Below are 54949 nucleotides of genomic sequence, written 5' to 3' on the forward strand. Positions count from 1 at the left end.
CCCGAAGCCGGCATGGAAGAAAACCCCGTCAACCTCGACCCCCGCATGGCCAAGCTCGCCGGCGGCGTCCACCGCCTCGACGGTCAGCTCATGGTCGTCCTCGACGTCGATCGCGTCCTCGAGCTCGCGCCCGAGATGATGGCAGCCTGATACGGCGGCCCCGCCGCCGACGTACCTGCAATTGGAAGTGCCCCCGCAAGGGGGAGGAAGCAGAGGTTCACATGCGCACTTGTCTCGTCGTTGATGATTCCAGCGTCATCCGCAAGGTTGCGCGCCGGATTCTGGAGGGGCTCGACTTCCAGATCCTCGAAGCCGAGGACGGTGAGAAGGCGCTGGAAGCCTGCAAGCGCGGCTTGCCCGACGCGGTGCTGCTCGACTGGAACATGCCGGTGATGGACGGCTATGAATTCCTCGGCCATCTCCGCCGCATGCCCGGCGGCGACCAGCCCAAGGTGGTGTTCTGCACCACCGAGAACGACGTTGCGCATATCGCACGCGCGCTGCATGCCGGCGCCAACGAATACATCATGAAGCCGTTCGACAAGGACATCGTGACGGCGAAGTTCCAGGAAGTCGGCCTTATCTGAGCGACCGGCCGGAGGAGGCCTTTCGGATCCTTCGGCGCCCGTTTTCAACTGTACCCTTTCAGTCTGAGTTGGTGAGTAATGAGTGTTGCGTTCGCAGGGAATTCGACCACAGGCTCGTCGCGCGAAGCCGGGCCGCTGCGTGTGATGATCGTCGACGATTCCGTCGTCATCCGCGGTCTGATCTCGCGCTGGGTCGGAGCCGAACACGACATGGAGGTCGCAGCTTCGCTGCGGACCGGGCTCGAGGCGGTCAACCAGCTCGAACGCATCAACCCTGACGTCGCCGTGCTCGACATCGAGATGCCCGAGCTCGACGGCATCTCGGCGCTGCCGCAACTGCTGGCGAAGAAGCGTGATCTCGTCATCATCATGGCTTCGACGCTGACCCGCCGCAACGCGGAGATCAGCTTCAAGGCGCTTTCGCTCGGCGCCGCCGATTACATTCCGAAGCCGGAATCGACGCGCGAGGCGTCGGCAGCGGACATCTTTCACCACGACCTGATCCAGAAGATCCGTCATCTCGGCGCGCGGCTGCGGCGCAAGCCCGCGGTTGCGAGCCCGCCGCTGGCGCCCGCCACTCCGGCTCCGGCCCCGCGTGGTCCCGTGGCGCGGCCCGCCACTCCCGCGCCAGCCTTGCAGGCCCCGTCGTCGGGATCGCTGGTCACGCGTCCGTTCTCCAGCCAGGCCCCCAAGGTGCTGCTGATCGGCTCCTCGACCGGCGGGCCGCAGGCGCTGATGGCGCTCGTCACCGAGCTCGGCCCTGTGATCGATCGCTTCCCGGTGCTGATCACCCAGCACATGCCGCCGACCTTCACGACCATCCTTGCCGAGCATCTGGCGCGCTCGAGCCGTAAGCCGGCAGCCGAGGCGGTCGACGGCGAGCCGGTGAAGCCGGGACGGATCTATCTGGCGCCCGGCGGCAAGCACATGCGCGTCGCACGCAACGGCGCGGACACCGTGATCGCGCTCGACGACGGCCCCGCCGTCAATTTCTGCAAGCCCGCGGTCGATCCGCTCTTCACCTCCGCCATCGACATCTGGCACGGCAACATCCTCTCCGTGATCCTGACGGGCATGGGCTCGGACGGCATGCGCGGCGGCAAGGACATCGTCGCCGCCGGCGGCAGCGTGATCGCGCAGGACGAAGCCTCCAGCGTGGTCTGGGGCATGCCAGGCGCGGCGGCCAATGCCGGCATCTGCGCGGCGATCCTGCCGCTCAACCAGATCGGCGCCAAGGTCAACCGCCTGTTCGCGGGAGACCGCTCGTGACGCCCACCGATTACGACTATCTGCGCAAGTTCCTGAAAGAGCGCTCCGGCCTCGATCTGTCGCCCGACAAGCAGTATCTCGTCGAGAGCAGACTGCTGCCGCTGGCGCGCAAGGCCAGCCTTCCCGGTATTCCCGATCTCGTGCTGAAGATCAGGAACGGCGACGGCCGGCTTGCGACCGACGTGGTCGAAGCGATGACCACCAACGAGACCTTCTTCTACCGCGACAAGATCCCGTTCGATCATCTGCGCGACACCATCCTGCCGGGCCTGATCCAGGCGCGCGCGGCACGCAGGAGCTTGCGCATCTGGTCGGCGGCGTCGTCGACGGGGCAGGAGCCTTATTCGATCGCGATGTGCGTGAAGGAGATGGGCGCGGCCCTCGCCGGCTGGCGCATCGAGATCGTCGCCACCGATCTGTCGCAGGAGGTGCTGGAAAAGTCGAAGGCCGGCCTCTACAGCCAGTTCGAGGTGCAGCGCGGCCTGCCGATCCAGCACCTGATGAAGTATTTCACGCAAGTCGGCGAGCTCTGGCAGCTCAACGCCGACATCCGCGCCATGGTGCAGTTCCGCCAGCTCAATCTGCTGCAGGACTTCTCCCATCTCGGCACGTTCGACGTGATCTTCTGCCGCAACGTGCTGATCTATTTCGACCAGGACACCAAGGCGGTGATCTTCGAGCGCATGGCCAAGGCGATGGAAGCCGACGGCACCTTGCTGCTCGGCGCCGCCGAATCGGTCGTCGGCATCACCGATGCGTTCCGTCCCATCACCGAGCGCCGCGGTCTCTACCAGCTCAACCCCGCGCGCTCCGGCCGTCCCATGGGCGGGCTGATGCCGCAGCCGCTGAAGCTCGCCGCGGCGAAGTGATTTCTTTGTCATTCCGGGGCCGCGCGTAAGCGCGGAGCCCGGAATCCATAACCACAGGCCATCGAAATGGGCAGGCGGTTAGACGTGGGGCCGTTCGATCTGCCTGTGGTTATGGATTCCGGGCTCGCTCGCTTCGCGAGCGCCCCGGAATGACACCTCACAAAATCGCGTGCGGCAGGAAGCGCGAGTGGTTGCCCGTGATCGGGCTCTCGTCCTCGCGGATCGACAGGCCGCAGGGTTCGTGGTTCACCAGCCAGCTTCCAATCACCGGATAGAAGCCCGAGAAATTCGGCAGCGGTGACAAGGCCTGTCGCACGAAGCCTTCGGCGCCGTAGGGACCTGCGTGCGCGTCGAGCGCCATGCCGCCGGACACGATCGTGACGTTGGCGCCTTCCCGCGACAGCAGCGGCTTGCGCACATAGGACGTGCCGAGCTCGGCGGCGCGCGGATCGTCCTCGAAGAAGGCCGGCAGCAGGTTGGGGTGGTTCGGAAACATCTCCCAGAGCAGCGGCAATATGCCCTTGTTGGAGAGCACCGCCTTCCACGGCGGCTCGATCCAGCGCGTCGCGGCGGCCTTCAACTTTGCGCCGAAGGCGTCCTGGAACATCCATTCCCAGGGATAGAGCTTGAAGGCGAGCGCGATGTCGGCATCGTCGAGATCGACGAAGCCGCCGCCCTGGTCGCGCCAGCCGACCTGCTCGATGTCGAGCAGCCTGGTCGAGAGCCCGGCCTGGCGCGCGGTGTCCTCGAGATAGGCGAGCGTGCCGGCATCCTCGGCGCTATCCAGGGTGCCGGTGAGGTGGACGTGGCGGCCAGCTGCAATCTCCTTCCACGCCGCGATCAGCCGCTCGTGGATGGAGTTGAACTGATCGGCGCGAACGGGAACGATGCGGCGCTCGAGCGCCTGCTCGAGCCAGGTCCATTGAAACACCGCGGCCTCGAAGATCGAGGTCGGCGTGTCCGCGTTGTATTCGAGCAGCTTGGCCGGCGACTTGCCGTCGTACTTCAGATCGAGCCGGCCGTAGAGGCTGCGGTCGTCGCGCTGCCAGCTTTCGGCGATCAGGCTCCAGAACGCTTCCGGGATCTGCAGGCGCCGCAGGTGCCGCTCGTCGCCGATGACGCGGCCGGCGAGCTCCAGGCACATCGCCTCGATCTCGCCGGTCGGCGTCTCGATGCCGCGCTCGATCTCGTCGAGCGTGAAGCCGTAATAGGCGCGCTCGTCCCAATAGCGTTCGCCGTCGATGGTGTGGAAGACGAAGCCGCATTGCGCCGCGGTCTCCCGCCAGTCGTCGCGCTCGAGGCAGGTGATGCGCTGCATCCGCTAGCCGCCGCTGTGCCCATGGATGATTCGACCACCAATGATTTGACCACCCCTCATGATGGGCAGGACCGGTCTCGACGTTTCATGGCAATTCAGTCTCCGACGCTCTGGCCTTGAACCAACAGTTTCCACCAGATCAGTGTCTCTCGACAAGCCCGGGAGCGATACGCCGACAGTCAGAATGTCGGCGCCGGCCGGAAGGTCGCGGACGGGGCTACGCGCACCGGCGCACGCGGTGCGAGTCGAAGCGAGGAGCCGGCGAGATTCCCCGGGCCGACGCCGGAAGGTTTGACCGTCGGTACGTTCTTCTTGTGGATCTCGGCATGACCGTATGAGCCGACATCTCCGCCGGACGATCCTCCGCCGCCCTGGCAACTGCATGACTTATTGTACCATTGGCCCGTCTTTGCGTCATACCAGGCGCCGTTCTCCCGAGACGTGGCGTAGGTGGTGCACTGCCAATGCTGGCCGCCCGGACAGTGTCCTTTGGCCTGAGCCGCAGTGGGTATCGCCACCGCAGCGTATACGAGTGCTGCATGGATCGCGGCGGCGAACGCTGATGTTTTCTCGCGCCTCATGGCCTGGCCCTCGTGGACGCGAGCCAGGATGCCTGTGCGGTCGGGCCGCACGTTGATGTGCGTCAACGGCGAGAGGCGTGGAGTTCGATTCGCGGGCTCGGCATCGTCGCGATACCGCTGAAGGTTTCATTGTAAGGCCCTCTGCGGTTCTCGCTTCAATTCGAGAATCGAACGTTTGTTGATCCCGCTCAAGTCCGACGGTGGAGATCGGGCGTCAACTACATATTGGTGTTTCATCAGGATCATCGCCAATGCAAACCCGTATGCCCCGCTCGATTCCACCTGAGCAAAATCATCGTGCATATCGGGGCGGCCGGCTGCGCGCCGTGTTGTTTGCCGCAGCGTCGTTCGGCCTGTTTGCTTGCGCTGAAGCCGCGGCGCAACCGGTCGGCATCGTTGCCAATGGCAACGCGGTCGTCACGGGATTCTCGGGGGCGATGCCGCCCGCCGAAATTCCGCCCGGTGTCGATCCCGCCGACAAGACGGCCATCGACCTCAACGGGCCGTCGGCGCGCGTGCTCGATCTGCAGTCGCCGGGTGCGCCCCCTCAGGCGCAAATCCTGACAGCGCCAAAACCTTTCACTGTCACCGCCGGTCAAACCGGCCAGCTATTCGGTGTCGCGCTCGACAATGCGACGCCGCCGAACGTGTTTGTCGCTGCGACGTCGGCTTACGGCTTGCCCATCGTCATTCCGGCCGGAGCCGGCCAGTTCACGCGCATCAAGCAGGGCGCGCCCAAAGCCGCCTTCATGCCGGGCCTGTTCGGGCCGCCGCAATCCGGCGGCGGTCCCGGCTCGATCTGGCGGATCGATGGCGCCACCGGTGACGTCCGGCTGTTCGCCAACGTGACATTCGAGGGGGCACCCAATCCCGGTCCGGCGCTCGGCGGGCTTGCCTTCGATGCCTCATCCAACACGCTGTTCGTGGCCGACCGCGCCACCGGCATGATCCACGCTTTTGACTCCACCGGAACGGAGCGCGCCCGTTACGATCATGGCGTGCAAGGGCGCAGCGCCGCCGGCCTGCCGCCGGTGCCGTACGATCCCGCCGGGCGTCTCGATATATCGAGTCCAAAGTTCCGCACCGGCGATCCCGTGACCTGGGGCTATGCCAATTCGCAGCGTCTGATCTTCGGTCTCGCTGTGCGCAACGGGCGCCTGTATTACGCCGTCGCCAAGGACCTGCAGATCTGGTCGGTGGCGATTGCGCCGAGCTTTGGCGCCGATCCGCGCCTCGAGCTCAGCGTTGCGCCGGGACCTGGTCCGAGCGAAATCGCCAAGATCGCGTTCGACGATCAGGGGCGCATGTTGCTCGCCGAGCGCGCCGCGCCGAGCGGCGCCTATGACTTCGATGTGCTGACGACGGAGGCGACGGGTCGCGTGCTGCGCTATTTGCCGGCGCCGCCCGGCACCGGCGGTCCGCAATGGCAATTGCAGCCGGACGAATATGCGATCGGCTTTGCGCGCGAGATGCGCAACGGCAATGGCGGCGTCGCGGTCGGCTTCGGTTACGACGATCAGGGCCGGATTGATCGTGCCGCCTGCGGACAGTTCCTGTGGTCGACCGGCGAGCAGTTGCGCAATTCGAACGATCCCGCGATCGCCGCGCAGCTCGCGGCCGGCGGTCCGGCCGAAGTCAATGGCGTGCAAGGCAATGACATCATGGCCGTGCGGCCCGCCAACGTGCCGCCGTGGCAAAGTTACTTCATCGACTATGACGACCAGTTCCAGGATCCGTCTGCGCGCGGCCATCTCGGCGACATCGCGGTTCTGCGCATCTGCGGCCAGGCTGGGTTCAATCTGCCGGGCTGGTACCGGCCGCGCGTCGCGCTGTTTCCGGGCTTCTTCTGGTATCGCCTGCACGGCAAGAAGCCGCCGCTGCTCGATTGCCCGCCAGGCTCGGGCAACCAATGCGCCTGCCCGCCCGGCACCACCCAACAGCCCGGCTTCCAGTGCTGCCCCATCGGCATGTTCCCGGGACCCAATGGGCAGTGCGCATCGCCGTGTCCGGATGGATCGACAGATCCCGGCAAAATCGAAGCCTGCTTGAACGGCTTCGATCCGAACTCTTTCGATCCCAATGATTGGTCGAAGCTCAGCTGTCTCGATGGTTCGAAGGCCGTTCACGATGCCAACGGCTATCATTGTCCCACGTTCAAGTCGCCGGTCTGCCCCGCAGGCTTCGAGCCGGATCCATCGAGCGATTTCTTCGGTTGCAAGCCGACGGCTCAGGAACAGGCGTGTTTGCAGATTCTACCGAATTTCAAGCAGCCCGGCCTCGATGGCAGCTGCTTGCAGCTTTGCCCGTCTGGTTCGTGGGCGTATACGGCCAACCAGTGCTGTCCCGACGGCACGCTGCCCGGCCCCGACGGCAAATGCGGCAAGCCGCAGCACCCTTCGTGCCCGCCCGGCCAGTTGACGTCGAAGGGCATCTGCTGCTCGTCGACGACGAAACCTCAGCCCGATGGCACGTGCTCGCCATCGAAGCTGCAATGCCCGGCCGAGCAATTGACGGTGAGCGGTGATTGCTGCCCGCCCGGCTCGAAGCCGCAGCCCGATGGCAGCTGCCAGCCGCCGCTCAAGCAGGGATGCGCCCCCGAACAGCTCACGCCCAACGGCACGTGCTGTCCGAAAGGGACGAAGCCGCAGCCCGACAACAGCTGCAAGCCCCCGGTCGTCTGTCCGCCGGACACCAGTGTCGATCCGGTGACCGGTCAATGCTGTCCGCCGGCGACGGCGGTCGCCGGCACCAAGGCGGCCTGCAGCTGTCCGACCGGACAGATGCTGATCAATGGCAAATGCACGTCGGACGCACCGCCGGCTGCAGGCGGCTGCTTCGCCGGCTATGTGAAGTTGCCGAATGGCTCCTGCTGCCTTGGCTCGCAGGCGACGTCAGGCGGCCAGTGCTGTCCGGTCGGACAGAAGCCCGATGCCGACAAGCGCAAATGCGTGCCTGCGGGAGGGACGACCTTCGTGCCGGCCACGCCGCATCTGCCGGCGCCGGTCGTCGCGCCACGCGGCAAGCGCGGCAAGGTTGTCGTGCCACCGCCACCGCCGCGTCCGCCAACCGTGGTCGTTCCGCGGCCGCCGAAGCGTGTCGTGCCGCCGAAGCAGTTCACGCCGCGTCCGGTCGTTCGTCCGACGCCCGCCCCGCCCCGCATTCGCCGACAGATCGAACAATAGGGGAGACACCATGAAGTATCGGAAGCTCACATCGACAGCACTCGCGATCGCAAGCCTTGCCTGCGTTGCCACGTTGAATGCGGCCAGCGCCGGCATCTCGGCTGGACCCGGCGGCGCCTCGGAGCAAACCGGGACGCAGCAGCCGGTGAGGTTGGCGCAAACGGCGACACCTCAGACGCAGTCCGTGAAGAAGACCAGGACCAAGACGAAGAGCTTGAAGGTCGAGCACCCCAAGACCAATTGGCTCAATCCGCAACCCGAGCCGCCGATGGCGGGCAAGAAGCCGGTGCAGGGCAACAACTGGCTGAACCCGCAGCCGGAGCCGCCGCGACCGGACACGACGAAGAAACTGCAGTAGGGACGATCCGCAAACGTCGTTCGCGGCGTGCCGGCATCCATGCAATAAAGACGCGCGATGGCATGTGCGCCATCGCGCGTCCAAATTCGTGCGCCCGCGTCAGTCGTTGGGGCCGGGGGATTTGTTCTTCTTCACCGTCGGCACATTCTTCTTGTGAACCTCCGCCTTGCCGCCGCCACCATAGCTTCCGCTGCCCGACTGATTTTCACATTTGCACGGCATTGGGGTGGTGTTCGGCGGACGGTCGTTCTGCGGTGGCGACAGGCAGACCCGAACCATCCCGGGCGGGCAGGGCCCGGCTTCCACGGCGGCGGATAGGGAAGCCAGCGCGAGGAGGGCGAGAGCCGACGTCATGACGATACGCATCGTTGCACCTCGATTGTTGAAGGATGGAGCTGATCCGGGCTCAGTCGTTGGGACCGGGCGACTTGTTCGGCTTCACGGTCGGCACGTTCTTCTTGTGGATTTCGGCCTTGCCGCCGCCACCCAAATTCCCGCTGCCCGGTGCATTCTCGCAATGGCACAGCGGCGGACGCATCGTATGAGGCCGGCATACCTCCACCGTTCCGGGCGGACAGGGCGCGGCCTGGACGGCAACGGGCAGCGAAGTCAGCGCGAGCAGCGCCAGTCCTGATATCGTCACGCGCATCGTTGCACCTCGGTTGTTTGAGATTCGAGCCAGGTCAGTCGTTGGGACCGGGCGACTTGTTCGGCTTCACCGTCGGCACGTTCTTCTTGTGGATCTCGGCCTTGCCGCCCCAGGTCGGACTGCCGGGCGTATTCTCGCAGCGGCAGCGGGGCGGACCCATCGGCGGACGGTCCCGCGGTTGCGGATCGCAGACCTGGACCATGCCGGTCGGGCACGGCGCGGCTTGCACGCTGGCCGACAGCGATGCCAGCGCGAGGAAGGCCAGTGCCGACGTCAACATCACACGCATCATTGCACCTCGATCTTGGTGGCCACGCGGGCGCACGATCATCGAGGTTCACAATACAGAGCCGCAGCTGGCCCGGATTTGACGCGTCTCAATCTCGCAGCGGCTTTAGCCGCCGCCCGAGAAGCCGTGGCCGAACGAGCCGAAGCCGCCGCGGCTCACGCTGCTGTGGCCGGAGTCGGACGACGACGTTCCCGCCGAGGAATGGCTCGATGAATCGCCGCTGAAGAAGCTCGATCGCGACGACCAGCGCGAGCTGCTGCCGCCCGACGAGCTGCTGCCGCTGCTGCTCGTGCAGGTCGTGGTCGCCTGCCCCGGCACGGCGCCGGGCGTGGGCTCGCAGGTCTGCCGCGGCATCAGCGTGTAAGCGGTGGTGCCGACCGCGAGCGTGCCCATCACCAGCAGCGCGACGTGGCCCGAGCGCTTCACCGGCTCCCGCGGCGGCAGCGGCAGGTCCGCCGGCATGCGCGGCCGGCGCCTGCCGAACTCCTTGCTGGTGGGTTTCTCGGCCATGGTCAGTAGATCATGCAGGCGGCGTTCAACAGGCCGGCGGCGAGCGAGGACAGGCCGAGCCAGATCGCCGGGGCAAGCTCGCCGGCGGAGATCCGCGCCGACAGGTTCGGCACCGGGACCTTCACCAGGAAGAACACGATGACCTGCACGACCAGCGCGATCGTCGCCCAGATCAGGCAGTCCAGCACATTGGCCGAATGCGCGATGGCGCTGACCAGCGGCGCCACGAAGCCGAGCAGGCTGAGGCCGAGCGCGATCGCCGCGGCCGGCTCGTTGTCGCGGATCAGCTGGAACTCGTTATGCGCGGTGATGCGGGTGTAGACGAACAGATACGCCACGATCGCGATCAGCCCGGTGCAGAAATAGACCAGGAAGGCGGGCAGGCCGGCCAGTGATTGCAGGATCATCATTCACCCATCGTGCAGCGACCATTCGTCGGCGGGGGAAGGGTAGCGGTTCAAAGCTTAAGGGGGAGATGAAGCATCCCCCAAAAAACAAAACCCCGCCATTTGCGGCGGGGTCCAGGCTGGGAGGAGCGAGCCAAGGGGGCTCGCGACGTAAACCCTGAGATCAGGCGGGAATGCGCTCTTCGTGCTCGTGCGGCTCGCGCAGCACGTAGCCGCGACCCCACACGGTCTCGATGAAGTTGCGGCCCTCGGAAGCGTTGGCCAGCTTCTTGCGGAGCTTGCAGATGAAGACGTCGATGATCTTCAGCTCGGGCTCGTCCATGCCGCCATAGAGGTGGTTGAGGAACATTTCCTTGGTCAGGGTCGTACCCTTGCGGAGCGAGAGCAGCTCCAGCATCTGGTACTCCTTGCCGGTCAGATGCACGCGCTGGCCGCCGACTTCCACCGTCTTGGTGTCGAGGTTGACGACGAGGTCGCCGGTCTGGATGACCGACTGGGCGTGACCCTTGGAGCGGCGCACGATCGCGTGGATGCGGGCCACCAGCTCGTCCTTGTGGAAGGGCTTGGTCATGTAGTCGTCGGCGCCGACGCCGAGACCCTTGACCTTGTCCTCGATGCCGGCGAGGCCGGAGAGGATCAGGATCGGTGTCTTGATCTTGGAGACCCGGAGCTGCTTGAGCACGTCGTAGCCGGACATGTCGGGCAGGTTGAGGTCGAGAAGGATAATGTCGTAATCGTATAATTTACCGAGATCGACGCCTTCTTCCCCCAAATCGGTCGTGTAGACGTTGAAGCTCTCAGACTTCAGCATCAGCTCGATCGACTGCGCGACGGCGCTGTCATCTTCAATCAGCAAAACGCGCATGCCAGTTCCCCATAGTCGCCGCTCCTGGGCGTCAGGTCGGCCGCATTCGCGGCACTCAACAAAACGCCTTTGAACAACTGATTCGGATCCTGACAACAGATGGTTAACAAATCCTGATTCTGGAACGCAAGTCCCCCCGGGTGCAATTTTCGTCGAATCGCCCTAAGGTCTTGCGCGTGAAGCAGCTTTCGTCACCCAGCTCCGTTCAAGTTCCACTTTAAGAGACGGGCCTAACCGACTCCCGCGACTCAGCCTTCTTCTGAAGGGGAGTCACGCTCAGTCACAAAGACAGTGACGCAATGATTAATGATGCGGGTAAACACGAAGTTAAGCTCCGTTCAGAAATATGGCGAAACTTAAGGTTTTCACCGTGAAGTCCCGGGGATCGCTGGAGCGACCACCAGCTTATATGAAGGCCCTCATATGAAGGCGCTGCTGATGAAGGCTCCCCGATGAAGGCGCTTGCCGAACAGATCGGCGACATCGACGGCATCAACATTTATGGCCGCGTGGTCGGCGTTCGCGGCCTGATGGTCGAGGTGGCAGGACCTATTCACGCGATGTCGGTCGGCGCGCGGCTCGTGATCGAGACCGGCGCCAACCGTTCGATTCCCTGCGAGGTGATCGGCTTCTCCGGCAACAACGCCGTCGTGATGCCGTTCGCCGGCCTCGACGGCGTGCGCCGCGGCTGCAAGGCCGTCATCGCCAATGCCGCCAATCTGGTGCGGCCCTCGTCCGCCTGGCTCGGCCGCGTCGTCAACGCGCTGGGCGAGCCGATCGACGGCAAGGGACCGCTGCCGCAAGGCGCCTCGCCGATGCCGTTCCGCAATACGCCGCCGCCGGCGCATTCGCGCAAGCGCGTCGGCGCGCCGCTCGATCTCGGCGTGCGCGCGATGAACACGTTCCTCACCTGCTGCCGCGGCCAGCGCATGGGCATCTTCGCAGGCTCCGGCGTCGGCAAATCGGTGCTGCTGTCGATGCTGGCGCGCAACGTCGATGCCGCGGTCAGCGTCATCGGGCTGATCGGCGAACGCGGCCGCGAGGTTCAGGAATTCCTGCAGGACGACCTCGGCGAGGAGGGTCTGGCGCGCTCGGTCGTGGTGGTCGCGACCTCCGACGAGCCGGCGCTGATGCGCCGCCAGGCGGCGTATCTGACGCTCGCGGTCGCCGAATATTTTCGCGACGAAGGCCAGGACGTGCTCTGCCTGATGGATTCGGTGACGCGCTTTGCCATGGCCCAGCGCGAGATCGGCCTGTCCGCCGGCGAGCCGCCGACCGCCAAGGGCTACACGCCGACCGTCTTCACCGAGCTGCCGAAGCTCTTGGAGCGCGCCGGGCCGGGCCTCGGCGAAGGCGCCATCACCGCGATCTTCACCGTGCTGGTCGACGGCGACGACCACAACGAGCCGATCGCCGACGCCGTCCGCGGCATCCTGGACGGCCACATCGTGATGCAGCGCTCGATCGCCGAGCGCGGCCGCTATCCCGCCATCAACATCCTCAAATCCGTCTCCCGCACCATGCCGAAATCGGCGGATCCGCAGTTCTGGCCCGTGATCCAGAAGGCGCGGGCGGTGATGGCGACCTATGCCGACATGGAGGAATTGATCCGTCTTGGCGCCTACCGGGCCGGCTCCAGCCCGGAGGTCGACGAGGCGATCCGCCTGCACGAGCCACTGGAGGCCTTCCTGCGCCAGCGCAAGGACGAAAATGCATCACTGGCGGACGGCTACCGCCAGTTGGCGCAAATCCTCGGCAATTTGGAAACGGAACGCTAACTTTGTCCCGTCATCATCCGATCCCACAGAGTAGCAGAGCCGGTCTGGGCCCCCATCGGGCCCGTGGGGTGACCGGTATCGTCCCACGTGCAGCGGGGGGACTTCTGGGGAGTACGAGTCGATGAAGTCACGAGATACCCTCATTCGCCTGAAGAAGTTTCAGGTCGACGAGAAGCGCCGCCGGGTCACCCAGATCGAGACCATGATCGCCGATTTCCAGCGCATGTCGGTCGATCTCGAACGCGAGATCCAGACCGAACAGGAGCGCGCCGGGATCAACGATCCCTCGCACTTCGCCTATCCGACCTACGCCAAGGCGGCGATCCAGCGCCGCGAGAACCTGACCCGCTCGGCCGACGAGCTCAAGGGCCAGCTCGACGAAGCCAAGGCCGCGCTGGCCGAGGCCTTCGAGGAGCTGAAGAAGGTCGAGCTGCTCGACGAGCGCGACCAGGCCCGCGAACGCGCCGAGGAGAACGCCCGCGAGCAGGCCGACCTCGACAGCATCGGCCTGATGCGCGCCCGCATCGGCGCCGTCGCCTGAGCGCGCCGGCAAGCCCGACCTACCGAGAAATCCGCAAAACCCGGACCCGCAAGGTCCGGGTTTTCGTATGTGCTGTCCACAGTGTGGCGCCGCAGCCCTTGGTGGACGGCTTTGCCGCGCGCTATGGTGGTGGGGGTTCACCTCTCCCCGCTTGCGGGGAGAGGTCGGATCGGCCCGGCGATGCGGAGCATCGTCCGGCGCGATCCGGGTGAGGGGGACTCTCCGCGAGTCCGTCTGCAACTTCCTTTGCGGAGACTCCCCCTCACCCCGACCCTCTCAGGGCGAGCCTAGCTCGTCCCGACCCCGCAGGCGGGGAGAGGGAGGAAGATGAGGGGGCTGAATGCTGACGCCAGCAGAGCTGGTCGGATTGATTGAGGCGGTAGCGAAGGGCGATCAGGCCGCGTTCGAGCGCCTCTACGCCGCCACGCGCGCGAAACTCTATGGCGTCGTGCTCCGTATCTTGCGCCGACAGGATCTCGCAGAGGAGGTCATTCAGGAGACCTACGTCAAGATCTGGAACGGCGCCGGCGGGTTCAATCCGGCGCTGTCCTCGCCGATCACGTGGATGGCCTCGATCGCGCGCAACCGCGCCATCGACATCGTACGCAAGAAGTCGGAGGTCTCCATCGAGGAGGAGCCTCAGGCGATGGAGGTGGCGGCCGACAGCCCCGACCCGCTGGCGCGCCGGGAGATGACCGAAGAGCTGAAGCGGCTGCTCGAATGCGTCGGCCGGCTCGAGCCGGACCGTCAGCGGCTCGTGCTTCTCGCCTATTACAACGGCTGGAGCCGCGAGCAATTGGCAGAGAAGTTTTCAGCGCCCGTCAACACGGTGAAGACGTGGCTCCGGCGCAGCATGTTGGAGATTCGGGAGTGCCTCGGACTATGAATGCATGAGGATGGTTCTGGACCGCAATTGATGGCCTATTCGGACGACCATATCGCGCTCGCCGCGGAATATGCGCTCGGTACGCTCGATGCCGACGAGCGCGCGCAGGTCGAGACCATGATGGCGGTGGACGAGGCGTTCGCCGCGATCGTGCAGGCCTGGGCCTATCGGCTCGGTGCCCTCAACCAGATGGTCGGCGCGGTCGAGCCGCGCCCGATCGTGTGGGAGAACATCAGGTCCGAGATCGTGCGCACGGCGCTGGCGCAGCAGCCGCCCGTAGCTGCCGAGGCATCGCCGCCGCCTCCGCCTGCATCGGAGCTACCCGCTTCGGACGCCGCGGAGTCCGCGGGCGATGCGCCGCAGTCTCCCATCGTGCCGCATGCCGAAGCCGCCCCGCCGCAGATGCCGCGTCCCGAGCCCGACGCGCTTACCGATGTCGCGCCGCAATTCATCCCGCAAGTTCACGCGCCGGATCTCGCCGTCGCGCGCGCGCCGCAGGCGGCGGTCGTCGACGATGGCAATGTGATCCGTCTCGAGAGCCGGGTGAAGCGTTGGCGCTCCGTCGCGTCCGCCGCCGGTGCGCTCGCGGCCGCGCTGCTGATCATGCTGTCGCTCCAGATCTTCCTGCCCGACGCGTTGCCGGGCGCCTTGCGTCCCGCACCGCGCATCCAGACCGTGGAAGTGAAGATTCCGGCCGCGCCGCTCGCGACGTCGGCGCAATATGTCGCGTTGCTGCAGGGCCAGGCCGGCGGGCCCGCCTTCATTCTCACCGTCGACGGTGCGACCAAGAACTTCACCGTGCGCAAGGTCGGCGCGACGCCGGAGCCCGGCAAGAGTTTCGAGCTCTGGCTGATCTCGGACAAGCTGCCGCGTCCCCGTTCGCTCGGCGTGATCGGCGCCAGCGATTTCACCGCGCGTCCGCTGCTCGCCGGCTACGATCCCGACGTCGTCAACGGCGCGACCTACGCCGTCACCGTCGAGCAGGCCGGCGGCTCGCCCGACGGCAATCCGCACTCCGCGCCGGTCTTCACCGGCAAGCTGATCGAGACCGTGCCGCCGGCCCAGCCGCAGGCGCCGGCGAAGAAGTAGGGCCGTAGCCCGGATGGAGCCAACGGGTCGGCGCGAAGCGCCGCCCGATGACAGGCTCAGCGCAATCCGGGACCACCGTCCCCGCATTCCGCTCCGCTCCATGCGGGCTACAAGACCCCGCCCTGTCGCCACCGTCCATCCCGTCGTCGCATCCCGACAAATCGCCCTGAATCGCCCCCCGATTTGAACCTCGCCGCGTTCCGGGGCGTCAAATTCCCGGAAATTGCAGTCGGCACCGCCGATCGCGGAGCCGAAAGAGGGGCTGGAAATCAGATGGATGCAGCGAAAACGCCGGGCATCTTCGTTCACCAATATACGGGACTGCCGCAAGGTGCGGCGTTCGAGCAATGGCGCGAGCGGGCCCTGGGGCCCTGCGGCCTCGATATCGGGCCGAGCCGCGGCGACAGCATCGATTGCCGGCTCCAGATCAGCGTGGTCGACAACATCGCGCTCGCCATTCCCGAAGGCGCCTCCGCGCAATACACGCGCAGCCAGAGCCACCTTGCCGACGGCAGCGACGATCTCGTGCTGATCGCGGCCCATGCGGGCCTCGTCCGGGTCGGGCAGAACGGTCATACCGTGGAGCTTGCGCCCGCGCAGATGGTGCTCGTCGACATGGGCATCACCGGCTCCGTCGGCCACACCATTGAGGACCGTTTCACCTCCATCCGCATGCCGCGCCGCGCGCTGCTCGAGATCAATCCGCGCGCCGAGGACAAGCTGTCGCAAGTGCTCAGCGACGGCGCGGTCGCCGAGACCATCTTCCGCTACCATGCGCTCGCCGCCAATCACGCGCCGCATCTCGACGCCGTGGGCCAGCGCCTGACCGCGCAGCACATGGTCGATCTGGTCGGCCTCCTGCTCGGCACCGATGCCGAGCATGCCAGCCTTGCCCGCGGCCGCGGCCACGCGGCGGCGCGTCTCGACCTGATGCGCGCCGACGTGATGGCCGCGCTCGGCCGCAACGATCTCTGCCTGTCCGAGATCGCGACGCGCTCAGGGCTGAGCCCGCGCCAGGCGCAGCGCCTGTTCGAGCAGGCCGGCACCACCTTCACCGAATTCGTGCTCGAGCAGCGCCTGCTGCAAGCGCGAAAACTGCTCGGCGATCCCCGCGCCAGGGCGCGCAAGATCAGCGACATCGCGCATTCCTCGGGCTTTTCCGATTTGTCCTATTTCAACCGCGCCTTCCGCAAGCGCTTTGGCGCGACGCCCTCGGAATTGCGCGAGGCGTGAGGCCGCGATTCGCGGTTACGCGGCTTCTCTCCGTCATTCCGGGGCGATGCGCAGTATCGAACTATGGTGCGCAATTGCGCACCTGAGAATCCATCGTGCGGCAGTTCGCGCGGCGCAATGGATTCTCTGATGCGCAATTGCGCATCAAAGTTCGCGCTTCGCGCGCCCCGGAATGACGCCGGCATGGCCACAACATCTTGCGCTGCCCGTCGGGCAAAACACCCAAAATGCCGGTCAATCCGCGCCGCCGAAAATATTCCACTTTACCGAAATTCGGAAAGCGCGTATGTGTCGCCGCAACCCGGCCCAAGGAAGAGGGGCGTATCGCGATCGTCACGAACGCGGGCTGGGCGGCGGTGGACGTGGGTCACATCGGCGCGAAGGGTTTTGCAGGGCGGAGAGCCGTGAGCAAAGACCTCGCGCACACGACCGGTGTCATCCGCGTACGGCAAAATCGTGTGGTCCTGGCGCCCGGGGTCTGTGCGCCAAGTCTTGTGGTGATGTGGTTTGCTCAACCGGGCAAGCGCATCAGCCATCCGCAAGGCGACGGGGGCAATAGCGCAACGCTCCCCGGGGAGAGCACGACATAAGCCGTCAAACCACTGCGCAGGGAAGGCCGGGATGTCCTGGCTGCACCTGTATGCCGCTGTGCAGCTTCTTGTCACGCAGGATTCGCACAGTGGACCGCGGGTGCCAGCCGGCGCCCGGCCTTCCCTGCGCCCTCTTTCAATCGAGGGCGACGCGACAACGCAGAACTCGGGCGAGATGAGCCGCGAGAGCGCGAAGGTGTGTCTGTGATTGAAGATGCGAACTGAGAGCGCGAGGCGTTCGCCCCACACTCCGTCATTGCGAGGAGCCCTTGCGACGAAGCAATCCAGGCTGTCTCCGCGGCGACAGTCTGGATTGTTTTCCGCCTTCGCCGAAGGCTTCGGCTGACAAGTCGCCGCGCTCGCAACGAGAGAGATGTGTCGTGACGCGGCCAGCTGCAACGTCCTTCATGACGCCGGCGCTGCGAAATCGACACGCTCCACGTCCCGACAACTCCGTCATCTTTGATGCTTGATGTGTCCGGGTTGTTTCGTCTAGCGTCACCCGCAGGGGTTGGGGATGGCAGGCGATTCATGGATGAGGAGCACTCTCTGGCGAACGAGATCGTCGCGAAGCGGATCAACGCGGGGGATATGCGGTTGACGCCGGCGGAGTGGAAGGGCGGGGCGAATAGGAAGATCATCGACGTGGTTGCTCCGTTTGGGGGCGAAGGCGAGATGCGAGGGCAGATCATCGAACCAAGGGTTCGGCTGTAATGACCGACGAAAAAGAGATCCGGCAACGGCGTCTGGCGGAGCGGAGGGCTGATCGTCTTGCTCTCACTGACGACGTCAGAAAATTGATGGAGACATTGAGGTGCGATTCTCCTGATGAATGGCGCATTTATCGCGCGACGGTGGATCAGGAAGGCGACATTGATGTCGACACCTACAATAAAATTCTCCAAACGTTGTTCACACTTTTTCCTGAGCGAAAAACAACACGGGAAATTGCTGATTTGCTCGAGCGAATGATGGAGATGGTTAGAGAGGAGCTCGGTAAAGGCGACGACTGGGGAATTCGATCAGCCCGTAGGATGGGTTGAGCCCTTGCGAAACCCATCATCCTGTGTGGCTGAAGCGATTGAGATCGCGTCGCTCCATCCATCCTACGGCCGCTCTCAGCTTCGGCCTTTCTCGGAATTACGGTGACAGTGCATTTAATTGACTCCTTGTGGTCGCGCGGGCATGCTGCGGCATGGCTCGACTTGCGCGCGTCGTCATCCCCGGGCATCCCCACCATGTCACCCAGCGCGGCAATGGCCGCGCCCGCACGTTCTTCGACGATGGGGACTATGCCCTTTATCGCGATCTTCTGGCGGCGGGATGTCATGCGGCCGGCGTCGAAGTGTGGGCCTGGTGCCTGATGCCGAACCACGTGCACCTCATTCTCGTGCCGTCCGACGCCGATGGATTGCGCCGCGCGCTGGCTCCCGTGCATCGCCGCTACGCCGGCATCATCCACGCCCGTCGCAAGCGCACCGGCCATTTCTGGCAAGGCCGTTTCGGCTGCGTGCCGATGGACGAGGCGTACCTGGCTGCCGCGCTGCGCTACGTCTCGCTCAATCCGGTGCGGGCGCGGCTGGTCGAACGGGCGCGCGACTGGCGCTGGTCCAGCGTCCGCGCCCATGTCGGCGGCCGCGACGACGGCATCACCGCGATCGCGCCGGTCAGGGAGCGCTATCCTAACTTTCCGCATTTCCTCTCGGAGGAGGGCGATGAGGAGATGATCGAGCAACTCCGCCGCGCTGAAACCATCGGCCGGCCGATCGGCAACCCGAAGTTCCTGGACATGATCGAACGGAAGACGAAGCGCGTTCTCAAGCCGGCCAAGCGAGGGCCGAAGCCGAAGGAGAATTAAGTGCACTGTCACCGTAATGTGGGGAGCACGATGGGTTTCGCTGCGCTCTACCCACCCATCCTACGAATTACGAGAGCGATGCTGCTACCCACCCACTCCGTCATTGCGAGCGCAGCGAAGCAATCCAGGACTGTCTCCGTGGAAAGACTCTGGATTGCTCCGCCTTCGCCAAAGGCTTCGGCGGACAAGTCGCTGCGCTCGCAATGACGATGTTCTGGCAGCGGTGCACCAGAGGGCGACGGATTTGACAAATGTGGCGCGTATGCGCGTAACGCCGCAACATACCCCAGACATGAGAAAGCGCCCGTGGGGGGCGGGCGCTTTCTGTAGTCGACTTGGGGTTGGGGTCGTCTACATATCCACGTGGCGACTTTGGGGGGCTGGTAAAGAGCCGCGTGAATTCCTGAAACTCATGTCTCCTTAGCGAACGAGGGACGCATTCGCGCTGGTCACAACGACCGGCTTGCCGGCCTTGATGACGCGGGCGGTCTGGGTCAGGCCTTCGTCCGAACCCGTGCGTGCCGTGATGCCGAAGCCTGCCACCGTGATCCCTGCAACGAGGGCCACGACCACGATTTTCAAGTGGGTCGAGCGATCTGCGCTGTAAATCGAGTGGTTCATGGAAGGCTCCTGCCGCCATCTACCCGAAGTAGTCGCCTGCGTATTTGGGCAGGTTCATGCTTCCGGTGCCCAACAACCTAGTATTGGGGGGATTCGTTCCCAAGGGGCCATCACAAGAGCGTGAATGGACGTGAGAGATCGCGATCGGATTCGCGCCCGAGTCGTGCTTTTTGATAATTATTTCAAAGCTGTAATGTGCCTGTCAGCGTGCTTATGGGCGTCTGGTCCACAGGGCGCCGGGAACTCAAAAACCATTTGCCTGTGGCCGAAAAACACACGGCTTCTTAAGGCAAATCAGATGCTTCCGACCGTTTTGAGCCTCGCCCTGGGGTGGATTTCGGCCTGCGACAGCACGGTGGTCTGGGCCCGGAACCGCTCCACCAGGGAGCGCACGAAGGGACGAATTGCCGCAGAGGTGACCAGCACCGGCGCCTCGCCCTCGCGGGCGGCGCGCTCGAACGCCTCGCGCACGGCGGTCATGAACTCCGACAGTTTCGAGGGCTGCATCGCAAGGCTGCGCTCCTCGCCCTGGCCGATGATGGATTCGGCAAAGGCCTGCTCCCATTTCGCCGACAGCGCGATCAGCGGCAGATAGCCGGCATAGGAGGTGTTTTGCGCGCAGATCTGTCGCGCGAGACGGGCGCGGACGTGCTCGACCATGGTCGCGGGATTGCGCGAGAAGGCGAGCGAGTCGGCGATGCCTTCGAGGATGGTCGAGAGGTCGCGGATCGAGATGCGCTCGGCGAGCAGGAGCTGCAGCACCCGCTGGATGCCTGATACCGTGACCTGGCCGGGGACGATGTCCTTGACCAGCTCGCTCTGCTCCTTCGGCAGCTCCTTGAGCAGTTTCTGCACCTCGCCATAGGAGAGCAGGTCCGACATGTTGGCCTTGAGCAGCTCGGTGAGGTGGGTCGAGAGCACGGTGGCCGCATCGACCACGGTGTAGCCCTTGAGCGAGGCTTCCTCCTTGAGGCTGGCGTCGACCCAGGTCGCGGGCAGGCCGAAGGTCGGCTCGGTGGTGTGGATGCCGGGCACCTGCACCTGGCTGCCGCCGGGGTCCATGACCATGAACTGGTTCGGCCAGATCTTGCCGGTGCCGGCGTCGACCTCCTTGATCTTGATGATGTAGGTGTTGGCTTCGAGCTGGACGTTGTCGAGGATGCGGACCGCCGGCATCACAAAACCCATCTCGATCGCGAGCGAGCGGCGCAGCGCCTTGATCTGCTCGGTGAGGCGGTCGGTGCCGTCGGGGCCGTTGACCAGCGGCAGCAGGGCATAGCCGAGCTCGATCTTGAGGTCGTCGATCTTGAGCGCGGCCGAGATCGGCTCCTCGGCCGCGGCGGAGCCCGGCGCGCCGGGCTGACCTGCTGCCGGGGCGGCCTTGGCGGCTTCCTCGGCCTTGGCGGTGACACGGTTGCGGTTGCGGGCGTTCCAGGCCAGCGCGCCGGCGCCGGCGCCGAGCGCCAGGAAGGGCAGGGTCGGAATGCCCGGCAGTGCCGCCAGCACCAGCATGACCGCCGAGGACATCGCGAGCGCCTGCGGATAGCCGGAGAACTGCTTCATCAGCGCCTTGTCGGCGGCGCCGGAGACGCCGGCCTTGGAGACGAGCAGGCCGGCCGCGGTCGAGACGATCAGCGCCGGCACCTGGGTGACGAGGCCGTCGCCCACGGTCAGCAGCGTGTAGCTGCGCCCCGCATCGGCGAAGGACATGCCCTGCTGGGCGACGCCGATGATCATGCCGCCGACGACGTTGATGAAGACGATCAAAAGGCCGGCGATGGCATCGCCGCGGACGAATTTGGAGGCACCGTCCATGGCGCCGAAGAAGCCGCTCTCGTCCTCCAGCTCCTTGCGCCGGTGCTTGGCGACCGTCTCGTCGATCAGGCCGGCGGACAGGTCGGCGTCGATCGCCATCTGCTTGCCGGGCATGGCGTCGAGGTGGAAGCGGGCGGCGACTTCGGCGATACGGCCCGAACCCTTGGTGATGACGACGAAGTTGACGATGATCAGGATGGCGAAGACGATGATGCCGATGACGAAATTGCCGCCCATCACGAAGCTGCCGAAGGCTTCGATGACATGACCGGCGGCGGCCGTACCCTCGTGCCCGTGCGACAGGATCAGCCGGGTCGAAGCCATGTTGAGCGACAGGCGCAGCATGGTCGAGATCAAGAGGACGGTCGGGAAGGCGGAGAATTCCAGCGGCGTCTGGATGAACAGCGAGGTCATCAGGATCAGGATCGACAGCGTGATCGAGATCGCCAGGAACAGGTCCAGCACGATCGCGGGCAGGGGCAGGATCAGCACCACCAGGATGGTGAGGATGCCCAGCGCCAGCGCGATGTCGCCGCGCTTGAGGATGGTGACGATCTCGTTGAGGGAAGGGATGCCCGGTCTTGCGCTGCCTACGCCCTGTCCTGCGGTGACGTCGACCATGGTAGCTGCCTCCCCGCGCGACTGCCGTCCGCGCGCCCCAAACGTCTGCGCGGCGGCCGAAGGGCCGCCGTTCCGAAAGTGAGGCACCGCACTGGCGTCCACAGGGATCCCCCCGTTTTACGCGGCCGACGACACTCGACTTCACCCGGCAATTCTTGCCGGGTGTATGGTTAGCAAAGGGTTAACGCGGGGGTGGGAAGGCGGCCGGACCGGGGTGTTTCGGAGGGAAAGGTCGTCGTTCCGGGGTGGCTCGGAGAGCCGAACCCGGAACCTCGAGATTCCGGGTTCGGTCCTGCGGACCACCCCGGAATGACAGGGGAGGCTACTTCGCCTTCTCGATCTTGGTCACCGTGTACCCCGAAGCCGCCTCCTCGGCCTCGAAGGTCACCTTGTCGCCGACCTTCACCTGCTTGAGCATGGCGGGGTCCTTGACGCGGTAGACCATGGTCATGGGCTCCTCCATGCCGAGGCTCTTGGCGGGACCGTGCTTGAGCGTGATCTTGCCGGCGCCCTCGTCGATCTTTTTGACTTCGCCGCTGATCGCGGCGGCCCCCGCCGCGAGGGCGGCGCTGGCCAAGCCGGCAGTCAGCGTCAGCGCAGCGGCGAAACGGATGATGCGGTTCATGGGAGGCTCCTTGTCGTTACTTGACGGTGACGTGGCCGACCATTCCGTAGTCGCGATGGTCGGGAATGAGGCACGAGAATTCGAACGTGCCGGGCTTGCTGAACGTCCAGAGAATCTCGGCCGTCTTGTGTGGCGCGAGGCGCACGCCGTTGGGATCGTCATGCTCCATGTGCGGATGCTTCTTCATCTCCTCCGCATGCGCGAGATTCTCCTTAGGTGTGGCGAGCAGGAATTCATGGTCCTCCTTGCCGACATTGCGCAGCACGAAGCGGATCTGCTCGCCGCGCTTGACCTCGATCTTCGACGGTGAGTAGTCCATCTCGTTGAGCAGGATCTCGATCGTGCGCGCGGGCTTGTCGGGATCGCCGGGTTCGCCGGCCGAGAAATTCGCGTGAGCGTGCTTGTCGTGTGCAAAGGCCGGCGCGAGCGACAGTGCAGCCAGCGCTAGGCCGAGTTTGATGGTCTTCATCGTCATCTCCAGTTGGTGGTTCATCGAAACGCTCACATCTTCATCTTGTGCATTGGCTTGGCTGGCTCCCGCACGGGTGCCGCATCGGGCGCCTCGACCTCGTAGGCGACGGTGCCTTGCGGGAATTTGTAGGGGCCGGGATCGCGATAATCGTCACGCGCGAGGTCCTCGCGGATCTTCATCACGGTGAACATGCCGCCCATCTCGATCGGGCCGAACTGGCCGGTGCCCGTCATCATCGGCAGTGTGTTGTCGGGCGCGGGCATCTCCATGTTGCCCATCGCCATGCCGGTCGAGCCCATCGCCATCGCATCCGGCGCGAGCTTACCGACCGCCTTGGCGAGATCCTTGCGCGACACGCCGATCAGGTTGCGCACGTCGTGTCCCATCGCATTCATGGTGTGATGCGACTTGTGGCAATGGAACGCCCAATCGCCGGGATTGTCGGCGAGCACGTCGAACACCCTGACGGCGCCGACCGGCACGTCGGTGGTCGTCTCCGGATATTGCGCGCTCTCCGGAACCCAGCCGCCGTCGGTGCAGGTCACCGCGAAGCTGTGGCCGTGCAGATGGATCGGATGGTTGGTCATGGTGAGATTGCCGATACGCACGCGCACCTTGTCGCCGAGCCGCACGGCCAGGGGATCGATGCCGGGGAATACCCGGGCATTCCAGGTCCACATGTTGAAGTCGGTCATCTCGTTGACATGGGGCAGGTAGGTGCCGGGATCGACGCGGTAGGTGCTCATCACGAAGACGAAGTCGCGGTCGACCGGCCGGAAGCCGGGATCGCGCGGATGCACGACGACCATGCCCATCATGCCCATCGCCATCTGCACCATCTCGTCGGAGTGCGGGTGGTACATGAAGGTCCCGCTCTTCCTCATCTCGAACTCGTAGACGAAGGTCTTGCCGGGCTCGATGTGCGGCTGCGTCAGCCCGCCGACGCCGTCCATGCCGCTCGGAATGATCATGCCGTGCCAGTGCACGGTGGTGTATTCGGGCAGGCGGTTGGTGACGAAGATGCGGACCTTGTCGCCTTCGACCGCCTCGATGGTCGGGCCCGGCGACTGGCCGTTATAGCCCCACAGATTCACCTTCATGCCTTCCGCGAACTCGCGCACCACGGGCTCGGCGACGAGATGGAATTCCTTCCAGTCGCCATTCATGCGGAACGGCAGCGACCAGCCGTTCAGCGTGACCACGGGGCGATAATCGGGGCCGCCTATGGGATGCAGCGGCGGCTGCATGACCACCTTGTCCATATGCGGCGCTTCAGGGATTGATGCCGCCTGCACGCGGCCACTGATGGCTGAGGCGCCCGCGAGCGCGGCGCTCCCTAAAAATCCTCGGCGCGAAAACATTGAGGTCTCCATGTCAGTGGCCGGCATCGGCAGGCGCTGCCGCGGCGATGGTGGTGGACGTGTCGCCCCCGGACGCAGCTGCACCACCGCCGTTGACGGCGGTCTGCAGGTCGGACTGGGCGAGGAAGAATCTTTGCCTGGCGTCGATGGCGCCGCGCAACGACGCCAGGCGCTGCCGCGCCTCGGTCAGCAGCGCAAAGATGTCGACCTGCATGCTGGAGAAGCGCAGCTGCATCTCCTCGGTGATGATTTTTCGCAAGGGGATGATCTCGCGCTGATAATGGCTGGCGATGTCGTAGGTGGACCGGTACGTGCGGTAGGCATCGCGCGCCTCCGAACGCACGTTGACGGCGCGCTCCGTCAGGCGGTTGAAGGCGAGATTGTAGGTCTCGGCCGCCTGCCGCACACGGACCTCGCCGCCGTCGAAGATCGGGATCTGGAACTGCACGTCAAAACCCCGTTCGCGGAACGGCGCGCCCTCGGGGTCCTGCGTGCGGCGGGAGATGCCGGCGAGGTCGAGCAGGGTCACGAACCGCGTCGCTTCGGTGAGGTTCAGCGCCTTCGCCAGCGCGTTCAGCTCCAGCCGCGCGATCTGCAGGTCGATGCGATGGGCCACCGCGTCGGCCTCGATTCCAGGCAGCGCCTGCGGGCGGCGCGGCAGCGGCGGGAGCTGGTTGGGCAGACGGAAGTCGAGGCCGCCGTCCCACAGCCCCATCAGGCGCGCAAGCCTTTCGCGCGCGCTCGTTGCGGTCTGGCGAGCGGTCGCGAGGTCGGCGGTGGTCTCGGCGTAGAACACCTGCTCGCGGGCCTGGTCGAGCTTGTTGATCGAGCCGGTCTCGCCGAGCTTGACCGCGAGCTGTGCGGTGGATTCCGCCGTCGCCTTCGCGTCCGTCAGCAGCGCCACCATCTCGTTGCCTGAAACGGCGCGCACATAGGCGCGGCGGACCTCCGCCGCGAGCCGCAGCGTCGCCAGCGCCGCGCGCAGCTGGGCTCCGCGGAAGCGCTCGCGGGCGATGTCGGAGCGGAACGGCAGGGTGGCGAGCGCGAGGATGTCGCCGACTACCTGGCGCTCGATCTCGCTGGCGCCATTGCCCGAGAGTCGCGAGATCGAGAACACGGGATTCGGCGGCAGGCTCTGCTCGACCAGGTCGGTCTCGGCCAGCGCCAGCTCGTTATAGGCGGCTTGCAGCCCCTTGTTGTTGAGCAGTGCGATCTGCACGGCAGCGTCTGCGCTGAGCGTGCGCGAGAGCAGTTGGCGAACGCGGGTGTCAACTGCGCCGGCGCCGTCGGCCGTCCGCACGAAGGCGACGTCCTTGTCGATGGTCTGGCTCGTCAGCTCGGAAACCCCGCTCATGCCGCTGTCGGGCGAGAACGCGGCGCAGCCTGAGACGCTGAGCGCGGTGAGGACGAGCAGGCCTTGCGCAAGATGGCGTGTCATGGTGCGCTCCTACCGGTCCTGCTTCGACGGCGGCGTCACCGCGTCGTTGCGGCCCCGCCATGGTGCCGGCGTCGCGGGCCGCAGGCTGCTATAGGGCGCAATGGTCGATCGATAACCGACGGGCGCCACCTTCGCGGCGGCGTCGGCGGGATCGGCCGCCGCGACTTGCGTGGTGGCCGGCACGCAGCCGGACAGCGCGAGCGCAAGTGCGCCCAGCAGCGGCCAATAGAATGGACAGTGTCGTCCGCGCACCGCGGATGCGGCGGCGAACTTCGCCCCGGAAAGCGTCAGCATGATTCATCCCTGATCTCAAGACCACAGGTTCGCGCGCGCAGAAGCGCGCACGGCCCGAAAGCGTTACGTCAGATCAGGCGATGGGAGGGCGGTAGTGCCGGGGCGGTGCCGCGCTGTGCAGGCTGGCCACGAGCTCGGGCGCGCAGGTGGAGGTCGGCTGGACCGGCGTCGCGACCACAGGCAGATCGGCGGGCAACGCGCTCACGCACATCATTGCACAGCACGGGCCCACGGTTCCCTTGCCGCCATGATGATGCGGTGCGGGTGCGTCCTGTGCCGCGGTCTGGTGATGCGCATGCGGTCCGGCGTGATCATGCGAGGTCCCGCCATGACCGGCTGACATCTGGTGATGCGCCGGGACGAGGAGGGCTTCGTCGAGGCACGGTGCGGGACCGCTGCCCAAGGCGAGACTTGCCGCCGGCGCGAGCACGCAAAACAGATAGGCGAGGGCAACGAGGCGCCCCACCCTGATCCGCATCGATCGCGTCAATCGCAGCAACATTTCCGCCAATAGGCCCCTCGCGCGGCAATGTTGCACACGCTGATTGCAAACTAATGGCAAAAGACGCATTCGCCAAGAATTTATTACCGCAGTGCACCGCGCATGCCCAACATCGCGCCACGATGCTTGACCCTTTGGCGATCTGAGGGCCATGGTCCGGCCCGTGCACGCGCCGAAGCATCCAGGACAAACACCCGCTTCCTTCACCCCTGACTCCCGTCAGGCCTGGGTGCGCCTGGTGCTTGCGCTTGTGATCGGCTCGATCGGCGCCGTCGGCATGTGGGCGGTCGTGGTCGTGCTTCCCGTCGTTCAGACCGAATTCGGTGCCACGCGCGGCGCGGTGTCGCTGGCCTTCACGATGATGATGTTCGGCTTCGGGCTGGGCGGCGTGATCGCCGGCAAGATCACCGACCGGTTCGGCATCGTGCTGGCGATGGCGATCAGCATCGCCTTCCTCGGCGTCGCCAATGTGCTCGCGGGGCTATCGACCCAGCTCTGGCAGTTCGTGGCGGCCTACTTCCTGATCGGCCTCGGGACGTCGGCGACCTTCGCGCCGCTGATGGCGGAAGCCTCGCACTGGTTCGAGCGCTATCGGGGCCTTGCCGTGACCATCGTCGCCAGCGGCAATTATGTCGCCGGCACGATCTGGCCGCCGATCGTGAGCTGGGGCACCGAGACGATCGGCTGGCGCTACACCCATATCGGCATCGGCCTCGTCTGCGCGAGCACGATGGCGCTTCTGGTCCTCGTGCTGCGCGCGCAGATGGGCGACGACCATGTTCGCGATCATGCCAATGCGCCGCCGCCGCGGGTCGATCTCAAGCTCTCGACCAACACGCTGACGGTGCTGCTCTCGATCGCGGCCATCGCCTGCTGCGTCGCCATGGCGATGCCGCAGGTGCATATCGTCGCCTATTGCGGCGATCTCGGCTATGGCGTGGCGCGCGGCGCCGAGATGCTGTCGCTGATGATGGCATGCGGCATCGTCAGCCGGATCGGATCGGGCTATCTCGCCGACAAGATCGGCGGCATCCGCACGCTGCTGGTGGGGTCGCTGGCGCAGGGCTTTGCGCTGGTGTTCTATCTGTTCTTCGACAGCCTCACCTCGCTTTACCTGATCTCCGCGATGTTCGGCCTGTTCCAGGGTGGCATCGTGCCGAGCTATGCCATCATCGTGCGTGAGGCGATGCCGGCGAGCGAGGCTGCAACCCGCGTCGGCATCGTGATCTTCGCCTCCGTGTTCGGCATGTCGTTCGGCGGCTGGGTGTCGGGCGTCATCTTCGATGCCACCGGCTCATACGCCGCGGCGTTCGCGAACGGCGTGGCCTGGAACGCGCTCAACATCAGCATCGTCGTGCTGCTGTTGATCCGCTCGCGGATGAGCTCGGTCAAGACCGGACCGGGCTTTGCGACCTAGCGCTCCCTAATGCGAGAGCGGGTCGAGGAAAGGCGTATCGACCGCGCTGACGTAGAAGATGACGACCCTGGTCTCTCCGTCGGTGCGGTTGTAGCCGGTCATGGCCACGCCCGGCGGTTCGACCAACGCCTCGCCTGCCTTGACCGTGAGGGGCGCCTTGCCGGCCAGCTCCAGCGTGAAGGCGCCTTCGAGGACGTATACGGTCACAGGGAAACGATGGGTGTGATAGACGGTCTTGTCGCCCGGTTTGAATGACGCAGTCATGACCCGCACCGACGGCTTGTCATCCTTCGGCAGGCCCTCAACCACTTGCTGCAACACCAGATTCGGTTTGGCGATGCCATGCGCGTCGTGGCTCTGAGCGATGGCTGCGGCAGTCCAGCCCAGTGCGATTGCGGTGCCGAGGGCGAGGTGAGGGCGCATCTTCCGGTCTCCAATGCAAATCGGATGGGCGTCAGCCTAGGAGCGGTCGTTTCGGCCCGGGAGCCGCAACATTGCGGGTGGCGGCCGCAGAAGTGCATAATCCCGTCATGTTCGACTGGAATGACCTCAAATACTTCCTCGCGGTCGCGCGTCACGGCAGCACAATTGCCGCCGGCAAGGCGCTCGGTCTCAGCCAGTCGACCGTGCATCGCCGCCTCGACGAGCTCGAAAGGCGGCTTGGCCGCATGCTGGTCACGCGTCAGCAGAGCGGTTATCGCCTGACTGAGTTCGGCCATGCGCTGCTGCCCTATGCCGAGCGCGTCGAGGCCACCATCGTCGACTTCACGCGGCGGGCCGGCGATGTTGAGCAGGACATGAAGGGTGCGATCCGCGTCACCTGTCCGGAGCCGATCGTCGCCCGGTTGATTCAATCCGGTTTGATCGACAGTTTTCACGCCCAGCATCCTTCGCTCCGCGTCGAGTTCGTGATGAGCGATCGCTATCTCGACCTCTCCAAGGGCGAGGTCGACGTCGCCTTCCGCTCAGGCGACACCGACGATGAACTGGTCGGGCGCAAGATCGCGGAATCGGTCTGGGCCGTGTACGCCAGCGGCGACTATGTCGAACGACACGGCAAGCCTGAGCGCGTCGAGGATCTCGGTCGGCATCTGCTGGTGGGCCTCGACGATTCGCTGGCCAATCACCGTGCCGTCAAATGGCTCAAGGAGGTCGCGCCGGACGCCAGGATGGCCGCGCGCATCAACAGCGTGCTCGGGCTCGTCTCCGCGATCAAGTCGGGTGTTGGAATCGGGCCCCTTCCGATCGCGCTCGGCGACGCCGAGCCCGACCTCGTGCGCGTGCTTGCTCTCCCGGAATTGACGCGGAGCTGGCGCATCCTGACGCATCCCGATCTCAGGCGCGTGCCGCGGATCGCCGCGTTCTTCGACTTCATCGTGCTCGAGCGCGAGGCGCTGAAGCCCATCCTGACGGGATGATTCCTAAACCGCCTGTCCTGCCTTCAGCAGCGAGCAGCCCGTGATCTTGTAGCTGCCGTCCGCCTGCTGCTCGAGCGTGTACAGCGCTATCCACGCTTCGCCGTTGGCGTCGATGATGTGGACGCGCTGCGCGATCCAGCCGCCTTCAACCTTGCTCTCGCCGAACTCGAAGCTCCTGTGGCGGTAAACCGGCGCGTAACCGCTTTGCACCATCGACATGAAGGCACCGGGCGCGGGGAAGATCTCCCTGATTGCCGGGGCGGCGTGGGAATAGGCCGTGGCCGCATCGTCACGTGCAAAAGCTTGCTCCTGGGCGCGGATGACGTCCTGGGCCGCGGCGATATCGTCTGCGAGGGCTGCGGTCGAGCTGAAGACGAGGCTGATGGCGACGAGCAAGGCGGCGATGCGCATGACAGGCTCCGCGTTGAAATCCCGGCGATGCTGATCCTAGCATGACCTCAAGGTAATACGGGCGCCTATCGCTTCCGTTTCACCGCGGGTTTCGCCGGCTTGGCGCGTGCCCTGGCCTTGCCGGCCGGCTGCAGGCGCAAGCCATCGACGAACACGTCAAGCAGGCGCAGCACCGAGGATTGCCACCCCGGCTGGTCGTGCATGTAGCACATGCCGAAAAACGCCCGCAGCAGGTCCTCCGGGCTGATATCGGCGCGCATCTGGCCAGCCGCGACCGCGCGCCCGTGCAGCGAACCGATCGCCTTTGTCAGGCGGTCCATCGAGAAAGCGGCAAGTTCCGACGAGCTCTGATACGCCAGCGCCAGCGCGGCCAGCATGCCTTTTTTTGTGGCGACGAATTCGACGGCGGACTGCAGCCAGCGCCGCAGCGCCTCGACCGGATCCTTGGCGCCTCGCAGGTGCTCGGCCAACTCACTGAGCTGCTCGACTTCGCGCCGGTACACCGCCTCGAACAGATCCTCGCGGGTGGGGAAGTGCCGATAGAGCGTGCCGATGCCGACGCCGGCACGTTTTGCCACCGCCTCGAGACTCGCTTCAGGTCCGCCCGCGTTGAACACGGCCTTCGCCGCTTCGAGCACGCGCTCGCGATTGCGCACGGCGTCGGCGCGGGGCTTGCGGGTGTGATCGGCGTGGTCGTCCATATCAGGCAATGTAGATCACGAATTGGTTAGATTGAACCCTTGTCGAACCTTAACCGGCTGCATCGCGTTGGTAGCGCAGGGGCTTTTGACGAATTCCAAATATTTTCGGACGACCCTTGTTAAGCGGAGGGTGCCTCCGTATCTTCGCTCATGTGCCTTCCGCATTGTGTGCGGGCGGCGCGGATCGACGGCGGCCACGGCGGTGGCGCGCTGCGCGATGACTCATGTCCATATCTGATCGGAGCCTTGTATGAACCACTCCATCAGCCTCACAGTGAACGGTGCGCGGCGCGACTTCGTCCTCGACGATCCGCGCGTCACGCTGCTCGATCTCCTGCGTGAGCGCCTCCATCTCACCGGGACCAAGAAGGGGTGCGACCGCGGCCAGTGCGGCGCCTGCACCATCCTGGTCGACGGCAAGCGGATCAACTCCTGTCTCGCGCTCGCCATCAGCCATGACGGCGCCGACATCCTCACCATCGAAGGCGTCGCGCGCGGCGACCAGCTGCACCCGGTGCAGGCCGCCTTCATCGCCCATGACGGCTTTCAATGCGGCTTCTGCACGCCCGGCCAGATCATGAGCGCGATCGGCATGATGCAGGAGGCGCAGGCCGGCAACGACCCCGAGCGCATCCGCGAGTGCATGAGCGGCAACCTGTGCCGCTGCGGCGCCTATGCCGGCATCGTCGATGCCGTGCTCGAAGCGCAAGGGCAGATGGACGAATCCAATAAGAGGCGTTCGGCATGAAACCGTTTGATTATGTGAGGCCCGCCACGGTCTCCGAGGCCGTCGTCGCCGCCGCCCAGCCGGGCGCAGCCTATCTCGCCGCGGGCACCAACCTGCTCGATCTGATGAAGGGCAATATCAGCCGTCCGGATCGGCTGGTCGACGTCACCCATCTCGACGGGCTCGATGCCATCGAGACGCTTCCCGACGGCTCGTTGCGCATCGGCGCGCTGGTGAGCAATGCCGATCTCGCGCATGATCCGGTCTTTGCAAGGTCCTACCCGGCCGTCGCCGAGGCGCTGCTCTCCGGAGCATCCGCGCAACTGCGCAATGCCGCCACCGTCGGCGGCAATCTCTTGCAACGGACGCGCTGCGCGTATTTCTACGACACCGCCAGCCGCTGCAACAAGCGCGAGGCTGGCAGCGGTTGCGATGCCCGCGAGGGCGAGAGCCGCGGCCATGCCGTGCTCGGCTGGAGCGAGAGCTGCATCGCCACGCATCCCTCCGATTTCTGCGTACCCTTGGTCGCGCTCGACGCCGTCGTCGAGATCGAGGGCAGGGGCGGCCGTCGCGAGATCGCGCTCGACGAACTGCATCGCCTGCCCGGCAATTCGCCTGAGCGTGAATCGGCGCTTGAGCCCGGCGATCTCGTCGTCGCGGTGCGCCTGCCGCCTGCGGCGCGCGGCTTCGCCGCGCATGCGCGCTATCTCAAGGTTCGTGACCGCACCTCCTACGCCTTCGCCGTGGTATCCGCCGCGGCCGCGTTGCGGATCGAGAACGGCAAGGTCGCGGAGGCGCGGATCGCGCTCGGCGGTGTCGCCGCCAAGCCGTGGCGCGCCCGCGCCGCGGAAGACGTGCTCAGGGGTGTCGCGCCGACGGCAGATGCGTTCCAGGAAGCCGCCTGGCGCGCGCTCACCGACGCAAAGCCGTCCGGCGACAATGCCTTCAAGATCGAGCTCGCGCGTCGCATCGTCGTGCGCGCGCTGCGACTTGCCGCCGCGGGTACGCCTGCGCGTCTGCCGGCGTTGCCGGCCTCTCCCTTTGCCTCGACATCCGGAGCCATTCATGCCTGAGCTCAATCTCACCAGCGCCCCCGCCCATCTCAGGCACGGCTCGAACATCGGCCAGCCGCTCACCCGCCGTGACGGCGTGCTCAAGGTCACGGGGCAGGCGACCTATGCCGCCGACAATCACCCACCCGGCATGTTGTTTGCGGTGATCGCTGTCTCCGGCATCGCGCATGGCCGAGTGGTCTCGCTCGACGTCGCCGCAGCAAAACGCCATCCCGGGGTCGTCGATGTCATGACGCCCGACCACAAGCCGCAGCTCGCGATGGACCCTGAGATCAAGACCAATCCGTTCGTGTTCCGGATGGAAACGTTGCAGAGCAACGAGGTCCGCTACGCCAACCAGCCCATCGCGGTCGTGATTGCGGAAACGCTGGAAGCCGCGACGGAAGGTGCGGCGCTGCTGGCGCCGCGCTACGAGACGCTGCCTCCGCTGGTCGGGCTCGACGCCGGCGAGAGCTTCGTGCCGCCCGTCGTCGGCGTCGGCAATCCCACCGAGAATCACCTCGGCGATGTCGAGGCGGGCCTTGCCTCGGCCGAGAAGCGGATCGACGCGACTTACGAGACGCCGCCGCAATATCACAATGCGATGGAGCCGCATGCGATCGTGGTTCAATGGGATGGCGACAGGCTATCGGTGGACATGCCGACCCAGGGTCTGATGCTTTCGCTCGCGCGCATTGCCGAATTGTTCGGTATCGCGCACGACAAGATCCACATCCGCAGTCCCTTCCTCGGCGGCGGCTTCGGCTCGAAGGGGCTCATGGGCGGTCCGCCGGTCCTCGGCATCATGGCGGCGAAGCTGGTCGGCAGGCCGATCAAGCTGGTGCTGCGCCGTGAGCAGATGTACGGCCCGGTCGGCCATCGCGCGCCGACGCGCCAGCGCCTGCGCATCGGCGCCGACAGCGAGGGACGTCTGACTGCGCTCGATCATCACGCCAGGACCGTGTCGAGCACGTTCGACGATTTCTACGAGCCTGCGGCCGATGCCTCGCACACGCTCTACGCGGCGCCAGCGATCCGCACCTCGCATGACGCCGTGCGCGTCAACACGGGCACGCCGCTGTTCATGCGCGCGCCCGGCGAGGCAACCGGGTCGATCGCACTCGAAAGTGCGATCGACGAAATGGCCTGGGCCTGCGGCATGGATCCGCTCGCCTTCCGCCTGAAGAACTATGCCGAGGTCGAGCCTATCACCGGCAAGCCGTTCTCGTCGAAGGCACTGCGTGCCTGTTACGAGCAGGGTGCGGCGCGGTTCGGCTGGGCCAGGCGATCCCTGCAGCCGCGGCAGATGCGCGACGATGACGGCCTGCTGGTCGGCTGGGGCATGGGCACCGCGACCTTTCCGGCGCTGATGTTCCAGGCGGAAGCGCGCGCGGCGATCCGGCGCGACGGTTCGGGCGTGATGGAGATCGGCGCGCACGACATGGGGCAGGGCGCCTGGACGGCGCTGGCGCAGATCGCGGCCGATGCCGTCGGTCTCGACATCGACCGCGTCACGTTCAAGGCCGGCACGTCAGACCTGCCCGATGCCGGCATCGCAGGTGGGTCCGCGCATACGGCAACCGCGGGTGCTGCGATCCACAGCGCCGGCGCGGCCGTGATCGCAAAGCTCGCCGATCTCGCCACCGGTGACGAGCGCTCGCCGCTGTTCGGCGCCGGCAATACCGGTGTGATCGCGCGCGACGGCAGGCTGATCCGCCGTGACGACGAGAGCCGCGGCGAGAGCTACGCCGAGATCCTTGCGCGCGCGGGCGTCGCCGAGGTCGAGGCCCGCGGCACCGGCGCGCCGAACCCTGCGGCGATGGAGGAATACGCCATGCACGCCCATGGCGCGGTGTTCGCGGAGGTGAAGGTCGATCCCGAGCTCGGCCAAATCCGCGTCACCCGCATGGTCGGGGCCTTCGCTGCCGGACGCATCGTCAACCCGCGCATGGTGCAGAGCCAGCTGTTCGGCGGCATGATCTGGGGGATGTCCTTTGCGCTGCACGAGGAGGCGATCACCGATCGCCGGACCGGCCGCATCATGAACGCCAATCTCGGCGAGTACCATGTCCCGGTGAATGCCGACGTGCCGCCGCTCGACGTGATCACGGTCGAGGAGCAAGACCCGCACGTCAACGCGCTCGGCATCAAGGGCGTCGGCGAGATCGGCATCACCGGCAGCGCCGGTGCGGTCGCCAACGCGGTCTGGCACGCGACCGGCGTGCGTGTCCGCAGATTCCCGATCCGGATCGAGGATTTGCTGACGCAGCTTTGAGCAGCCTCACGGCACCGGGCGCGCCGCGCCCGGTGCCGCTAAAGCGCGATACGCCGAGATGCCAATCGCGCCTTAGCGGATCGAGCCGGAGAAATTGTCGATGTCGGGCGAGGCGCGCGCCGGAAACAGCCGGGCGGTCGAGGAGTTGTCGAGCCTTCGCCTGCACTTCGCCTCGTCGTCGGTGTCCTTGCCGGTGCGCTTGTTCGCGAATGCGTCGTCGAGACGGTTGACGACCAGCATGGCGTGGTCGCGCTCCAGCGTATCGGGATTCTTGCGCTGTTCGTCGGCGCGGAAAGAGCCGCCCGCCATCTTGCCGGTCATGTCGTAGTCGCAGCCGGCCTTCCAATCGCCCTGATCCCATTTCCACCCATGCGCGGTCAGCCGGCCAGTCTTGTCGATGGTGACCTTCAGAATCGCGTTGTGGGCGAGCCAGATGCCGGGCAGGCCCTCGCGCTTGTCGTCGAAGCCTTCCAGCAGCGCGATCCGCTCGCGCTGGAGGGCATCGACGTGATCCCGCCCGCTGGCGGTCGCGTGCATTTCCGAGCTGCGCTTTTCCCAGGCCGGATGCAGAAATTCGGGGAATTGCATGGTCTGCGCCTGCACCCAGTTGCGCTGGTCTTCCGTCAGCGCGCGCCGTGTCACATCGTCGAGCCGCGGCAGCAGCGCCTTCCAGGCGCGGTTCAATCGCTGATCGTTCTCGGCCAGATCGGGGTCCGAGCAGATCTCTTCGTCCGTCGCGGTCACCGGACGCACACAATCGAAAGTCGGCGCGACGAACGAGGTCTCGGTCTTGTCGGCGTCGCCGGAGGTGCCGCTCGCGAAATAGGTGCCGGTGATCTGCCACAGATAGTCGCAATCGTCGCCTTCCTCGGTCGTATCGTCGCCATCGATCATGACGACGCGAAGGGTCTCGCCCTGGCGACGGAGCTTGATCGCCGGAAGTTTTGCCGGCTTGGTCTGCTGCTGGCCTGCCGGTGACGCGGCGTTCGGCAGTCGGATCGACCCGCTCAGCCAGTTGCCGGCCTTCGTCACGGTCGTGCTCAGCTTGCATTGCCGATGCCTGTCACTGCCGTAATAGGCCCGCATGTCGATCGTCAGGTGCCGCACGCCGTTCGCATCCGGCGAGAGGGTGAGGCTTCCGAACGCGTTGGCCCATTTGCCGGAGAACCCGCTCCGCCCGAAGCCGCCGGCGATCTCGTCGAGCGCGGCCTGGCGCTGGCGCAGCGTCGCGGCAAAGTTGTCGCGCAGCTCGGCTTCGTCGACCTCCTGCACGGTGTCGGCGGCTAGCGAGATCATCTCGTTGAACCAGGCCTCGTCGCGCTTGAGCAGAGGCCGGATATTGACGGGCGCCCTGGCGAGCGCCGCATCGAAGGATTTGTCGATCGCGGCGACGAGCCTGTCGTAGCCCCTTTCCTGACAAGCAGCAGGCTTGATCGCACTCCCGTTGCCGTTGGCCTCGCCGCATAGCGTGATTGCGGTCGGCGCACTGCTGGCGGCGCGGAGGAAATCGTCCATGGCGTGGCAGGTGACGGGAGCGAGCAGGGCCGTCGCGGTGACGAGCGCGAGGCGAAACGGGGCGAACATTGGCGGCTCTTGGCTGGAGCGGGATCGTGCCTGTCCGTTGGTCGTCCGCGGCGTCAGCGAGGTTCAGGAGGGCTCGGGAAGGTCGACCCCCGTGCCGATCCGATCAATGCAACTTCCTGCGCAGGGCCTTGACCGCTTCTCGCTGCATCTCGATGTACTCGGCGATGGCCTTGCGCAGCTCGCGCGAATGGAGCTTGTCGGCGTCGCGCAAAGCTTCGTCGAGCACGGCTTCGGCATTGGCAAGAGTGATCTTCATGCGCTGGCTCCCGTTACGAAGCGGCCCCGGAGTACCTAGGAGTCCGGGACCATAGCCTCAGCACCTTTGCGCCAGGCTGCTCGGCTACGTTTCGTATTATATAGCGGTCGCGTGCGCGGAAATTGAGATGGCTCAAGGACCGTAAGATAACGGTGTTCGCACGATTACGGATGGGCCGATTTTCAGAACGTCGGCGGCGTGCAGGCCGAGATCACCTCGCACGCCTTGCCGCCGACGCAGCGAAATCGGTGCGGGCGGCGGCTCTCGAAATAATAGGCATCGCCCGGGTTGAGGATGCGGCGCTCGTCCTCGACGGTGACTTCGAGCTTGCCCGAGATCACGATGCCGCCTTCCTCGCCCTCATGGACGAGATGGACGCGGCCGGTGTCGCTGCCGGGCTCGTAGCGCTCCTTGAGGATCTGCAGGCTGCGGCCGAACAGATTGTCTCCGACCTGCCGATACGAGATCGGCTTCTTGCCGACCTCGGTCAGTTCCTCGGCGCGGTAGAAGATCTTGCGCCTGGTCTCCGGCTCCAGCGCAAAGAACTCGGCGAGCCCCATCGGGATGCCGTCGAGGATGCGTTTGAGCGCGCCGACGGAAGGGTTCATCTGGTTGGATTCGATCAGCGAGATCGTCGAATTGGTGACCCCGGCGCGCTTGGCCAGCTCGCGCTGCGACAGCTTGTGGCGCGCCCGGATGAATCGCAGCCGTCCACCGATGTCGACGCTCATGCCCCTGGTCCCGTGTTGCAAGTGTTGCGGATCGCACAAATATGGACCAGCAGCCCCAGACAAATCAATGGGTTGCGGCGCAACAGAAAAGGACTTGTTGCGCATTCCAAACCGTGGCTCAGCTATGCAGTCAGCAAAGGAGCGCGGCCGTGACCCTTCATCAGATTCCGAACACTATCAAGACCGACTCGTTCTGGATGCCGTTCACGGCCAACCGGCAGTTCAAGAAGGCGCCGCGCCTGTTCTCCTCGGCCGAGGGCATGCACTACACCACCGTCGACGGCCGCAAGGTGATCGACGGCTCCGCGGGCCTGTGGTGCGTCAATGCCGGCCACGGCCGCAAGCAGATCGCGGCTGCGGTCGAGCGGCAGCTGATGACGCTGGACTTCGCGCCCTCGTTCCAGATGGGCCATCCGCTGGCCTTCGACTTCGCCGAGCGCCTCGCCGAGATCGCGCCGAAGGGCCTCGACCGCATCTTCTTCACCAATTCCGGCTCCGAGTCGGTCGATACCGCACTGAAGATTGCGCTCGCCTATCACCGCGCCACCGGCCAGGCGAGCCGCACCCGCCTGATCGGCCGCGAGCGCGGCTATCACGGCGTCGGCTTCGGCGGCACCTCGGTCGGCGGCATGGTCGCGAACCGCCGCGCCTTCACGACGCTGCTGCCGGGCGTCGACCACATCCGCCATACCCACGACCTCACCCGCAACGCCTTCGCCAAGGACCAGCCCGAGCATGGCGCCGAGCTCGCCGACGATCTCGAGCGTCTGGTGGCCCTGCACGGCGCCGAGACCATCGCCGCCGTCATCGTCGAGCCGGTGCCGGGCTCGACCGCGGTGCTGCCGCCGCCGAAGGGCTATCTGCAGCGCCTGCGCGAGATCTGCGACAAGCACGGCATCCTCCTGATCTTCGACGAGGTCATCACCGGCTTCGGCCGCCTCGGCACCCCGTTCGCCGCCAATTTCTTCGGCGTCACGCCGGACCTAATGACGACGGCCAAGGGCATCACCAACGGCACCATTCCCTGCGGCGCGGTGTTCGCGCACCGCAAGGTGCATGACGCCATGATGATCGGCCCGGAAAACGTGATGGAGCTGTTCCACGGCTACACCTATTCGGCGCATCCGACCGCCTGCGCCGCCGGTATCGCGACGCTCGACATCTACAAGGACGAAGGCCTGCTCACGCGCGGTGCGTCGATCGCCGAATACTGGCGCGATGCGCTGCATTCGCTCAAGGGCCTGCCCAACGTCATCGACATCCGCAATTGCGGCTTGATGGGGGCGGTCGAGCTGTCGCCGCGCGACGGCGCGGTCGGTGCGCGCGGCTACGACGTGATGGTCGACTGCTTCAATCGCGGGCTGTACTTCCGCATGAGCGGTGACTCCTTCGCGCTGTCGCCGCCCCTCATCGTCGAGAAGAGCCACATCGACGACATCGTGTCGATCCTGGGCGATGCCATCAAGCGGGTGGCCTGATAATTGCTCTCGCCGTTGCGAGTTGTGTCCTTGCAGCGGCGAGCGTGATGCCGCGGGAGTTTGACGAAGCGTGAAAGTTCTGATCCTCGGCAGCGGTGTCATCGGTGTCACCTCTGCCTACTACCTCGCACGTGCCGGCCACGAGGTGACGGTCGTCGACCGTCAACCGGAGCCGGCGCTTGAGACCTCCTTTGCCAATGCCGGCGAAGTCTCGCCCGGCTATTCCTCGCCCTGGGCCGGGGCCGGCGTGCCGGTGAAGGCGGTGAAGTGGCTGCTGATGAAGCACGGCCCGCTGGTGATCCGGCCAAAGCTCGATCCCGTGATGTGGGTCTGGCTGCTCAAGATGCTGCGCAATTGCACCAGCGCGCGCTATGCGGTCAACAAGAGCCGGATGATCCCGATCGCAGAATACAGCCGCGATGCCTTGCGCGATCTGCGCCGCGACATCGGCATCCAGTATGACGAGCGCTCGCAAGGTACGCTGCAGCTGTTCCGCTACCAGGCGCAACTCGACGGCACCGGCGAAGACATCGCCGTGCTCAAGCAATATGGCGTGCCGTTCGAGGTGCTGAGCCGCGAGGGCTGCATCGCGGTCGAGCCGGCGCTCGCAGGCGTGAAGGAGAAGTTCGTCGGCGGGCTCCGCCTGCCGCAGGACGAGACCGGCGACTGCCACATGTTCACGCAGGCGCTGGCCAAGCATGCCGAGGCGCTCGGCGTGCGCTTCATGTTCAACACCTCGATCGACCGTATCGTCACCGACGGCGCGCGTGTCAGTGGCGTCGCCACCAGCGCCGGGATGCTGCAGGCGGATTCTTACGTGCTCGCGCTCGGCAGCTGGTCGTCGCGACTCGCGGCTCCGCTCGGCATCTCGCTGCCGGTCTATCCGGTGAAGGGCTATTCGATCACGGTGCCGATCAAGGACGTCTCCGGTGCGCCGGAATCGACCGTGATGGACGAGAGCTACAAAGTCGCGATCACGCGCCTTGGCAATCGTATCCGTGTCGGCGGCACCGCTGAAATTTCCGGCTATTCGGACAAGCTCTACGATGCGCGCCGCGCCACGCTCGATCATTCGCTGACCGATCTGTTCCCGCGCGGCGGCGATCTCGCCAAGGCGACGTTCTGGAGCGGCCTGCGTCCGATGACGCCGGACGGCCCGCCCGTGATCGGCCCGACGCCCTACGCCAATCTCCACCTCAACACCGGCCACGGCACGCTCGGCTGGACCATGTCCTGCGGCTCGGGCCGCGTGCTCGCGGACCTGCTGTCGGGCAAGAAGCCTGATATCGACGTCAGTGCGCTGACGGTGGACCGGTACAATCACCGGTTTGGGTAGGCGGTTTTTCCGCGCATCCAAAGCCATCACCGTCACCCTGAGGCGTGAGCTGCGCGGCGCAATAGCGCCGTGCGGCGAGCCTCGAAGGGCGACGGCCCGGCTGCATCGGGGCCGTGCATCCTTCGAGGCTCCCAGTGGAACGCGTTGCGTCCCACGCTTCGCACCTCAGGATGACGGAACGAACTGGCGGTTCGCTATTCAGAGCGACTTGCGGCGTGCGGACAGGATCCGGGCGACATGGCCTTCGTCGCCGTACATCGCGTCCCACAGATCGACACCGGAGGCCCACGATCCCATCCAGTCGTCGATGCTGGGGGCATCCTCGAAGAAGGCGTCGGTCCAGTCATCGCCATCGTGACCATTGGGATCGAAGATCCGCATCCGGAAACCCGGGTCGTAACAATCGATGCACGAGTAGATGGCGCATCCCCAATGGCAGATCGGCAGAAGGCCGTCCGGCCAAGCCAGCTCCGGATCGCTCCGAAACAAGTCGTAGATCGCAACAGCGGTCTTGCCGGTATCGTCGGGAACGCCGTTGGTCAGTCCGATCAACCCGTATCCGGGGCCGAAACCTCCATTGCCGATATCTGCATACATCCGTTTCAGGAGGGGTGGCAGCCGGAAGCGAAGATGCTCTTCGTCGGAGGCAATAACGCTTGCCTTGGCGGGGACGAGTCCCGCGCGCGGAAGTCGGCCCAGATCGGTGGGCTTTGTCTTCAACCGACGCCGGATCGCAGCGATGATAAGGTCATCCATCGACGGGGCCCTTCGTCCTGAAGAATGCGTTCACATCATGCCAGCAGACGGCATTTGGCGATACTACCCCGCTCCCGTCACGCAATTCACCCACAGCACGACGGACTTCGCATCATTCGCCGGGTTCGAAAACCGGTGCGGCCGCCGGCTGGCGAAGCGAAAGCTGTCGCCGGTCTTCAGCGACCAGGTCTCGCTGTCCACCGTCAGCATCATCTCGCCTTCGAGCACGAGGCCGGCCTCTTCGCCGTCATGGGTGTAGAGCTCGTCGCCGGTGGAGCCGCCGGGCTCCAGATGCACCAGAAACAGATTGAGCTTGCTGTCGGCGCTGGCCGGGCTCAGCAATTGCTTCGACACGCCGGTGCGCCACAGCTTCAACTCCGGCCGCTGCAGCCCACGCGTCACGACCCGATCGGAGGCACCGTCGGCGCTCGGGCTTGCGCCGAACAGTGCGGCGATGCCGACGCCGAGCACGTCGGCGAGCGTTGCCAGCACCCGCAGCGAGGGCGAGGACAGGCCGCGCTCGATCTGGCTGAGGAAGCCGATCGAAAGCTCCGTGCGCGCTGCGACCGTCTCCAGCGAGAATTGCCTGACGCGCCGGAGGTCGCGGATACGGCGGCCGACCGCGACGTCCATCGCAGGCTCCGCCGGCTTGGTGACGGCTTTGGACTTCGCCCGCTTCGCCGGCTTGCTTGCCGCCGGTTTGCGCATTCTCTTGCCACCGCTCACGTCAAACCGCTTCCTTCATGTGCATGAAAACCACTTGCATCGTTCGCGAAAGTGTCACCAAATTTTCATATTGGTGAAAATAGGCCGAAACGGCGCGGCCCGCAACGTCTGATCACGACGGCGCGGCGCCGAGGGCGGCCAGACCCAAGGGGGATGCGATGAAGCGTATTGTTCAGGCCGCGATGGCGGCACTCGCGATTGCAGCAGCGACGCCGGCCTCGGCGCAACAGGTGCTGAAGGTCGGCTCGACCCCGACGGGCATTCCCTTCACCTTCCTCGACACCAAGACCAACACCATCCAGGGTATCATGGTCGATCTCATCACCGAGGTCGGCAAGGATGCCGGCTTCAACGTGCAGATCGAGCCGATGCAGTTCTCGGCGCTGATCCCCTCGCTGACCTCGAGCAAGATCGACATCATCGCCGCCGCGATGTTCATTACCGCGCCGCGCAAGGAGGTCGTCGACTTCTCCGACCCGATCTACACCTATGGCGAGGGCCTCGTCGTGCCGAAGGGCGACACCAAGGCCTATGCCACGCAGGAGGATTTGAAGGGCGAGACGGTGGGCGCGCAAGTCGGCACCGCCTTCGTCGACGCGCTGAAGAAGACCGGCCTGTTCGCCGACGTGAAGGCCTACGACACCATTCCGGACATTCTGCGCGACGTGAACACCGGCCGCCTCAAGGCCGGCTATGCCGACTATCCGATCCTCGCCTACAATCTGAAGCAGGGCGGCTTCCCTGAAGTGCGCCTCGTCGACGGCTACAAGCCCGTCACCGTCGGCTCGGTCGGCATCGGCGTGCGCAAGGGCGAGACCGCGCTGCTCGGCAAGATCAACGCTTCGCTGACGAAGCTGAAGGCCAACGGCACCATCGACAAGATCCTCGACAAATGGGGCCTCAAGGCACAGGGCTGATCGATAGACACTAGGCTGCCCGATGAAAGGCTTCTGGCACGACGCCGCCGAGTTCTTCCCGATCCTGATGAACGGCGTCGCGCTGACGATCGTCGTCACCATCGGCTCGCTGCTGCTCTCGACGGTGCTCGGCCTGATCTGGGCGATGATGCGGGTCTCCGGCATCAAGGCGCTGTCGATGATCAGCGCCAGCCTGATCAACGTGATCCGCGGCATCCCGATCATCGTCCTGTTGTTCTACCTCTACTTCGTGATGCCCGATCTCGGCGTCACGCTCAGCGCGTTGCAGGCTGCGATCCTCGGGCTCGGCATTGCCTATTCGGCCTACCAGGCGGAAAACTTCCGCGCCGGCATCGAGGCGATCGACAAGGGGCAGATCGAGGCTGCGCAGTCGATCGGCATGGGCTGGTGGCTCACCATGCGCCGCGTGGTGCTGCCGCAGGCCGTGCGCATCGTGCTGCCGCCCTACGGCAACGTCATGATCATGATGCTGAAGGATTCCTCGCAGGCCTCGACCATCACGGTCGCCGAGCTTGCGCTGCAGGGCAAGCTGATCGCGTCCTCGACCTTCAAGAACACCAATGTGTTCACGCTGGTCGCGCTGATGTACCTCACCATGAGTATTCCGCTGATCCTGCTGGTCCGTCATTTCGAGAAGCGGGCCGGCAAGCGATGATCGAGCTCAACGACATCCACAAGAGCTTTGGCAAGGTCGAGGTGCTCAAGGGCATCACGGCCTCGGTCGAGAAGGGCGAGGTGGTCTGCATCGTCGGTCCCTCCGGCTCCGGCAAATCCACCATCCTGCGCTGCATCAACGGGCTGGAGAGCTACGATCGCGGCGAGGTCAGCGTCGAGGGCCTGAAGGTCGATCGCGACGCGCCGTCGATCGTGAATATCCGCACCCAGGTTTCGATGGTGTTCCAGCGCTTCAACCTGTTCCCGCATCGCACCGCGCTGGAGAACGTGATCGAGGGGCCGCTCTACGTGAAGAGGGAGCCGCGTGCTCAGGCACTGGAGCGCGGCCGCGCGCTGCTCGCCCAGGTCGGGCTCGCCGAGAAGGCTGACGCACATCCGCCGCAGCTCTCCGGCGGCCAGCAGCAGCGCGTCGCGATCGCGCGGGCGCTCGCCATGCAGCCGAAGGCCATTCTGTTCGACGAGCCGACCTCGGCGCTCGATCCCGAGCTCGTCGGCGACGTCCTCGGCGTGATGCGCAAGCTCGCTGACGACGGCATGACCATGGTCGTCGTCACCCACGAGATGGGCTTTGCCCGCGACGTCGCCGACCGCGTGCTGTTCATCGACGGCGGCGTCATCGTCGAGCAGGGGCCGGCCAAGGCGCTGCTCAACCAACCCCAACATCCGCGCACGCAGGATTTCCTACGGCGCGTGCTGCATCCGCTCTGACCGGTCTTCGCCATGACGCGCCTGCCTCTGCCGCCCTCGCTTTATGCCGACACCGCCGTGGCGCCTATCGCCACGCCGCCGCTCGACGTCGACAAGTCCGTCTCCGTCGCAATCGTCGGGGGTGGTTACACCGGCCTCTCGACTGCCTTGCATCTGGCAGAGCGGGGCGTCGAGGCGCTGGTGCTGGAGGCGCAGGAGCCGGGCTGGGGCGCGTCGGGCAATAACGGCGGCCACACCAATCCCGGATTGAAGCACGACCCCGATCAGATCGAGGCGGATTTCGGCGCCGAACTCGGCCGCCGCATGATCGCGTTCTCCTACGGCACCACTGATTTCACGCATGACCTGATCCGCCGCTACCAGATCCCGTGCGAGGCGCGGCAGAACGGCACGCTCCGCGCGGCCTATAACGAAGCGAGCGCCGCCGCGATCGAAAAGACTGCGCAGCAATGCATCCGCCGTGGCATGCCGGTGTCCTATCTGAACCGCGAGCAGCTGCGTGAGATGACCGGCACCGACCGCTACATCGGCGCCATGCTGGACAAGCGCGGCGGCGATCTGCATCCTCTCAGCTACGCCCGTGGTCTCGCGCGCGCCGCGATCTCGGCGGGCGCGAAGGTGCACGGCGAGACGCGGGCAGTGTCACTGCGTCGCGACGGCTCGCGCTGGCGGATCGAGACGCCGCGCGCCGTGGTTCATGCCGACAAGGTCCTGCTCGCCACCAACGGCTTTACCGACGATCTCTGGCCGGCGCTCCGCCGCACCATCGTTCCGGTGTTCTCCTCGATCGCCGCCACCGCGCCGCTGTCCGACGCGGTCGCGCGTTCGATCATGCCGACGCGTCCCGTGCTCTACGAGAGCGGACACATCACCGTCTATTACCGCATCGACCAGCAGAATCGCTTGCTGATGGGCGGCCGCGGCCCGATGCGCTGGATCAAGTCGCCGCACGACGTCGCCTATCTCATGAGGTATGCGGAGAGGTTGTGGCCGCAGCTGAAGGGCGTTGCCTGGACGCACGGCTGGAACAGCCGGCTCGCCATCACCGGGGATCATTATCCGCACGTGCATGAGCCGGCCGAGGGCATATTGATCTCGCTCGGCTGCAATGGCCGCGGCGTTGCGCTCGCGACCGCGATGGGCGCGCAGCTCGCCCGACGGCTGATCGGCGGCGCCAAGGCGGAGATCGACATGCCCGTGACCGGCATCAAGCCGATCCCGATGCATGCGTTCTGGCCGGTGGGCGTGACGACCGCCGTGATCGCGGGCCGCGTGCGCGACCGGCTCGGCATCTGAAGAGGGCGCCGCCCGGTCAGGGCCGGCGCCTTGCATCGTAAACGATCGGGTGTCAGCAGCGGCCCTGCTTCCACAGGCCGGGCGGGCAACCGTGACCGCGCCAGCCGACCTTGCGCCCACGCGACCATCCATGCGGCGTGCCATGGTGATGATGGCCCATCGAATGACCATGACCATGACCATGGCCGTGACCGCCCCCATGGCCGCCCTTGGCCAGCGCAGGGCTTGTCAATGTGAAGCCGGCCGCAATGACCAGCGACGCAGCGAGCGCGAGTTTCTTCATGATGTCCTCCATCGGGGCGAGCGCACTTGTCCGTTCAATGAACGAAGCGTGGGCAGGTTGGTTCCCCGAGAATGCGGAGGCGTCATGACGCTCGCGCAGATGCATCATCGCGCGAGAGCTCAACGCGCGATGGAGTAATCTCGAATCGATCCGTGTGCTCAGCCTTCCGCCACGGCGTCGGCCCAGGGCTGGAAGATCTCGACCGCGCCGGAATTGACGTCGCCTTCGCGCATCACGACGCTCGGGCAAGCGAATTTTTGCGGCAGGGCCTGCACGCGGCTCTCTTCATAGTCGAAGCGCGTGGCCAGCGCCTTGCGCACATCCGCTGGCAAGCGGGCGTCGCCGATCACCACCGCGCCCTCGCTGGCGTCGATGCGTGGCTGGTGGATGGCGGCGTCGAGGTCCATGCCGTAATCCATCGCGAAGGAGACGAGCTGCATCACCGAGGGCAGAATGCGGCGGCCGCCGGATGCGCCGACGGCGAGGCGCCTGCCATCCTTGGTCTCGGCGATGACGGGCGTGTAGTTGCAGAGGCAGCGCTTGCCGGGAGCCAAAGAATTGGTGGTGCCCGGCGTCGGATCGAACCACATGATGCCATTGTTCATGGTGATGCCGGTGTGTGGTGTCACATAGCGCGAGCCGAACGACGAGAGCAGCGTCTGCGTCACCGCCGCGATGTTGCCGTCACGGTCGACCACCGAGAAATGAGTGGTGCAGGCCGGCGCCAGATATTCGGCGCCGAGCGAGCGCTTGCCGTCGGCATCGCCCATGTCCTTGAGCCGCTCGCGGAAGGCTGCCTGCAAGGCAAGCGCATACTCGACATAGGCGCCGGCATCCGGCGCGCCCGCTGGCGTCAAGCCCTGCTGCAACAGGCGCAGCGCATGCGCCATCGTCGGCCCCGCCGTGAGCTCCGGCGTCGCGTACACCTTGCCCTCGCGATAGGGAATCGCCAGCGGCACGCGCAGATGGGCGCGGAAGGCGGCGAGATCCTCCACCGACAGCGAGCCGCCGTCGGCCTTGATGTCGGAGGCGATGCTCCTGGCGAGATCGCCCTGGTAGAAATCGCGCGCGCCCGCGTCGGCGAGATGCGACAGCGTCGCCTTCAGGGCGCCCTGCGGCAGCCGCGTCTCGGCCTTGATGCCCCATGGCGCGGTCGGCGGCAGGCCGTCCTTCAGGTAGGCGGCCGCGCTTGCGGGATAGCGCCTGAGATCGGCGGCCGAGCCGGAGATCGTCACCGTCGTCCACCAATCGACCAGCAGGCCTTCGCCGGCGAGCGCGGCTGCCGGCGTGACCAGATCCTTCCACGGTATCCTGGCGTAGCGGCGATGCGCCTCTTCCATCCCTGCGACGACGCCGGGGACGGCAATCGAGCCGGGGCCATGGATGTTGCGGTCGTCCTTCACGCGCGGCCAGGGGAAGAGATCGGAGGCGGCGCCTGCGCCGCTGAGCGGATAGTCGGCAGGGCGCAGGCTCTGCGGCGCGCACATGCCGTAGTCGATCACCTCGGTACGATTCTCCTTCGCGCGGTAAAGCACCATCGCACCGCCGCCGCCGATACCGCTATTCCAGGGCTCGAGGACGTTGAGGGCAAAAGTGGTCGCGACGATCGCGTCCACGCAGTCGCCACCCGCGGCCAGCACCTGCGCCCCGATTTCAGCCGCCCGTCGCGATTGCGAGGCGACGATGCCGCCCTTGGATGTGACGGCGGGTTTGCGGACGGTTTGGTTGAGGCTGAACTGATGGGGCATGATGTCGTCTTGATCTCTGGATTCAGTTGCGTCGTTGCAACCGAGGTTGAAGCTCGCGATTGGCGAAGCCCGCGGACAATGGCACATTGCAGCCAACGAGAACATCGAAAGGGAGACGGGACATGGCTGGTGTGAAACAGGCGCGGGATGGCGCGGTCGGGATATTGACGCTCGACGAACCCGCAAGCCTCAACGCAATGACGCCGGACCTGCTCGGCGCACTCGCCAGCGCTGTCGCCGAGATGACCGCAGACGAGACTATCCGCGCGCTGATCCTCACCGGCGCCGGGCGCGGATTTTGCTCAGGACAGAATTTGAAGGCATCCGAAGCGCTCGGCGAGGACATCGCGGCCGGCGTGATGCGCTTCTACTGGCCGGCCTTCAAGGCATTGCGCGAGTGCCGTGTGCCCGTGGTCGTCGCCGTGAACGGGGTGGCGGCCGGCGGCGGCTTCAGCCTCGCCATGGCGGGCGACATGATCGTCGCGGCGCGGTCGGCGAGCTTCATCCAGGTCTTCAGCCGCATCGCGCTGGTGCCGGATCTCGGCTCGACCTGGCTGTTGCCGCGGCTGATCGGCCGGCAGCGCGCGCTCGAGCTGATGCTGCTCAACGAGCCGCTGACGGCAGAACGCGCCCAGGAGATCGGCCTGGTGCGGCAGGTCGTCGACGATGCGAGGCTGATGGACGAGGCACTTGCCCTGGCGCGGCGCCTGGCCGAAGGCCCGACACACGCCCTGGTGGCAACGCGCCTGCTGGTCGAAGAGAGCGAGCACGCCACTTACGAGGCGCAGTTCCGCCGGGAGATCGAGCTTCAGGCGGTGGTCCGCAAGAGCGCCGACGCGATCGAAGGCCGCAATGCCTTCGTGGAGAAACGCAAGGCGAGGTTTACCGGGAAGTGAGGTGGCGGCCAAAAACGTCGATGCCCGGGACGAGCCCGGGCATGACGATCGAGAGTGTCAGCAGGAAAGCGGTGCGCTCAGAGCGGGCGGTTCAGCCGGCTGGCCTGATACTTGGCGCGCCATTTCGGGCCAGGCCCGCGCATATAATGGAGCTCGGGACGGTAGGGGTCACCTGCGACCCGGATCAGCGTCTGCCATTTGGCGGCGACGAAGCTCAGGGGCTGGCGGAGGAGGCTCAGTGAAGCGATCAACATGGCATCACCTCAATGCGGCTTGCCAAGCATGGCGGTGAAGGGGAGGTCGAAAATTTCCTCGCCGTCGTCGTCGCTGACGTGGATCACCCAGTCGCGCCAGTCTTCGTTGCTCGGCGTCAGGATCATCGAGCGCATGATCTGGGACGCACGGTCGCGGGCCTCGGTGAGGTTGGACACGGCGGCGCCGTAGCGGTCGATCAGCGTGCCCTCGGTGTTCGAGCAGTGAAAATAGACCTGGACCATATGCGTCTCCTATCGGGAGCAACTGGGATGGCAGATCGGTACCACCCGAAGCCTTCGCGAAACATTCGGGTTGAACCCGGTAAGGGAATGTACGGATATTGGTCGGCACCAAGGTCGTTAAAGGTTTAATCACAGGCGGGTGATGGTCAGCTGGACGGCGTTTTCCCTGTATGGAACAGCTTTTCGCGGGAAGTCCGGGAGGCCGCCGTGAGCTACTTCACATCTGGGCGCGAACGCCGAGGGCTGCGCGCATGTGCGGGCGTCTTGGCGTCGGTTTTGGCGGGTGCGCTCGGACTCGTTTCGGCGGTGTCATCGGAGCCGCTTCGCCGGAGCGGCTATGCGATTGGCGAGGACACTTGCGGTAGCGGGGATCTCGCTTTTCCCCGGATTCAGATCGACATGAAGGCGGGATTTTGCGCCGGGCTCGTCGCCAGCGAAGCGGATCGCCTCAAGTTTCCGCGCGCGATCGTCCAGGTGCCGGGGCGCGAGCTGTTCGTGGTGGCCGACATGGGCGGCTGGGGCCACGCCGACGGACGGTTGCTGCTGCTCGATCCGCGCGCGCCGCAAGGGCAGCGGCTCAAGGAGCTTCTGAGCGGGATCGAGTATCCGTTCGGCCTCGCGATCGGCCCGGACAGGAAGCTCTACGCCTCGACCGCCGAGACGATCTTCCGGTTCGATCCGCTCGCCGACAATCCGCGCGGCACGGTCGAGACCATCATCCGTCACATGCCCGGCCGCCGGATCACGCTGCCCGACGGCACCAGGCTCGAGGAGAGCGCGCATCCGCTCAAGCCATTCGTGTTCGACAGGAACGGGCGGCTGTTCGTCAATGTCGGCTCGCACAGCGACGACTGCATCACGCCGGCGCCGATCACGAAGCCTTGCGCGGCCGCCGAGGGTGCGTCCGCCATGGCATCGATCTGGCTGTTCGCGCCGCCGGCAAGCGGCGTCTTCCCGGCGTTGAATCCGAATGACCCGGATCCGCCGCACACCGTCTATGCGCGGGGCTTGCGCAACTCGATGGCGATGGCGCTGCATCCGAATTTTCCCGATGCCGGCTATGCGTTCCTGCAGGGCGAGAACAGCCGCGACTTGCCTGACATCTTCAGGCCGAACGAGGAGATCAACGCGATCGAGCAGGGCAGGCATTACGGCTGGCCCTATTGCTACGATCTGTCGACGCCGAGCCCCGAATTCAGGAACGTGCTGCAAGGCGGGGTCTACAAGTCGCTCTGCACGGCAGGCGCGCTCTACAAGCCGCCGCTCACGCTGATGCCGCCGCACGGTGCGCCGCTGGGGATGCTGTATTATCACGGCAGCAAGTTTCCGGAGCTGGAGGGCAAGCTTCTGGTCGGCCTGCACGGCTATCGCCCGACCGGCAGCCGCCTGCTGGTCTACGACGTCGATGATCACGGCTTCCCCAAGCCTGTTACGGCGCCGGTGCGTTATCGCGTCAGTTGCGCGGCCGAGCCGACGCGCAGCTTTCAGACCGACGCCGGCGAGGTGGCGGCCGCGCCGTTCGACGAGCTGATCGCGGGCTGGCACCGCGTCAACGGCGCGCGGCCGCAAGGTGCTCCCGTCGGCATGACGGTCGCGGAGGACGGCGCGATCTGGCTGGTCGAGGACAAGAACCAGACCGTGATCCGCATCGATCGTGCCGCGGACGATCCGCCGCCGCCGCTCCCTTGCGACATGCGCAGCCAGGCGATGATCGACCAGCTCATGGCCTTCGTCGCCAGGGATGCGCAGAACAACGCCCGGCTGACCACGCTGCGCAAGGGCCTCGTCGAGAAGCACTGCGTCGGCTGCCATTCCGATTTCGGTTTGAAGCCAGGCCAATCGGAAACGGAGAAGGACGTGGCGGTGCTCCGCTTCATGCTCGCGCAGGACGGCTGGATCTATCCGGGCGATCCCTCTTCCGGAAAGCTGCGTACCCGCCTGCGCGGTATCGGCGCCGAGAAGCTGATGCCGCCGGGCGGCGAGAGCCTGCCGAAGACCGAGCCCGGTTACACGCGCCTGCTCGACACCATGGACCTGCTCGTTGCGAAGATGGTTCCGGGCACGCGGATGCGGATCAAGCCCGGTCCGCCCCAGCGCAAGTTCTTCGGCAAGACTGCCAAGGAATGCGGCGAAATACCGGCCGCGAAGGTCGTTGTCGTGACACAAAGGAACGCTGTAGACAAACCCGGCTTCAGCCGATTCTTCCGGCCGGCCGATCCCTATCTGAATGGCGAGTGCACCGACGACGATGGCTATTACATCCGGCAGGAATTTCTGGTGCCTGTGCAGTAGCATCCTGCTTGTCGCGACGCCGCCGGCCGCTGCCGAAACCAAGCTGTTCGACAGCGTGCAGGTGACGCCCGCCAGCGAATATACTTTCGGCATCGAAGGGCCCGCCGCCGATCTCGACGGCAATCTGTTCGTCGTCAATCTCGGCAAGCCCGGCACCATCGGCAAGTTGCCCGCTGGCGGCACCGCCTCGGAGCTGTTCACGACGTTGCCCGAGGGCAGTGTCGGCAACGCCATCCGCTTCGATCGGAGCGGCACCATGTTCATCGCCGACTACAAGAAGCACAACATCCTCGCGATCCCGAAGGGTTCGACGGAGCCGTCCCTCTGGTTTCACTCCGACGAGATGAACCAGCCCAACGACATCACGATCGCGCGCGACGGCACGATCTATGCGAGCGATCCGAACTGGAAGGGCAGGGAAGGCCACATCTGGCGGATCGCGAAAGCCGCCGACGGCACGGTGCAGGGACAGGTGATGGCCTCGCCGCGCGCGATGGGCACCACCAACGGCATTGATCTCAGCCCTGACGGCAAGACGCTCTATGTCGGGGAATCCAGCAGCGGCCAGATCTGGTCCTATGCGATCAACGGCAACGAGCTGACGGCTGCAAGGCTGGTCAAGGCATTTCAGCCCGACACCGTCGACGGGCTGCGCACCGATATTGCCGGCCGCCTCTACGTCGCGCGCATCCTCAAGGGCACGGTTGCGCTGATGAAGCCCAATGGCGTGGTCGAGCGGGAGATCGCGCTGAAAGCCAAGGAGCCGACCAACCTCGCCTTCGGCGGCAGCGACGGCAAGACCGTCTTCGTCACCCAGCGCCAGGGCGGCTTCATCGAGTCCTTCCGCACCGATCAGCAGGGCCGCGAGCACTGTCTGCAGCGCGGGCGTTGCTGAGCTCCGGTCTGCTTCAGGCGCAGGGCAGTCGAGACGGCATTCTTCTTGCTTGCATCTGGCCGCCGCAGCCATCAAGACCTCTGTGGCAACGCCTGAACAGCGTTTTCGAGCGAAGTGGATACCGGTTCGCGTGAAGAAAACGCGTCAAAACCTGAGCATGCGAGCACGGAGTGTTTGAGTGAAAGCCGTCCATACCGAACTGCACCGCAGCCACGATCCGCAATTCTTCCTGGTCCGCGGTGTCGTCAAGCGCACCACCGAGCAGCCCGAGCGCGCCGACCGGCTGCTCAAGGGACTGAAGGACGGCAAGCACCAGCTGGTCGAGCCGACGAAATTCGGGCAGGGGCCCCGCGCGCGCATTCACAGTCCGGAATATCTGTCGTTCCTGAGCGAAGCCTGGGAGGCCTGGACCGCGCTCGGCGATTCCGGCCCGGAGATGATCGGCAACATCCACCCGGTGCGGCATGCCGCGACCTATCCGACCCACATCGTCGGCAAGCTCGGCTGGCACACCGCCGACACCGCAGCGCCGATCGGTCCGGGCACCTGGGCCGCGGCCTGCGCCGCGACGGATGTCGCGGTCACCGCCGCGCAGATGGTGATGGACGGTGAGGATGCGGTCTATGCGCTCTGCCGTCCGCCCGGTCATCACGCCTATCGTGACATGGCCGGCGGCTTCTGCTTCCTCAACAACAGCGCGATCGCGGCGGCGCATCTGCGGCAGAAGCACGAGCGTGTCGTCATCCTCGACGTCGACGTCCACCACGGCAACGGCACGCAAGGCATCTTCTACGCCCGGCCGGACGTCTACACGATCTCGATCCATGCCGATCCCGTCGCGTATTATCCTTATGTGTGGGGCTATGCGCACGAGCGCGGCGAGGGCGCGGGCCTCGGCGCCAACCTCAACATTCCCCTGGCGATCGGCACCGGTGATGACGGCTACATCCAGGCGATGGATGTCGCGCGCAGGGCGATCGAATCCTTCGCGCCCGGCGCGCTCGTGATCGCTCTCGGCCTGGATGCCTCGGAGCATGATCCACTGAAGGGCCTCGCCGTCACCACGCCCGGCTTCCGCCGCATCGGCCAGGCCATCGCCAAGCTTGGTCTGCCGACCGTGTTCGTGCAGGAGGGCGGCTATCTCTCGGATATTCTGGGCGCCAACCTGACCTCGGTGCTGGCAGGATTCGAAGAGGCGAGGTGATCTTTCACCTCTCCCCGCTTGCGGGGAGAGGTCGGAATTTGCGTCAGCAAATTCCGGGTGAGGGGGTACTGGTCTCACGCTGATCGCCCGCGTGGAGAGAGGCCCCTCACCCCGACCCTCTCCCCGTAAGAACGGGGAGAGGGAGAAGCGCGGCGCACTATTCAGCCGCTTGCTGGAGCGGCCAGGCATTCCGGCTGATGGGAAGGCCACCATTGGCGCGGGAGCCGTCGGCGATCGCGAGACGATGCGATGGCGATGGCGAGCACAGCGAGAAGCGCCAGCCATCGGGATCGTCGGCGATATCGGGCTTGAAGCTGATCTCGATGGCCTCGCGCGACACCTGCATCGCGAAGGCGTCGAGCGGCAGATTGAGGCCAAAGCCCCTGGCCTTCAGATAGGCCTCCTTGAGCGTCCAATAGTCGAAAAAGCGCTCGATCGCGGCGGGCTCCGGCAGTCCCCGCAGCGTCTCGACCTCCTCCGGTGCAAAGAAGCGGAGCGCGGTGGACAGCGGCGCCACCCGCCGCGAGACGGTCTCGACGTCGATGCCGACGGTCTCATGCCTCGACACGACGCAGGCGACGCAGCCGTCGGCGTGAGACAGGCTGAAATGCAGCGCAGTCGAGGTCGCCGGCGCTGCGACAAACGGCCGTCCGTAGCGGCCGGCGCCAAAGGACCAGTCCGACGGTGCGACGTTGGAGGCGACCTTCGACAGGGCCAGGCGCAGCATGGCGTGCGCGAAAATATACTGCCGTCGATGCCGCTCGAACATGAAGCGATCGGCCCGGACCCGTTCGTCGACCGAGAGCAGCCGTCGGCACGTCTCGACCGCGCCCGGCGTATCAATGGACTTGATCAGTCCGACAAAGAGTTCAATTCTGTCGTCCGCCATCAATTGGGCCTTTTGCGTCAGGTCGAGGGTAAATCCCCGGTCCCGACGGAAGAAACAACTGAGCAAGAATCAACCACGCAGACCGTTTCTAGCGGTCCACCCGGGCGAATTCTTGTCGATTTGCAGGCCGGTTTACAGGCGCAAGCTTGTGCGAGACCCCAACTCGACACGCAAGCAGCCCATCCCCGAAAAGTGAAGCGTGACGATCCGTACGGTGTCCTGGCCGACGAATCCTACTGTGTCTTCTTGGCTTTCTTCGATGTGCCCAGCACCGAAAGGCTGGCATCGACGTCCTTCAGCGCGGACTGAGCTCTTCTTCTCGGTACCCGGCGGCCTTTAGAGGGCCTTGCGGTCCTTGCCGGTCAATGAAGTACCCTTGGTAAATCTGACGACGCCCATAACATTCCCCCGTTGAAAATAATCGTCCAGATCAAAACGCAGGAACAATCTTGCGCGGTGGCGTCAAATAATCAAGCTGCAACTTGGTCATTCACAGCTTTGGCGAGTGAACCCGTAGTCATCCGGGATGCGAGCAGCCCGGCCAGGATATTGAACGGCTGCGTTAGACGCGCATGCGCGTCGAGCACGCTCTGGCGCCGCTGTGTCGACGCCCGCGCGAACGACAGCGCCGGCGTGATTCGGGTGCGGACGATCACGGCATTCGCGAACGGGCCGGCGATTCGCCTGGTGCCTGGCTCGGCGCGAGTGGTCCCGGCGCCGCTGCACTGTCGCGGCATCGAACGGGCGCGCCGCGGGATGGCTAACGCTTCGTTTCATTTTACCTTGATTCCGTTTGTGAGTTTCCCCCACCTCCCGGCACGGCTATGAGTGCGGCCTGATGGCCATTCGAGCGCGCCCATGCATTCCGTTGCCCTGCTGACTGCCAGCTACGCCAAGGATATCGAACGCTTTTCGCTGCTCAGCGAGAGCATCGACACCTGGCTCTCGGGATACACGCGGCATTATGTTCTCGTTAACGATGAGGACGTGCCGCTGTTCGCGCGCTTCGCATCCGACAAGCGGGTCATCGTTCCGGCCTCGCGCTATTTGCCGAAATGGCTGTTTGCGCTGCCGCCGGCGCTTCAGTTCATCAGCAAGCGGCGGGTCTGGTTGTCGCTGCTGTCGTCACCCGTCCACGGCTGGCACATCCAG

59 protein-coding genes and 1 pseudogene (1 of these 60 cut by a window edge) are annotated in these 54949 nt (G+C 65.5%); 32 read left to right on the forward strand and 28 right to left on the reverse strand.

Annotation, left to right across the window (positions count from 1 at the left end):
* The 4 genes and pseudogenes from UNPF46_RS38260 to UNPF46_RS14245 form a co-directional block, all read left to right on the forward strand.
* Positions 1-150: pseudogene (locus tag UNPF46_RS38260) on the forward strand (chemotaxis protein CheW); the annotation flags it as partial.
* 71 nt (positions 151-221) lie between these two features.
* A complete protein-coding gene (locus tag UNPF46_RS14235) occupies positions 222-587 on the forward strand; it encodes a response regulator (RefSeq protein WP_007600538.1) in 366 nt (121 codons plus the stop codon).
* Positions 588-665: 78 nt separating this feature from the next.
* Positions 666-1856 carry a protein-glutamate methylesterase/protein-glutamine glutaminase gene (locus UNPF46_RS14240; RefSeq protein ID WP_100177192.1) on the forward strand — a complete coding sequence of 397 codons (1191 nt, stop codon included), beginning with the start codon at positions 666-668 and terminating at the stop codon, positions 1854-1856.
* Positions 1853-2725, forward strand: coding sequence for a CheR family methyltransferase (locus UNPF46_RS14245; RefSeq protein WP_142250427.1), 873 nt, complete (start codon positions 1853-1855; stop codon positions 2723-2725). Before UNPF46_RS14240 ends, UNPF46_RS14245 begins: the two co-directional genes overlap by 4 nt.
* Positions 2726-2882: 157 nt before the next feature.
* Here the strand turns inward: UNPF46_RS14245 and UNPF46_RS14250 are convergent, their stop codons facing one another.
* A complete protein-coding gene (locus tag UNPF46_RS14250; RefSeq protein ID WP_142250428.1) occupies positions 2883-4043 on the reverse strand; it encodes a glutathionylspermidine synthase family protein in 1161 nt (386 codons plus the stop codon).
* Between the two features lie 781 nt (positions 4044-4824).
* Here UNPF46_RS14250 and UNPF46_RS14255 point away from each other — a divergent pair.
* Both UNPF46_RS14255 and UNPF46_RS14260 read left to right on the forward strand, forming a co-directional pair.
* Complete coding sequence (locus UNPF46_RS14255) at positions 4825-7806, forward strand: hypothetical protein (protein ID WP_142250429.1); 2982 nt, start codon at positions 4825-4827, stop codon at positions 7804-7806.
* Between the two features lie 10 nt (positions 7807-7816).
* Positions 7817-8164, forward strand: coding sequence for a hypothetical protein (locus UNPF46_RS14260; RefSeq protein WP_142250430.1), 348 nt, complete (start codon positions 7817-7819; stop codon positions 8162-8164).
* Between the two features lie 99 nt (positions 8165-8263).
* Here UNPF46_RS14260 and UNPF46_RS14265 read toward each other — a convergent pair whose 3' ends face one another.
* From UNPF46_RS14265 to ctrA, 6 genes are all read right to left on the reverse strand, one after another.
* Complete coding sequence (locus tag UNPF46_RS14265) at positions 8264-8530, reverse strand: hypothetical protein (RefSeq protein WP_142250431.1); 267 nt, start codon at positions 8528-8530, stop codon at positions 8264-8266.
* Positions 8531-8570: 40 nt separating this feature from the next.
* Entirely contained in the window at positions 8571-8813 is a 243-nt protein-coding gene (locus UNPF46_RS14270; protein WP_142250432.1) for a hypothetical protein, read from the reverse strand.
* Positions 8814-8847: 34 nt separating this feature from the next.
* Complete coding sequence (locus UNPF46_RS14275; protein ID WP_181769931.1) at positions 8848-9093, reverse strand: hypothetical protein; 246 nt, start codon at positions 9091-9093, stop codon at positions 8848-8850.
* 114 nt (positions 9094-9207) lie between these two features.
* A complete protein-coding gene (locus UNPF46_RS14280) occupies positions 9208-9612 on the reverse strand; it encodes a hypothetical protein (protein WP_142250434.1) in 405 nt (134 codons plus the stop codon).
* Positions 9613-9614: 2 nt separating this feature from the next.
* Complete coding sequence (locus UNPF46_RS14285) at positions 9615-10019, reverse strand: DUF350 domain-containing protein (protein ID WP_100181150.1); 405 nt, start codon at positions 10017-10019, stop codon at positions 9615-9617.
* Between the two features lie 163 nt (positions 10020-10182).
* Positions 10183-10884: a response regulator transcription factor CtrA gene (gene ctrA, locus UNPF46_RS14290; protein ID WP_008138878.1), complete on the reverse strand. Its 702-nt coding sequence runs from the start codon at positions 10882-10884 to the stop codon at positions 10183-10185.
* A 452-nt stretch (positions 10885-11336) separates the two neighbouring features.
* Here ctrA and fliI point away from each other — a divergent pair, with 452 nt between their 5' ends.
* From fliI to UNPF46_RS14340, 9 genes are all read left to right on the forward strand, one after another.
* Complete coding sequence (gene fliI, locus UNPF46_RS14295) at positions 11337-12662, forward strand: flagellar protein export ATPase FliI (protein WP_142250435.1); 1326 nt, start codon at positions 11337-11339, stop codon at positions 12660-12662.
* A 121-nt stretch (positions 12663-12783) separates the two neighbouring features.
* Positions 12784-13203: a flagellar export protein FliJ gene (gene fliJ / locus UNPF46_RS14300; protein WP_011084990.1), complete on the forward strand. Its 420-nt coding sequence runs from the start codon at positions 12784-12786 to the stop codon at positions 13201-13203.
* Between the two features lie 340 nt (positions 13204-13543).
* Positions 13544-14089: a sigma-70 family RNA polymerase sigma factor gene (locus UNPF46_RS14305; protein WP_097665711.1), complete on the forward strand. Its 546-nt coding sequence runs from the start codon at positions 13544-13546 to the stop codon at positions 14087-14089.
* 30 nt (positions 14090-14119) lie between these two features.
* Positions 14120-15178, forward strand: a complete 1059-nt coding sequence (locus UNPF46_RS14310) for an anti-sigma factor (RefSeq protein ID WP_142250436.1) — start codon at positions 14120-14122, stop codon at positions 15176-15178.
* A 273-nt stretch (positions 15179-15451) separates the two neighbouring features.
* Complete coding sequence (locus tag UNPF46_RS14315) at positions 15452-16411, forward strand: helix-turn-helix transcriptional regulator (RefSeq protein WP_142250437.1); 960 nt, start codon at positions 15452-15454, stop codon at positions 16409-16411.
* 227 nt (positions 16412-16638) lie between these two features.
* Positions 16639-17001: a hypothetical protein gene (locus UNPF46_RS38265; protein ID WP_142250438.1), complete on the forward strand. Its 363-nt coding sequence runs from the start codon at positions 16639-16641 to the stop codon at positions 16999-17001.
* Between the two features lie 531 nt (positions 17002-17532).
* A complete protein-coding gene (locus UNPF46_RS14330) occupies positions 17533-17715 on the forward strand; it encodes a hypothetical protein (protein ID WP_142250439.1) in 183 nt (60 codons plus the stop codon).
* Positions 17715-18044, forward strand: coding sequence for a hypothetical protein (locus tag UNPF46_RS14335; RefSeq protein WP_142250440.1), 330 nt, complete (start codon positions 17715-17717; stop codon positions 18042-18044). Before UNPF46_RS14330 ends, UNPF46_RS14335 begins: the two co-directional genes overlap by 1 nt.
* Before the next feature lie 152 nt (positions 18045-18196).
* Entirely contained in the window at positions 18197-18859 is a 663-nt protein-coding gene (locus UNPF46_RS14340; protein ID WP_142250441.1) for a transposase, read from the forward strand.
* 420 nt (positions 18860-19279) lie between these two features.
* On the opposite strand, the gene UNPF46_RS14345 is transcribed toward UNPF46_RS14340, so the two are convergent.
* From UNPF46_RS14345 to UNPF46_RS14380, 8 genes are all read right to left on the reverse strand, one after another.
* Complete coding sequence (locus tag UNPF46_RS14345) at positions 19280-19480, reverse strand: hypothetical protein (RefSeq protein WP_100179833.1); 201 nt, start codon at positions 19478-19480, stop codon at positions 19280-19282.
* Positions 19481-19774: 294 nt separating this feature from the next.
* Positions 19775-21916 (reverse strand): flagellar biosynthesis protein FlhA, encoded by a 2142-nt coding sequence (flhA, locus tag UNPF46_RS14350; protein WP_181769932.1) that lies wholly within the window; start codon positions 21914-21916, stop codon positions 19775-19777.
* A gap of 322 nt (positions 21917-22238) precedes the next feature.
* Positions 22239-22541: a copper-binding protein gene (locus UNPF46_RS14355; RefSeq protein ID WP_142250443.1), complete on the reverse strand. Its 303-nt coding sequence runs from the start codon at positions 22539-22541 to the stop codon at positions 22239-22241.
* Between the two features lie 16 nt (positions 22542-22557).
* Positions 22558-23010 (reverse strand): cupredoxin domain-containing protein, encoded by a 453-nt coding sequence (locus tag UNPF46_RS14360; protein ID WP_181769933.1) that lies wholly within the window; start codon positions 23008-23010, stop codon positions 22558-22560.
* Between the two features lie 32 nt (positions 23011-23042).
* Positions 23043-24374, reverse strand: a complete 1332-nt coding sequence (locus UNPF46_RS14365; RefSeq protein WP_142250445.1) for a multicopper oxidase family protein — start codon at positions 24372-24374, stop codon at positions 23043-23045.
* A gap of 13 nt (positions 24375-24387) precedes the next feature.
* Positions 24388-25812, reverse strand: a complete 1425-nt coding sequence (locus tag UNPF46_RS14370) for a TolC family protein (RefSeq protein ID WP_142250446.1) — start codon at positions 25810-25812, stop codon at positions 24388-24390.
* A 9-nt stretch (positions 25813-25821) separates the two neighbouring features.
* Positions 25822-26106 carry a hypothetical protein gene (locus UNPF46_RS14375; protein ID WP_142250447.1) on the reverse strand — a complete coding sequence of 95 codons (285 nt, stop codon included), beginning with the start codon at positions 26104-26106 and terminating at the stop codon, positions 25822-25824.
* Between the two features lie 73 nt (positions 26107-26179).
* Positions 26180-26608 carry a hypothetical protein gene (locus UNPF46_RS14380; RefSeq protein WP_100179839.1) on the reverse strand — a complete coding sequence of 143 codons (429 nt, stop codon included), beginning with the start codon at positions 26606-26608 and terminating at the stop codon, positions 26180-26182.
* 151 nt (positions 26609-26759) lie between these two features.
* Here UNPF46_RS14380 and UNPF46_RS14385 point away from each other — a divergent pair, with 151 nt between their 5' ends.
* On the forward strand, positions 26760-28025 hold the full coding sequence (locus UNPF46_RS14385; protein WP_142250448.1) for an MFS transporter: 1266 nt from the start codon (positions 26760-26762) through the stop codon (positions 28023-28025).
* Between the two features lie 6 nt (positions 28026-28031).
* Here the strand turns inward: UNPF46_RS14385 and UNPF46_RS14390 are convergent, their stop codons facing one another.
* Positions 28032-28448, reverse strand: a complete 417-nt coding sequence (locus UNPF46_RS14390; protein WP_142250449.1) for a cupin domain-containing protein — start codon at positions 28446-28448, stop codon at positions 28032-28034.
* Between the two features lie 77 nt (positions 28449-28525).
* Between UNPF46_RS14390 and UNPF46_RS14395 the strand changes: the two genes are divergently transcribed.
* Positions 28526-29443, forward strand: a complete 918-nt coding sequence (locus tag UNPF46_RS14395) for a LysR family transcriptional regulator (RefSeq protein WP_142250450.1) — start codon at positions 28526-28528, stop codon at positions 29441-29443.
* A 3-nt stretch (positions 29444-29446) separates the two neighbouring features.
* Here the strand turns inward: UNPF46_RS14395 and UNPF46_RS14400 are convergent, their stop codons facing one another.
* Both UNPF46_RS14400 and UNPF46_RS14405 read right to left on the reverse strand, forming a co-directional pair.
* Entirely contained in the window at positions 29447-29854 is a 408-nt protein-coding gene (locus UNPF46_RS14400; protein ID WP_142250451.1) for a DUF4864 domain-containing protein, read from the reverse strand.
* Positions 29855-29919: 65 nt separating this feature from the next.
* Positions 29920-30555, reverse strand: coding sequence for a TetR/AcrR family transcriptional regulator (locus UNPF46_RS14405; RefSeq protein WP_100179844.1), 636 nt, complete (start codon positions 30553-30555; stop codon positions 29920-29922).
* Between the two features lie 250 nt (positions 30556-30805).
* Between UNPF46_RS14405 and UNPF46_RS14410 the strand changes: the two genes are divergently transcribed.
* Genes UNPF46_RS14410 through UNPF46_RS14420 form a run of 3 tightly spaced genes read left to right on the forward strand, consistent with a single transcriptional unit; the run spans position 30806 to position 34609 of the window.
* Positions 30806-31303 (forward strand): (2Fe-2S)-binding protein, encoded by a 498-nt coding sequence (locus tag UNPF46_RS14410; RefSeq protein WP_142250452.1) that lies wholly within the window; start codon positions 30806-30808, stop codon positions 31301-31303.
* Positions 31300-32355: an FAD binding domain-containing protein gene (locus UNPF46_RS14415; protein ID WP_142250453.1), complete on the forward strand. Its 1056-nt coding sequence runs from the start codon at positions 31300-31302 to the stop codon at positions 32353-32355. Before UNPF46_RS14410 ends, UNPF46_RS14415 begins: the two co-directional genes overlap by 4 nt.
* Positions 32348-34609 carry a xanthine dehydrogenase family protein molybdopterin-binding subunit gene (locus UNPF46_RS14420; RefSeq protein ID WP_142250454.1) on the forward strand — a complete coding sequence of 754 codons (2262 nt, stop codon included), beginning with the start codon at positions 32348-32350 and terminating at the stop codon, positions 34607-34609. The genes UNPF46_RS14415 and UNPF46_RS14420 overlap by 8 nt, the downstream gene beginning before the upstream one ends.
* 72 nt (positions 34610-34681) lie before the next feature.
* Here the strand turns inward: UNPF46_RS14420 and UNPF46_RS14425 are convergent, their stop codons facing one another.
* From UNPF46_RS14425 to UNPF46_RS14430, 3 genes are all read right to left on the reverse strand, one after another.
* Positions 34682-36193: a lysozyme inhibitor LprI family protein gene (locus UNPF46_RS14425; RefSeq protein ID WP_142250455.1), complete on the reverse strand. Its 1512-nt coding sequence runs from the start codon at positions 36191-36193 to the stop codon at positions 34682-34684.
* A 103-nt stretch (positions 36194-36296) separates the two neighbouring features.
* Positions 36297-36449 carry a hypothetical protein gene (locus UNPF46_RS37500; RefSeq protein WP_174719170.1) on the reverse strand — a complete coding sequence of 51 codons (153 nt, stop codon included), beginning with the start codon at positions 36447-36449 and terminating at the stop codon, positions 36297-36299.
* A 182-nt stretch (positions 36450-36631) separates the two neighbouring features.
* Positions 36632-37180 carry a cupin domain-containing protein gene (locus UNPF46_RS14430; RefSeq protein WP_100179849.1) on the reverse strand — a complete coding sequence of 183 codons (549 nt, stop codon included), beginning with the start codon at positions 37178-37180 and terminating at the stop codon, positions 36632-36634.
* Positions 37181-37329: 149 nt separating this feature from the next.
* Between UNPF46_RS14430 and aptA the strand changes: the two genes are divergently transcribed.
* Both aptA and UNPF46_RS14440 read left to right on the forward strand, forming a co-directional pair.
* On the forward strand, positions 37330-38658 hold the full coding sequence (gene aptA / locus UNPF46_RS14435) for an omega-aminotransferase AptA (RefSeq protein WP_142250456.1): 1329 nt from the start codon (positions 37330-37332) through the stop codon (positions 38656-38658).
* 70 nt (positions 38659-38728) lie between these two features.
* On the forward strand, positions 38729-39994 hold the full coding sequence (locus UNPF46_RS14440; RefSeq protein WP_142250457.1) for a D-amino acid dehydrogenase: 1266 nt from the start codon (positions 38729-38731) through the stop codon (positions 39992-39994).
* 198 nt (positions 39995-40192) lie between these two features.
* On the opposite strand, the gene UNPF46_RS38625 is transcribed toward UNPF46_RS14440, so the two are convergent.
* Both UNPF46_RS38625 and UNPF46_RS14450 read right to left on the reverse strand, forming a co-directional pair.
* The gene (locus tag UNPF46_RS38625; protein WP_142250458.1) at positions 40193-40750 is read right to left on the reverse strand and encodes an SMI1/KNR4 family protein; all 558 of its coding nucleotides are present in this window, start codon (positions 40748-40750) and stop codon (positions 40193-40195) included.
* Between the two features lie 63 nt (positions 40751-40813).
* Positions 40814-41458: a helix-turn-helix domain-containing protein gene (locus UNPF46_RS14450; RefSeq protein ID WP_181769934.1), complete on the reverse strand. Its 645-nt coding sequence runs from the start codon at positions 41456-41458 to the stop codon at positions 40814-40816.
* A 176-nt stretch (positions 41459-41634) separates the two neighbouring features.
* Between UNPF46_RS14450 and UNPF46_RS14455 the strand changes: the two genes are divergently transcribed.
* Genes UNPF46_RS14455 through UNPF46_RS14470 form a run of 4 tightly spaced genes read left to right on the forward strand, consistent with a single transcriptional unit; the run spans position 41635 to position 45093 of the window.
* Positions 41635-42393: an ABC transporter substrate-binding protein gene (locus UNPF46_RS14455; protein ID WP_100179853.1), complete on the forward strand. Its 759-nt coding sequence runs from the start codon at positions 41635-41637 to the stop codon at positions 42391-42393.
* Positions 42394-42415: 22 nt separating this feature from the next.
* A complete protein-coding gene (locus UNPF46_RS14460; protein ID WP_142250460.1) occupies positions 42416-43069 on the forward strand; it encodes an amino acid ABC transporter permease in 654 nt (217 codons plus the stop codon).
* Entirely contained in the window at positions 43066-43797 is a 732-nt protein-coding gene (locus tag UNPF46_RS14465; protein ID WP_142250461.1) for an amino acid ABC transporter ATP-binding protein, read from the forward strand. Before UNPF46_RS14460 ends, UNPF46_RS14465 begins: the two co-directional genes overlap by 4 nt.
* A gap of 12 nt (positions 43798-43809) precedes the next feature.
* Complete coding sequence (locus UNPF46_RS14470; protein ID WP_142250462.1) at positions 43810-45093, forward strand: NAD(P)/FAD-dependent oxidoreductase; 1284 nt, start codon at positions 43810-43812, stop codon at positions 45091-45093.
* Between the two features lie 52 nt (positions 45094-45145).
* On the opposite strand, the gene UNPF46_RS14475 is transcribed toward UNPF46_RS14470, so the two are convergent.
* Positions 45146-45376 (reverse strand): hypothetical protein, encoded by a 231-nt coding sequence (locus tag UNPF46_RS14475; protein ID WP_181769935.1) that lies wholly within the window; start codon positions 45374-45376, stop codon positions 45146-45148.
* A gap of 158 nt (positions 45377-45534) precedes the next feature.
* The gene (locus UNPF46_RS14480) at positions 45535-47124 is read right to left on the reverse strand and encodes a gamma-glutamyltransferase family protein (protein ID WP_181769936.1); all 1590 of its coding nucleotides are present in this window, start codon (positions 47122-47124) and stop codon (positions 45535-45537) included.
* A gap of 122 nt (positions 47125-47246) precedes the next feature.
* On the opposite strand from UNPF46_RS14480, the gene UNPF46_RS14485 reads away from it, so the two are divergent.
* On the forward strand, positions 47247-48020 hold the full coding sequence (locus UNPF46_RS14485) for an enoyl-CoA hydratase-related protein (RefSeq protein WP_142250465.1): 774 nt from the start codon (positions 47247-47249) through the stop codon (positions 48018-48020).
* A 77-nt stretch (positions 48021-48097) separates the two neighbouring features.
* Here UNPF46_RS14485 and UNPF46_RS37505 read toward each other — a convergent pair whose 3' ends face one another.
* Positions 48098-48274, reverse strand: a complete 177-nt coding sequence (locus UNPF46_RS37505) for a hypothetical protein (RefSeq protein ID WP_174719174.1) — start codon at positions 48272-48274, stop codon at positions 48098-48100.
* Positions 48275-48283: 9 nt separating this feature from the next.
* Entirely contained in the window at positions 48284-48517 is a 234-nt protein-coding gene (locus tag UNPF46_RS14490; RefSeq protein ID WP_094973683.1) for a DUF6894 family protein, read from the reverse strand.
* Positions 48518-48916: 399 nt separating this feature from the next.
* On the opposite strand from UNPF46_RS14490, the gene UNPF46_RS14495 reads away from it, so the two are divergent.
* The 3 genes from UNPF46_RS14495 (at position 48917) to UNPF46_RS14505 (ending at position 52908) form a co-directional block, all read left to right on the forward strand.
* Complete coding sequence (locus tag UNPF46_RS14495; RefSeq protein WP_502705489.1) at positions 48917-50809, forward strand: PQQ-dependent sugar dehydrogenase; 1893 nt, start codon at positions 48917-48919, stop codon at positions 50807-50809.
* Positions 50766-51704: an SMP-30/gluconolactonase/LRE family protein gene (locus UNPF46_RS14500; RefSeq protein WP_181769937.1), complete on the forward strand. Its 939-nt coding sequence runs from the start codon at positions 50766-50768 to the stop codon at positions 51702-51704. Before UNPF46_RS14495 ends, UNPF46_RS14500 begins: the two co-directional genes overlap by 44 nt.
* Before the next feature lie 178 nt (positions 51705-51882).
* Complete coding sequence (locus tag UNPF46_RS14505; protein WP_142250468.1) at positions 51883-52908, forward strand: histone deacetylase family protein; 1026 nt, start codon at positions 51883-51885, stop codon at positions 52906-52908.
* A 157-nt stretch (positions 52909-53065) separates the two neighbouring features.
* Here UNPF46_RS14505 and UNPF46_RS14510 read toward each other — a convergent pair whose 3' ends face one another.
* Positions 53066-53635 (reverse strand): 4'-phosphopantetheinyl transferase family protein, encoded by a 570-nt coding sequence (locus tag UNPF46_RS14510; protein WP_245448454.1) that lies wholly within the window; start codon positions 53633-53635, stop codon positions 53066-53068.
* A 3-nt stretch (positions 53636-53638) separates the two neighbouring features.
* Between UNPF46_RS14510 and UNPF46_RS38275 the strand changes: the two genes are divergently transcribed.
* Complete coding sequence (locus UNPF46_RS38275; protein WP_246668653.1) at positions 53639-54106, forward strand: hypothetical protein; 468 nt, start codon at positions 53639-53641, stop codon at positions 54104-54106.
* Between the two features lie 549 nt (positions 54107-54655).
* Positions 54656-54949, forward strand: partial view of a DUF6492 family protein gene (locus tag UNPF46_RS14515; protein WP_142250469.1) — the 5' portion only. 657 nt of this gene lie beyond the right edge of the window; the window shows 294 of its 951 coding nt (coding positions 1-294); it begins with the start codon at positions 54656-54658; the stop codon falls past the right edge of the window.

The sequence above is a fragment of the Bradyrhizobium sp. UNPF46 genome, from assembly GCF_006658625.1.
In the GTDB taxonomy this organism is placed as follows: domain Bacteria; phylum Pseudomonadota; class Alphaproteobacteria; order Rhizobiales; family Xanthobacteraceae; genus Bradyrhizobium; species Bradyrhizobium nitroreducens.

Bases quoted from the DNA above. Each gene is read 5' to 3' on its own strand.
- UNPF46_RS14480 (WP_181769936.1), bottom strand. From the start codon at position 47,124: ATGCCCCATCAGTTCAGCCTCAACCAAACCGTCCGCAAACCCGCCGTC.
- UNPF46_RS14310 (WP_142250436.1), top strand. From the start codon at position 14,120: ATGGCCTATTCGGACGACCATATCGCGCTCGCCGCGGAATATGCGCTC.
- UNPF46_RS14375 (WP_142250447.1), bottom strand. From the start codon at position 26,106: ATGCTGACGCTTTCCGGGGCGAAGTTCGCCGCCGCATCCGCGGTGCGC.
- UNPF46_RS14495 (WP_502705489.1), top strand. From the start codon at position 48,917: ATGAAGGCGGGATTTTGCGCCGGGCTCGTCGCCAGCGAAGCGGATCGC.
- ctrA (WP_008138878.1), bottom strand. From the start codon at position 10,884: ATGCGCGTTTTGCTGATTGAAGATGACAGCGCCGTCGCGCAGTCGATC.
- UNPF46_RS14420 (WP_142250454.1), top strand. From the start codon at position 32,348: ATGCCTGAGCTCAATCTCACCAGCGCCCCCGCCCATCTCAGGCACGGC.
- flhA (WP_181769932.1), bottom strand. From the start codon at position 21,916: ATGGTCGACGTCACCGCAGGACAGGGCGTAGGCAGCGCAAGACCGGGC.
- UNPF46_RS37500 (WP_174719170.1), bottom strand. From the start codon at position 36,449: ATGAAGATCACTCTTGCCAATGCCGAAGCCGTGCTCGACGAAGCTTTG.
- UNPF46_RS14280 (WP_142250434.1), bottom strand. From the start codon at position 9,612: ATGGCCGAGAAACCCACCAGCAAGGAGTTCGGCAGGCGCCGGCCGCGC.
- UNPF46_RS14365 (WP_142250445.1), bottom strand. From the start codon at position 24,374: ATGTTTTCGCGCCGAGGATTTTTAGGGAGCGCCGCGCTCGCGGGCGCC.
- UNPF46_RS14460 (WP_142250460.1), top strand. From the start codon at position 42,416: ATGAAAGGCTTCTGGCACGACGCCGCCGAGTTCTTCCCGATCCTGATG.
- UNPF46_RS14510 (WP_245448454.1), bottom strand. From the start codon at position 53,635: ATGCTGCGCCTGGCCCTGTCGAAGGTCGCCTCCAACGTCGCACCGTCG.
- UNPF46_RS14450 (WP_181769934.1), bottom strand. From the start codon at position 41,458: ATGCGCAAACCGGCGGCAAGCAAGCCGGCGAAGCGGGCGAAGTCCAAA.
- UNPF46_RS14305 (WP_097665711.1), top strand. From the start codon at position 13,544: ATGCTGACGCCAGCAGAGCTGGTCGGATTGATTGAGGCGGTAGCGAAG.
- UNPF46_RS14410 (WP_142250452.1), top strand. From the start codon at position 30,806: ATGAACCACTCCATCAGCCTCACAGTGAACGGTGCGCGGCGCGACTTC.
- UNPF46_RS14355 (WP_142250443.1), bottom strand. From the start codon at position 22,541: ATGAACCGCATCATCCGTTTCGCCGCTGCGCTGACGCTGACTGCCGGC.
- UNPF46_RS14400 (WP_142250451.1), bottom strand. From the start codon at position 29,854: ATGCGCATCGCCGCCTTGCTCGTCGCCATCAGCCTCGTCTTCAGCTCG.
- fliI (WP_142250435.1), top strand. From the start codon at position 11,337: ATGAAGGCGCTTGCCGAACAGATCGGCGACATCGACGGCATCAACATT.
- UNPF46_RS14385 (WP_142250448.1), top strand. From the start codon at position 26,760: ATGGTCCGGCCCGTGCACGCGCCGAAGCATCCAGGACAAACACCCGCT.
- UNPF46_RS14235 (WP_007600538.1), top strand. From the start codon at position 222: ATGCGCACTTGTCTCGTCGTTGATGATTCCAGCGTCATCCGCAAGGTT.
- UNPF46_RS14335 (WP_142250440.1), top strand. From the start codon at position 17,715: ATGACCGACGAAAAAGAGATCCGGCAACGGCGTCTGGCGGAGCGGAGG.
- UNPF46_RS14455 (WP_100179853.1), top strand. From the start codon at position 41,635: ATGAAGCGTATTGTTCAGGCCGCGATGGCGGCACTCGCGATTGCAGCA.
- UNPF46_RS14250 (WP_142250428.1), bottom strand. From the start codon at position 4,043: ATGCAGCGCATCACCTGCCTCGAGCGCGACGACTGGCGGGAGACCGCG.
- UNPF46_RS14430 (WP_100179849.1), bottom strand. From the start codon at position 37,180: ATGAGCGTCGACATCGGTGGACGGCTGCGATTCATCCGGGCGCGCCAC.
- UNPF46_RS14315 (WP_142250437.1), top strand. From the start codon at position 15,452: ATGGATGCAGCGAAAACGCCGGGCATCTTCGTTCACCAATATACGGGA.
- UNPF46_RS14475 (WP_181769935.1), bottom strand. From the start codon at position 45,376: ATGAAGAAACTCGCGCTCGCTGCGTCGCTGGTCATTGCGGCCGGCTTC.
- UNPF46_RS14490 (WP_094973683.1), bottom strand. From the start codon at position 48,517: ATGGTCCAGGTCTATTTTCACTGCTCGAACACCGAGGGCACGCTGATC.
- UNPF46_RS14330 (WP_142250439.1), top strand. From the start codon at position 17,533: ATGGATGAGGAGCACTCTCTGGCGAACGAGATCGTCGCGAAGCGGATC.
- UNPF46_RS14405 (WP_100179844.1), bottom strand. From the start codon at position 30,555: ATGGACGACCACGCCGATCACACCCGCAAGCCCCGCGCCGACGCCGTG.
- UNPF46_RS14470 (WP_142250462.1), top strand. From the start codon at position 43,810: ATGACGCGCCTGCCTCTGCCGCCCTCGCTTTATGCCGACACCGCCGTG.
- UNPF46_RS14265 (WP_142250431.1), bottom strand. From the start codon at position 8,530: ATGCGTATCGTCATGACGTCGGCTCTCGCCCTCCTCGCGCTGGCTTCC.
- UNPF46_RS37505 (WP_174719174.1), bottom strand. From the start codon at position 48,274: ATGTTGATCGCTTCACTGAGCCTCCTCCGCCAGCCCCTGAGCTTCGTC.
- UNPF46_RS14285 (WP_100181150.1), bottom strand. From the start codon at position 10,019: ATGATCCTGCAATCACTGGCCGGCCTGCCCGCCTTCCTGGTCTATTTC.
- fliJ (WP_011084990.1), top strand. From the start codon at position 12,784: ATGAAGTCACGAGATACCCTCATTCGCCTGAAGAAGTTTCAGGTCGAC.
- UNPF46_RS14270 (WP_142250432.1), bottom strand. From the start codon at position 8,813: ATGCGCGTGACGATATCAGGACTGGCGCTGCTCGCGCTGACTTCGCTG.
- UNPF46_RS14240 (WP_100177192.1), top strand. From the start codon at position 666: ATGAGTGTTGCGTTCGCAGGGAATTCGACCACAGGCTCGTCGCGCGAA.
- UNPF46_RS14380 (WP_100179839.1), bottom strand. From the start codon at position 26,608: ATGTTGCTGCGATTGACGCGATCGATGCGGATCAGGGTGGGGCGCCTC.
- UNPF46_RS14260 (WP_142250430.1), top strand. From the start codon at position 7,817: ATGAAGTATCGGAAGCTCACATCGACAGCACTCGCGATCGCAAGCCTT.
- UNPF46_RS14500 (WP_181769937.1), top strand. From the start codon at position 50,766: ATGGCTATTACATCCGGCAGGAATTTCTGGTGCCTGTGCAGTAGCATC.
- UNPF46_RS14360 (WP_181769933.1), bottom strand. From the start codon at position 23,010: ATGAAGACCATCAAACTCGGCCTAGCGCTGGCTGCACTGTCGCTCGCG.
- UNPF46_RS38265 (WP_142250438.1), top strand. From the start codon at position 16,639: ATGCCGGTCAATCCGCGCCGCCGAAAATATTCCACTTTACCGAAATTC.
- UNPF46_RS14340 (WP_142250441.1), top strand. From the start codon at position 18,197: ATGGCTCGACTTGCGCGCGTCGTCATCCCCGGGCATCCCCACCATGTC.
- UNPF46_RS14415 (WP_142250453.1), top strand. From the start codon at position 31,300: ATGAAACCGTTTGATTATGTGAGGCCCGCCACGGTCTCCGAGGCCGTC.
- UNPF46_RS14465 (WP_142250461.1), top strand. From the start codon at position 43,066: ATGATCGAGCTCAACGACATCCACAAGAGCTTTGGCAAGGTCGAGGTG.
- UNPF46_RS14485 (WP_142250465.1), top strand. From the start codon at position 47,247: ATGGCTGGTGTGAAACAGGCGCGGGATGGCGCGGTCGGGATATTGACG.
- UNPF46_RS14425 (WP_142250455.1), bottom strand. From the start codon at position 36,193: ATGTTCGCCCCGTTTCGCCTCGCGCTCGTCACCGCGACGGCCCTGCTC.
- UNPF46_RS14370 (WP_142250446.1), bottom strand. From the start codon at position 25,812: ATGACACGCCATCTTGCGCAAGGCCTGCTCGTCCTCACCGCGCTCAGC.
- UNPF46_RS14345 (WP_100179833.1), bottom strand. From the start codon at position 19,480: ATGAACCACTCGATTTACAGCGCAGATCGCTCGACCCACTTGAAAATC.
- UNPF46_RS14390 (WP_142250449.1), bottom strand. From the start codon at position 28,448: ATGCGCCCTCACCTCGCCCTCGGCACCGCAATCGCACTGGGCTGGACT.
- UNPF46_RS38625 (WP_142250458.1), bottom strand. From the start codon at position 40,750: ATGGATGACCTTATCATCGCTGCGATCCGGCGTCGGTTGAAGACAAAG.
- UNPF46_RS14275 (WP_181769931.1), bottom strand. From the start codon at position 9,093: ATGTTGACGTCGGCACTGGCCTTCCTCGCGCTGGCATCGCTGTCGGCC.